The organism is Pedobacter sp. MC2016-15 (genome assembly GCF_026239695.1).
In the GTDB taxonomy this organism is placed as follows: domain Bacteria; phylum Bacteroidota; class Bacteroidia; order Sphingobacteriales; family Sphingobacteriaceae; genus Pedobacter.
The window spans coordinates 57,672-114,162 of the sequence record NZ_JAPIVS010000002.1 but is presented as its reverse complement, the minus strand read 5'-3'; the positions used below and the strand labels follow the sequence as shown (position 1 = coordinate 114,162).

The window sequence follows — 56,491 nt, the reverse complement described above, 5'->3', positions numbered from 1 at the left end:
GGGTTTTTAATCAGAAATACCTCTTTGGCATTGTAATTCAGGTTTCTGCCTTGTTTATAGCGCAGGTTGGTATTCGTATTTCTGTCGCCAATCACCTTGCTCGGATGTTTTACACGGATAGTTCCGTGGTCAGTGGTGATGACAATTTTCACCTGTTTCTGCGAGAGTTTTTTCAGTAATTCCAGTAAAGGAGAGTGCTCAAACCAGGACAAGGTTAACGACCGGTAGGCGGCATCATCATTTGCCAGCTCCCTGATCATCGCCATATCGGTACGGGCATGGGAGAGCATGTCTACAAAGTTGTAGACGATGGCATTAAATTCATTCTGCATCAGGTTATTTACCTGCTCTGTAAGCGCCTTACCATCATCATAGGTCAGGATTTTATGGTAGCTGAATTTGCAGTCCTTGCGTACACTGCGTTTGATCTGATCGGCCAGGAATGCTTCTTCATGCATGTTCTTTCCGCCCTCATCATCATCATTCTGCCACAGTGAGGGGAAACGTTTTTCCATTTCCAGAGGCATCAGACCCGAGAAAATCGAGTTTCTTGCATATTGTGTTGCCGTAGGCAGGATGCTGGAATAGATATCTTCGTCATCCAGTCTGAAGTGTTCTGTAATCAGCGGGTTGATGATCTTCCACTGGTCGTACCGCAGGTTATCAATCAGGATAAAAAACACCGGTGTAGTAGAGTTGATCAGCGGGAATGCTTTTTTACGGAGCAGCTCATTTGACAACAATGGCGCCTGTCCCTTGCCGTTTACCCATCCGAGGTAGTGATCTTCAATAAATCTGGAAAACTGGGTATTGGCTTCTGACTTCTGCATGGTCAGAATCTCATGCATCTGCGGATCATCCAGCTTTTCCAGTTCAAGTTCCCAGAATACTAATTTTTTGTATACATCTACCCATTCTTCGTAGCTGAGTTTATCGTTCAGCGTCATTCCCAACCGTCTGAAATCCTGCTGGTAGGCCATGGATGTTTTGGCGCTGATCAGTCTTTTGTTATCGATGATTTTCTTGATCGTCAGCAGTACCTGTTTAGGGTTCACCGGCTTTATCAGGTAATCGTCAATTTTTGACCCGATTGCGTCTTCCATCAGGTTTTCCTCTTCGCTTTTGGTAATTAGTACAACCGGGACATCATTTTTAATATTTTTGATGGCAGAAAGCGTTTCGAGTCCGCTCATGCCAGGCATATTTTCATCCAGAAATACAAGATCGAAATGCTCTTTCCCAAAGGCTTCAAGCGCATCATTACCATTGGTAAATGTTGTTACGTGATATCCTTTTTCGTTTAAGAGTAATATATGTGGTTTGAGAAGGTTAATTTCATCGTCGGCCCAGAGAATCTTGGTTTCCTGCATTATTGTATGTATAAGGTGTAAATAATTCTTTAAAAAGAGAGATCTCTTTCTTAAGTACGGATAAAAATAGCAATTTTTGTACCGTATAATTTATTTTCGAAAGATTGAACAAAAAGAAAATCATAAATGACCCGGTTTACGGATTCATCAATATACCCTCTGAACTGGTCTTTGATCTGATCTCGCATCCTTTTTTCCAGCGTCTGCGTTATATCAAGCAACTGGGGATGACACATCTGGTTTATCCGGGGGCATTGCATACCCGTTTTCACCATGCCCTGGGCGCCATGCACCTGATGAGTCTGGCAATTGAGGTGCTGCGGAGCAAGGGTCAGGAAATCTCCAGAACAGAAGAGGAGGCTGCTACCATAGCCATATTACTGCATGATATCGGGCATGGCCCATTTTCACATGCATTGGAGCATTCATTGGTAAAAGGCATCCATCATGAAGATATTTCCATGCTGATGATGGAAAAATTGAATCATGAATTTCAGGGCCGCCTGAGCACGGCGATAGAAGTGTTTACCGGTAAATATCCTAAGAAATTCCTGCAGCAGCTGATATCCAGTCAGCTGGATCTGGACAGGATGGACTACCTGAACCGGGACAGTTTTTTCACCGGTGTTAGTGAAGGGGTGATTAGTTTTGACCGGATCATCAAAATGTTTAACGTGGCTGATGACCATCTGGTGATTGAAGAAAAGGGGATTTATTCTATTGAGAAGTTTTTGGTGGCCCGCCGGCTGATGTACTGGCAGGTGTATCTGCACAAAACCGTGATTGCTGGGGAGCAGCTGCTGGTAAAGATCCTGAAGAGGGCGAAAGATCTGGCGGAGAAGGGCGAGGAGTTATTTGCAACGCCTGCTTTGCAGCATTTTTTGAAAAACGATGTGAAAAAAACAGGCTTTCTGGAAGAGGATATCCATTTACTGCAGTTTTCGCGGCTGGATGACCAGGATATTTTTGCTTCTGTTAAGGTATGGCGGGATCACCCTGACCGGGTGCTTTCGCTTTTGTGTACCATGCTGGTGAACCGGACGCTGCTGAAGACAGAGATCAGTAACAGTAGTCCTGATGTTAACCGGATGCAGATTATCAAAGATAACACAGAAATCAGCCTGAATATTAACCAGGACGAAGTTTCTTACTTTGTTTTTACTGATGTGATCAGCAACCGTGCCTACAATACAGGTGAAGGAAACAGTACAATTAATATTTTAATGAAAAATAATGAAACCATAGATATTGCCAAAGCCTCGGATTTATCTAACTTGGAATCATTGGATAAGACTGTTACCAAACATATACTATGCTATCCACGAATAATTTAGCATTTTTTAACAAAATAATTTGATAATAATCCCGTTTTTAGTTTCCGATAAGGCGCGCTCTAAAAAAATTAGGGTGTGGGGATTATTTGTTCATATCAATTTAACATTTAACTTTGTAGAATGCAATTTACTGCCAAGCAGATAAGCGACTTTTTAAGCGGGACGATTGAAGGGGATGAAAACATTACAGTTTCAGAGCTTTCAAAAATAGAGGATGGTAAAAAAGGTGCCTTATGTTTTCTATCGAACCGTAAGTACGAACATTATATATATTCAACTCAAGCCTCTGTTGTGATCGTTGGTCAGGACTTTTTCCCTGCTCAGCCTGTCAGCTGTACCCTGGTGAAAGTTAAAGATCCATATAGTGCTTTTTCTGTTTTGCTCGAAAAATATAATGAAGCGTATAATGCTTCAATGGTAAAGTCGGGTATTGAAGAACCATCTTTTATACATCCATCTGCAAAGATTGGTAAAAACGTTTTTATCGGGGCGTTCTCCTATATCTCTGAAAATGTGGAGATTGGTGATGACACAAAGATCTCACAACAGGTTTTTGTGGGCACAGACACCAAAATCGGTTCAGCAAATACGATTCATCCGGGTGTGAAAATTTACAATAGGTCTGTAATTGGCGACCGTGTAGTGATCCATTCCAATACTGTGATTGGCAGTGATGGTTTTGGCTTTGCACCACAACCTGACGGTAGCTATTCCAAAATCGCACAGATTGGAAATGTGGTCATTGAAGACGATGTCGAAATTGGTGCAAATACGGCTATTGACAGGGCTACAATGGGATCTACCTTTATCAGAAAAGGCGTGAAACTGGATAACCTGATCCAGATTGCGCATAATGTAGAGGTAGGTGAAAATACGGTTGTTGCTGCTCAGGCCGGCATCTCAGGCAGTAGTAAAGTAGGCCAGAAATCAGTTGTAGGTGGTCAGGTGGGTATCGCAGGACATTTATCCCTTGCAAATGGTACCCAGATTGGTGCCCAGGCCGGAATTAATTTCAGCATTGCTCAGGAAAATAAGCAATGGCACGGTACTCCCGCACAGCCATTGAGAGACTGGATGCGTGCTTCAGTGCTTTTTAAGCAACTTCCGAACATAGAAAAACGTATATCAAAAATAGAGGCCGAATTAAAAAGCGATTCCGAACACAGCATAGTTAGTACCACACACAACAATAATGAACGTTAAACAAAAAACTATAAAAAGCGAAGTTTCTGTACAGGGGGTAGGTCTGCATACAGGAGCGAATGTTACCTTAACTTTTTGTCCTGCGCCTGAAAACCACGGTTTCAAATTTCAGAGGATCGATCTTCCGGGACAGCCAATTGTGGATGCCGACTGTGACAATGTTACGGACACGGCCAGAGGTACAACAATTTCGCAAAACGGGGCAAGTATCAGTACTGTGGAACACGTAATGGCTTCTCTTGTAGGGATGGATCTGGACAATATCCTGATGAAACTGGATGGTCCTGAGACACCTATCATGGACGGAAGTGCAATTTTATTTGTTGAGGCACTTGAAAGTGCAGGTGTGGTTCAGCAGGAAGTTGACCGTGAATACTTCCAGATTCCGCATAATATCATCTATACTGAACCGGACAGAAAGGTAGAGATTGTAGCTATGCCACTGGAGGACTACAGGTTCACCTGTATGATCGACTATAATTCTCCGGTACTGGGTAGTCAGCATGCCGTAATATCCAGCATTGCTGAGTTTAAAGGAGAGATCTCCTCCTGCCGTACCTTTTGCTTTTTGCACGAACTGGAATACCAGCTGCAGAACAATCTCATCAAAGGTGGCGATCTGAACAATGCGATTGTTATCGTAGATAAAGAAGTGACCAAGGATGAACTTGACCACCTGGCCAAGATCTTCAACCGCGAGAAAATTGATGTAGCACCTCAGGGTATCCTGAACAATATGGAGCTGCGCTACCAGAATGAGCCGGCAAGACACAAATTGCTGGACATGATCGGTGACCTGGCTTTAGTGGGTATGCACCTTAAAGGTCATATCATGGCGGCACGTCCGGGGCATGCGGCAAACGTTGCCTTCGCTAAAAAAATCAAGGCAGCGATTAAAAAAGAAAAAAATAAGAAGGTTCAGAAAGTATATGATCCATCTGTGAAACCGCTTTATGATGTGGTGCAGATCATGGATATCCTGCCACACAGACAGCCCTTCCTGTTTATTGATAAGATCCTGGAATTATCAAAAACGCACGTTGTAGGTGTAAAAAATGTGACCATGAATGAGGAGTTCTTCAAAGGTCATTTCCCTGGCGCCCCGGTGTTTCCGGGAGTGATACAGATTGAGGCTATGGCTCAAACAGGAGGAATACTGGTGCTGAGTACCGTTCCGGACCCAAGAAATTATCTGACATATTTCCTGAAGATCGATAAAGTGAGATTCAGGGCGCAGGTTTTACCTGGTGATACGATTGTTTTCAGATGCGATCTGATGGAACCGATCCGCAGAGGCATTGCACAGATGAAAGGTGTGGGCATGGTAGGAGACAAAATTGTTGTGGAAGCAGAGATGATGGCACAAATTTCAAAAGTAAAAGAAAGCGAACGCGTATCATGATACAACCTTTAGCATATATACATCCGGACGCTAAAATTGGCGAAAATGTAATTATTGAGCCTTTTTCAGTCATTCACAAAGACGTAGTCATTGGTGACGGTACATGGATCGCATCTAATGTTGTCATCATGGACGGCGCCAGGATAGGAAAAAATTGTAAAATCTTCCCGGGTTCAGTGATTTCCGGTGTCCCTCAGGACCTGAAATTCGCCGGAGAAGTTACTACTGCAGAAATTGGTGACAATACGACCATCAGGGAGTGTGTAACCATCAACAGGGGTACCAAGGATAAATGGAAAACTGTGATCGGCAGCAATTGCCTGATCCAGGCATATTCACATATTGCACATGATTGTGAAGTGGGCGACCACTGTATCTTTTCAAACAGTACTACACTGGCGGGCCATATTACTATTGGCAGTCATGTTGTTCTGGCAGGCCTGGTAGCTATTCACCAGTTTGTAAAAGTGGGTTCACATGCTTTTGTGACTGGTGGTTCACTGGTACGTAAAGATGTTCCTCCTTACGTTAAAGCGGCAAGGGAACCACTTTCCTATGCTGGTATCAACTCTGTGGGATTAAGACGCCGTGGGTTCTCTTCAGAGAAAATCAACGAAATCCAGGAAATCTACAGGGTACTTTTTGTGAAACACAACAACGTAACGAAGGCCCTTGATAAAATAGAGGCCGAATTTGCACCTACGGAAATCCGCGATGAGATCGTTGACTTCATCCGCAACTCTAACCGTGGTGTAATGAAAGGTTTTGGTACAGTAAGCTAATCATCATTGATGACGATCGATTTACAGGATGCCGGCAGAAGATTTAACCAGGAGTGGATTTTCAGAAATTTCAGCTACCAGTTTAATTCTGCCGGCAAATATGCCATACTCGGGCCAAACGGCTCAGGTAAATCGACGCTCTTAAGTGTAATCTTAGGCAGTTTGGCGCCTTCTGAGGGAAGTATCACCTATAGCGACGGAAATATCATCCCGGTAGAAAAAATCTATACACAGCTCAGCTTTGCCGCCCCCTATCTTGATCTGGTAGAGGAGTTCAGTCTGCAGGAAACTATAGAATTTCATTTTAAATTCAAGAGTTACTACCCGGGTCTGTCTGCTGCGGGTGTCCTGGATCTGCTGGGGCTGGCTAAATCTCAGGATAAACCTCTGAAATACTTTTCTTCAGGGATGAAACAGCGTACCAAGCTTGCGCTCGCCTGCTGTACGGATGCGCCGCTGCTCCTGCTGGACGAGCCAACTTCTAACCTGGATATGCAGGGAATAGGTTGGTATCATGAATTGATCAGGGATTTTACCGCAGAAAAGCTGGTTTTGGTGGGCTCCAACCAGGAAACCGAGTACTCCTTTTGCGAAAATTTGATAAGTATAACGGATTATAAGGATTAATATTATGCCGGGACTGCCCGGAATTGTCATCTATTCGTCTGAAAATCAATTTATAAATAAATTTTAAAATAAGTATTGCAGGATTCACAAATTGTTTTTACCTTTGCGGCACGAAATGGCGCTGAGATTAAAAGCAACAATTTCAAATAAAATGGCAAAAGCATCAGAAGTAAAAACCGGTAATATCCTTCGTTTCAACGGTGAGTTGACGCAGGTAGAAGAGTTTCTTCACCGTACTCCTGGTAACTTAAGGGCTTTCTACCAGGCCAAAATGCGGAATGTTAAAACCGGGAAACTGGTAGAATACAGGTTCCGTACTGACGAAGAGGTAACGATTTGTCGCGTAGAAACCAACGACTACCAATATTTATACGAGGATGGAGATTTCCTTGTTGTAATGGATGTCACTTCTTTTGATCAGTACAACGTTCCTAAAACATTGTTTGGGGAGGCTGTAAAGTTTCTGAAAGAAGGAATGAACGTAATTATCTCATTCGAAAGTGAAGAACCTATTGTAGCGTCAATGCCACAGAGTGTCGAGCTGGAGATCACTTATACGGAGCCTGCTGTTAAAGGCGATACTTCTACCAGTGCGCAGAAATATGCAACAGTAGAAACCGGGGTGGAGATCAGGGTGCCAATGTTCATCAACCAGGGCGATAAAGTGAAGGTTGATACACGTACCGGTGATTACATAGAAAGAGTAAAATAAGAATTTTTCATAGTTTAGTTTTAGGTTTAGGTTGATTTTGGCTTCGGAGTGGTTCCCGAAGCCTTATTTTTTTGTACCTTGTTGTCATGACTAAAGCGGAAATCAGAAAACAGGAGACAGCCCGCAGAAAAGCTTTGACCTTTGAGCAGGTCATCTACCTCAGCGAAAAGTTACTCTTACAATTTACCCGACTCAACTTTAAGGATGTCAATACCATACATCTTTTCCTGCCAATTGAAGAGAAAAATGAACCAGATACCTTTCTCTTTATCAAATGGCTGAAGGCGAATTTCCCTGCCATAAAAATTATCGTTCCCAAAGCCGATTTCAGGACTTCCTTACTGACACATCATCCCTACCAGGGAGAGGAGGAGCTGCAAAAGAGTTTATTTAATATTCTTGAACCGGTGCTGGATGAGCAATACACCGGCAAGATTGATATGGTGCTGGTGCCCTTACTTGCATTTGACAGCAGGGGTTACCGGGTAGGCTATGGTAAGGGCTTTTATGACAGGTTTATGGAAGGGCTGGATGCCCTGAAAGTTGGTATATCCCTTTTTGAAAACGTGGATATCATTGCTGATACCCACGAAAATGATGTAAAGCTCGACCTCTGTCTGAGCCCTGACAAGATCTACGACTTCAGCGTTTAAGCCTCAATTTCGAGCAGCACAGGGCAGTGATCAGAATGCACTGCATCCGGCAGGATGGTTACGTTTTGCAGACGGTGCAGCATCGGTACTGTAGCCAGGTGATAATCGATACGCCAGCCCAGGTTCTTGCCTCTTGACCCGGCCCTGAAACTCCACCAGGTGTAATGATGCGGGTCTTTATTAAAATGCCTGAAGGTATCTATAAAGCCGCTGTCAAGGAAAAGCTGCATCCATTCTCTTTCCTGCGGAAGGAAACCTGATGAATTTGCATTTGATTTTGGGTTATGGATATCAATCGCTGTATGACAGATATTGTAATCTCCTGAAATGATCAGGTTGGGTGTATTTACTCTGAGTTTTTTGATATAGCTCTCAAAGAACTCCATAAATTCATATTTTTTAGCCTGTCTGTCCTCTCCGGATGATCCGGATGGCAGATATACGCTCATGAGTGAAAAAGTGTCAAAATCGGCCCTTAAAATGCGTCCTTCCTTATCAATCCATTCTTCACCGCAGCCATACTCTACATGATTGGGTTTGATCTTGCTGAAAATAGCTACTCCGCTGTATCCTTTTTTCTCTGCGCTGAACCAGTAGTGGTGGTAGCCCAGCTGTTCAATCAGTTCAATGATCTCTGGGATCTGCACCGGCAATGCTTTCACTTCCTGCAGACAGATCATATCTGCATCGGTTGATTGCAGCCAGCCAAAGAAGTTCTTTGTAGATGCAGAACGTATTCCGTTAACGTTATAGGAGATAATTTTCATAGGGCTAAGTTACAGAGAATTGTAATTCTTAGAAATTTATTGTTAAATTTGCTAAAGTGAAACTGAAACAAAAAATAGCCCTTGGATTGTGCGCCTTTTACCTGATAAGTGTAATAGGAGTAGCCTTGAGCCTGCATTTTTGTGGGGGTAGCCTTTCTTCTGTACACTTCACGCAAAGGGCCAAATGCAAAGGCTGTGTGGCTGCGGAGAAAAAAGCGGAAAGTGACAATTGCTGTAAAAATACGGCTGTTGATGCGAAAATTAAGGATAGTCACCAGTCGGGCGCTGCTGTCAGTCTTCCAAAAAACTTTAGTATCCAGTTGTTTTTCTTCCCTCTTGTATGGGAAGCACTGGATAATGTCTTGCCGAAATTATTCAGCAGGATAGAAAATAAAGCACCTCCCTTATCCACGCGTGTGTCGCTCTACGCGTACAATTGTGTTTTCAGAAATTAGACCAGGAATGAATTGAGCTTTTCTGCAGGAATCCCTGTGGAATAATTTATTTATTTCAAATTTCTAAAAAACATATCATGAAGACTTTCAAATATATCATCATACTTTTAGCGGTAGTGCTAACCGGCGGACAAACCTTTGCACAAAAAATTTCAAAAGCAGAGTTACAGGTAAACGGATTAACCTGTTCTATGTGCTCAAAAGCTACTGAAACCTCTTTGAGAAGCCTGAGCTTTATAGAAAGCATCAAGCCAGATCTTGACAGGAACATTTTTGTGCTGACTTTTAAAAAAGATCAGCAGGTGAATGTTGACCAGATCAGGGATAAGGTACAGGATGCCGGATTCTCTATCGGGGAACTTAATGCAACCTTCAATTTTAACCAGACAGTGATAGACGAGGCTGGTTTAGCCCAAAGTGGTCATACTGTGCTGAAATTTACCAATGCAAAAAACAAGACCCTGAACGGGGCTGTCACTGCAAAAATACTGGATAAAGATTTCATCAGTTCTTCGGCATTTAAAAAGAATGCTGCCCAGCTCAAAATGGATACATACTCAAGTGGCCGCGGGACGGTAAATGGTAAGACTACACGTATCGTTCACCTGAGCATTTAAGACCGGGAAGATGAAATATGTATTTTTAGCTGCCTTGCTGCTGCAGCTTGGCTTTGGCCTGCGTGCTACTGCGCAGGAGCTCTATGTCTTTACCGAGCCTGCAAGTAATATGCCTGCCAAATCGCTGGGAATCCGCCTGACTAATGAAGGTATCTTCAGTGGTCAGAAGATGAACAGAACGATTCCCGAATTAATGCTGAGCTTTAACAAAAAGCTGATGCTGCACGGGCAGGCTTTTTTATCTGATATGGATGGCAACTACAGACTGGAAGGGGGGAGTGTGTATGCCAAGTATCGCTTTTTATCACTGGATGAATCCCAGCGCCATTTCCGGATGGCTGCCTACGGACGGTTAAGCACCAGCAAAAGACCGCTGCTCACGCAGGACATCAACCTGGAGGGAGACAACAGCGGGGCGCAGGCGGGGATTGTGGCTACGCAGTTGCTGCATAAGCTGGCCCTGTCTGCCAATCTGAGTTATATGCAGGCTTTTGTGCAGGACGATCGCGTAATGGAAGGGACACAGCGTCCTGATGGACTCATCGCCTACAGTTTATCTTCAGGATACCTGGTACTGCCGGTACATTACAAAAATTATAACCAGCCTAATTTTAATGTTTATTTCGAGATCCTGGGTAAAACCAATCCTGCAAACGGAAGGTCTTATGTGGATTTCGCCCCTGCAATTCAGATGATCCTGAACAGCCGGACCCGTATTGATTTGGGTTACAGGTTTCAGGCTGCCGGTGGAATGGAAAACAGATACAACAAAAACATGTACCTGATCAGGGCGGAGTTTAACTTTTTTAATGCTTTAAAGTAGGATAGGTTTTGTCTATGAGGACATCAATATTAACTATGTGTTATATGATGGCGATCACTTGTCAAAACACCTTTATTGACGTATTTTTGCGCCAGATAAAACAATTCAAAGACATATGATTAATATAGGTGAACAATTCCCGGCGTATTCTAAAACAGCTGTAGTAAGTATTGAAAAAGGAAAAGAGTTTGAAACATTAACTTCTGATTCTTTGGTAAATGAGAACAACCAATGGACTTGCATGTTCTGGTGGCCAAAAGATTTTACCTTCGTTTGCCCTACAGAAATTGCTGAATTTAACGCTAATTATGGTGAGTTCCGTGACCGTGATACTACTTTGATCGGTGCTTCAACAGATTCTGAAAACGTGCATTTGGCATGGAGACACAATCATGATGACCTGCGCGGATTGAAATTCCCAATGCTTGCAGATACTTCAAAATCTTTAGCTGAAGCTTTAGATATTCTTGAGCCAAATGAAAAAATCGCTTACCGTGCTACTTTCATCATTGACCCACAAGGAATTATCCGTTGGGCAAGTGTGAACGACCTGAGCGTTGGCCGTAACGTTAAAGAAGTATTGAGAGTTCTTGATGCTTTACAAACTGACGAACTTTGCCCTTGCAACTGGGAAAAAGGTGAAGCAACTTTAACAGTTTAATCTAACCATTATATCGAAAAGTCCCTGTAATGCATTTTGCAGGGGCTTTTTTTGTGACAATTATTCAAGCTAAAAATTATAAAATGAGCGAAATTACAGAAACTATACAAGAGCTTTTAGCCGTAGTGGGATTGGAAGCTGACTACAGAAATGATAGTATTGGCCTGCTTGAAAAAGGCAATTCAAGGTATGTACGCGACCTGAAACTGAACTTCACCAGCACACTTACCTCTGCACACTTGTCAGAGAAAGAATGCGCCCTGGTAGCATTGAGCATTGCGGTGAACAACAATAATAAAGTATTAACGGAGTTTTTTGAAAAACAGGCTCTGGCAAAAGAAGCTACAGCAGAAGAGATCGCTGAAGCTGCAGGATGTGCCTCTTTGCTGGCATTGAATAATGTATTCTACCGTTTCCGTCATTTTACAGGAAAAGAAAAATATACCCAGATTCCTGCCCGTGTGCGTATGCAGTTAATGAGCAGCCCGGTGACAGGTAAAGAGTTTTTTGAACTGATGAGTCTGGCAGTTTCTGCTGTAAACGGATGTGAGATGTGTGTAAATGCACATGAGAAATCTATCCTGGCTTTAGGAGCTACCGAAGAACGCGTATTTGATGCGGTACGTATCGCTTCAATCGTTACTTCAGCTGGTAAAGTGCTTTACTAGGCTTTACTGTCAAACATAAAAAAAGGCGCCCTCTAGGGCGCCTTTTCTGTTTTATGCAGAGTTCCTGCCTGCATTGACAATTCCATACACTGTACGGATTGCCAGTTTCTGGTAGGACTGTACTTCTTCTTCAGTTAATTCTTCCTGCAGTTTCTCCAGTGCAAAATGCTGGATCAGTACTAGTGGAAGCACAATCTTCTCCCTTACGGCTACAGATCTCTTTTCTACCGGATAGTTTTCCATCAGGGTTTCATGACCGGCAAGTTTAAGCAGTAATGCTTTCGAAAGCTCGTATTCTGCATTCAGCATCTTCCAGAAATCCCCGAATTCAGGGTCATTGGCAAAATGTGCAGTGATGGAGAAATCAGCCTTACTCATAGACATCATACAGTTGTCGATGATCGTTTTGAAATAACCTGATTCCTGATAAGTTTTGCGCAGATTTTCCCAGTTTCCTGCTTCTTCCTGGTTTTTAAGCGCAGTACCGATGCCGTAGAATCCCGGAATATTCTGTTTGAGTTGTCCCCATGAGGTAACAAAGCTGATGGCACGCAGGTCTTCCAGCTTTAGTTTTGCTCCTGAGCTTCTTTTCACCGGTCTGCTGCTGATCGTGATCTTTGACAACAGGCTCAGCGGAGAATAACGCTCCAGGTAACCCATAAACAGCGGGTGGTTTCTCAGGCTCACAAAGGAGTCGAAACTATCTTTGGCCATTACATTAATAATATCTTTGTGTAAGGGATCCAGCAGGATGTTGTGTTTTTCCTTCATTCCAGCCGATATACCGGCATTGATCAGCTGACTGATGTTGAACCCGGCACTGTCTATAGATCCGTACTGAGAGCTGATCGTTTGGCCCTGTATCGTTAACTGGATGTTTTTATTGGCAATCTCCTTGCCCATAGAGGCGTAGAACAAGTGTGTTTTACCGCCACCCCTTGAAGGAGGCCCACCACGGCCGTCAAAAAACGCCAGGCGAATGTTATGTTTTTCTGAGATGGCAGTTAATGCCACCTTAGCATTGAAGATCGACCAGTTTGCAGTGAGGTATCCACCGTCTTTGGTACTATCGGAATAGCCCAGCATGATATCCTGTCTGTTGCCCCTGCTTTCGAGGTGTTTTCTGTAGAAAGGGTGTGAATATAAAGTATCCATGACATCTGCTGCTACCTGCAGATCGCCCACAGTTTCAAACAGAGGAACAAAATCGATCGTCAGCTGATCTTCTTCCCAACCATTCCATAAGAACAGTTCGATCAGCTGCAGGATGTCTGAAGCCTGCTGGCAATTACTGATAATATAGCGGTGGCAAGCCAGCTCACCATTGCTTTGCTGGATCTGTTTGATCTCAGCGATGGTTTGCAGAGTATCCTTAATCAGCGGGGTACCTTCTCCTGCATAAATTACTTTTGCACTTTTAAAAGAAAGCTGGGCAATTTTCTCCGTCTCCGAAAGTTCATCAAAGTTTTCGGGGAAAAGAGAAATAATAGGTTTGCTCTGGCGGCAGTAGGCATGAACATCTCTCAGTACCCTGCTGTCCTGTCTGATATCCAGTGAAGCGAAATGACTTCCGAAAAGTTCTACTTTGCGTAACAGGTCGTCTACCAGATCAGCAAACAGTCCGTCATGAGATTCAATCAGGGTAGATTTAATCAGGTTCAGGTTTTCAGTCAGGAAATCTGAGATATTCTCCGGAACGGTATTGGTATCAAAAGCGTGGTTATATAAGGTATCCTGTACTTTGTAAATCACCTCTTCCACCCCTCTGAAGGTAATCCTGCGTTTCAGTTTTCTGAAATCCCTGTAATAGCAGCGGAAGAGGATCTGACGCAGCATTTTTGCCACCTGCATCGTATGTTCAGCATGAACATTAGGATTTCCGTCCCTGTCGCCACCCGGCCAGAAGCCCAGTTCGATTGCTTTTTTTGTAGGGATGTTATATTCTTCGAGACTGCTGTCAATTTCCGACTGGATATTGGCTGCTGCGAAATAAAATACATTTTCCAGATACCATGAAAGGCTCAATGCCTCATCTACCGGTGTAGGTGAAGTTTTATTAAAAAACGGAGTTTTTCCGAGTTGTTGTAAAAGCTGGTTGATACTTACAATGTCATTGATCTTAATCGCTGCTGTAAGGTCAGTAATAATAGAAAGCACACTGCCCGGATAAAACTGGGTAGGGTGGGCGGTAAGCACCAGGCGCAGGGAAAGATCCTCAATCAGCTGCACTGTTTTTTGATAAACATCTTCACTGGATTCGCTCTTTTTCAACATTGACCTCAGAGAACTCTGGCCTTCTGCTGTATTTAATTTTGTGAAAGAAGCGTCTTCTACTGCATCAAAAAGCACCACCTGACGCTCGATATACTGGATAAACCTGAACAGTAAGTCGATCACATCCTTGGCATTAGCTGCCTGCGTATATTTTTCAAAAAAGACATTAATGATCTCGGCAGGCGTCTTCTGATTCTTGACTCCGTCTTCACAATATTTAATAAAAAGAGGCAGGAGAGTACCTGTATCTTTGATCTTATAAAATGGGAGGGTCAGGAACAGGCTATTGTAAAGTTCGAATCTGGAAACAACCTCGTTGTTGAATATGGATTCTCTCTGACCTGTAAATCTTGGTTTCTGCATGATTACTAATGGTAAATTTTTACGCGCTGAAGCTAAGAAAAATGACGGTAAGATCTATAGAATAATGTTAATAAATTTATTTTGGTTTGCTGGTAAATAAAATCTAAATTGCTTTCAGAAAGGTTTTCAATCATTTAAAGTATAATGCATTTGTTGTGTAGCAGCAATCGCAAAAAATGTAAATTTTTTTGGAAAAGATAATGGCTGTCCCAAAAGGACAGCCATTTTTCTTAAGGATGGATTGGTAATAACATTAGTGAACGTCGGCCGGAATATCCACGTTCTTTTTAAATTTCTGCAGGTACAGCAAGGGTATAGAACAAAGCATGACCATTCCTGCCACCCAGTAGGCATCGCTGTAGGTGAGCAGCAAAGTTTGCTTGATGAGTGTTCCTTCCATCGCCTGTGTGGCCATGTGTCTGGCATCAGACATGGAGAAGCCCTTACCCATAAAATTATTGATGAAAGCGTTAAAGCGCTGTACAAATATAGGGTTACCCTCATTCAGGTTAGTCAGCAGGTTACTTCTGTGGAATCCCTGACGCGTGTGGATCAGCGTAGTTAAAGCCGCAATCCCGAAAGATCCGCCCAGCTGCCTCATCATATTATTCAGACCTGAACCCTGACCAATCTCAGCACCTTTCAGATCCTGTATCGCCAGCGTAGTCAGCGGCACAAATAACAGAGCCATACCCACACCCCTGATGATCAGCGGCAGGAAGAAGTCGCTCGTTCCCGAAGCCAGCGTAGATTTGCTGAGCATATTACAGAATACAAAGAACAGGAACATCCCAATGGTAGCCATAAACTGCGCCGGAATTCCTTTTTTCAGGAACATCCCGATAAAAGGCATCATGGCAATGGTACATAATCCACCAGGGAAGAGTAATTCTCCTGTTTGCAGTGCCGAGAATCCCAGTAGATTCTGACAGAATACGGGGAACACAAATACCGAACCGTACAGACCGAAACCAAGAATAAAGGAGGTGAACATCCCCACTGAGAAACTACGGTGTCGCATGATCTTAAAGTTGACGATAGGGTGGTCTGTAGTGGTCTCACGCCAGATAAACAGCAGTAATCCCAGTACCGAAGCAACGGCCAGTGCGGTAATATATGGTGTGGCGAACCAGTCTTCACTTTCGCCTTTTTCCAATACTGTCTGTAAACTACCTACAGCAACGGCCAGCAGGCCAATTCCCCACCAGTCTACAGGTTGTCCCTGACCGGTTTTTGGCGTCGTTCGTATATACGTATAGGTACAGTAGGCCGCGAGAATCCCGACGGGAATATTCACGTAGAAGATCCATGGCCAGCTGCTGATATCAATGATATATCCACCGATAGTTGGACCTACAGTAGGGCCTACAACAGCTCCCAGACCAAATAATGCGGTAGCTATACCCACGTCTTCACGCGGCCAGGTTTCCAGAAGGATCGCCTGTGCGGTAGAGATCAGTCCACCTCCTGCAATACCCTGTAAAATACGGAATGCGATCAGCTCTTCGAGCGAGGTAGCATTACCACAGAGGAAGGAAGCGATGGTAAAGACAATGATAGAAGTTAAGAAATAATTTTTTCGTCCGAATCGGCTGCCCAGCCAGCCTGACATGGGCAGTACGATTACGTTTGCCACGGCATATCCGGTAGAAATCCAGGCGATATCCTCTAAGGTTGCGCCCAGGTTTCCCTGGATTTGTGGCAATGCGACGTTTACGATGGTTGTATCAATCAGCTCCAGTAGGGAGGCTGTGATCACCGTAAACGTGATTATCCATTTTGTAAAACCCTGTTCGGCCATTTTATTTAATCTTTTGTTGATACAGAAACGTTCACGCTCATGCCCGGACGCAGTTTACTCAGTATTTCTTTTGTAGGTTTAATTTTGATTTTCACGGGAACGCGCTGCACAACTTTTACAAAGTTACCTGTTGCGTTATCCGGAGGTAATAGAGAGCCTTTGGCACCAGTGATTGGCGAGAAGTTATATACTTCACCGGCGATGTGATCATCAGGGTAAGCATCTACCACGATATCAACCTTTAATCCTGTACGGATTTCTTCCAGCTGAGTTTCCTTGAAGTTTGCAGTTACATACAGGCTATTGTCATTTACGATAGAGAATAAGGATTGTCCTGCCTGAATCAATTGTCCTTTCTGAATACTTTTCTTACCTGCAATACCTGTTGCCGGAGAAGTGATATTGGTATATGACAATTGCAGTTTTGCAAAATCTACTTCCGACTGGCGTTCAGAAACACTGTTGTTGCTTACGGCAAGCTGGGATTTTGTAGTACCCACTTGTTTAACCGCTGCGGTATACTGATCTTTTGCTGCATCATATGTGGCCTGTGCTACGTCTCTGGTAGCTTTAGCCTGGTCGAACTGCTGTTGTGTGATTGATCCGTCTTTGATCAGGTTTGCATAACGTTCGAAATCTTTTTGTGCCTGCCATAATTTTACTTTAGCAGATTCAATATTAGATTTTGCTGTGCTGGTATTGGCCGTGATCGCGATGATCTGTGACTCTGAAACACCCACACCTGCATTTGCACCTTTCTGAACAGACATTGCCTGCTCTAATTTCACTTTGTAGTCACGGTCGTCAAGTGTTACCAAAGTATCACCCTCTTTTACAGGGGTATTTTCTTCAAAGCGGATCTCTTTTACATACCCTCCAACACGGGCAACTACAGTGCTGATATCGCCATCGATCTGCGCATCATCTGTATCAACGTGTTTGCTGAAATATAAATATTCTTTTATGCCGAAGATGGCACCTATAACGATTAGAACAGCTAATATTATAGGGACAATTTTACTTTTCTTCTGAGGTTCAATTGTCTTTTCTGTTGTTGATTCTGTTGTCATTACTAGCGTGGATTTGATGTTATTGAGAAATTTTTCCTGTTGATTTTAATAGGGTATAATATGCTATACCGGCATCTGCCTTTGCAATTTCGAGATTGATCTTAGCCTGGAACAAAAGCGTTTCGGCATCAATTCTGTCAGTAACAGAGGCTACATTGTTTTTATATCTTGATGAATAAAGCCTGTCATTTTCTGTCGCCTGAGCGATAGAAGTTTCGAGCACATCGATCTTGTTTTTTGCTACCTGGTAGTTCTGATAGTTTTTGTTGATCTCAGTTCTCACGTTATCAGTCTGGATGGTTTTTTGAATCACAAATTCATCCTGCTGGATTTTGGCTTTACTGATTTTATTTTTGTTGGTCCACAAGTTGCCGATGTTCCATGATAAGGTAGCTCCTACAGTCATAGGTACGATATACTGGTGGTTGGAAGGGATAAAGTTTCCGCTCGGGTTGATGTAGTAAACATCTGCACCCAGTGAGAATGTAGGCAGCGTGTTAGCCTTTACCGACTTGATGTCATAATCAGCGGCTTTGGTGCGGATATCCAGTTGTTTGAGTTCCTGGCGTGTAGTCATCCCTCTGTCGAGGTAATTGGTTAGCGGCTCCATCGCCATCGCATCGCCCGCAGGGTCTGAAATTTCGATCTGTGTATCTTCAGGAAGACCGAGCAGGATATCCAGGTTGTAGTTTACAATCTTCTGGTTTCCTTCGATTTCAAGTTTGGTGAGCGTTACATTTGATTGTTGCAGCTGGAATCGGAGTACATCATTTTTAGTGACGATACCCTGTTCAAAAAAGCGTTCTGCCTGTTTCAGCTGGCTTGCAATTGACTCCAGATTCTGGTCTACCACTTTATGGCTTTGTGATAACTTGTACAGTGCATAGTAAGTATCAATGGTAGCGAAAGTCACCTCCTCTTTTACCTTGTCGGCATCGAGGCGGGCCACATCAGCAAGCAGCTTTGTGCTTTCTTTTGCATATTTAAGTTTACCACCACCATATACCAATTGAGAAACTGAGGCAAGGCCGATGTAGGCATCAGCACGTTTTGGTAAGTTGATGGCGTCTGCACCGCCAATCCTAAGCTGGTTTGTAGGGATTTCAGCGTGATTATAGATAGCACTTACGCTTGCTGAAGGCAATGCACTATCCTTAACAACATCGAGCTGAGCCATGTTCTGCTCAATTTTATTCTGAGAGAGCTTTAAGTTCTTGCTGTTATCTACCCCAAGTTGAATGGCTTCCTGTATGGTCAGTTTTTTTACGTTTTGCGCGTAGATCATGCCTGGCAACAGGAGAGCGAAGCAAGTCAGTTTAAGTGTTCTGTGTATCATTGTTTGGGTGTTAAATACGTTATTACCAGGTCTTTTAAATGTGTAATCAGTCGTTCGGTTAAAATTTCGCGGTCTTTGGGGATGTTGATATCCAGGACAGAGCCTTCAGTAATTTTGGAAGGCATTGTGGCCACGTAAGTGATCGTTCCCATCAGGGAGCCCATTAACATCCGGATATCTACCTGTCTGAAGCTACCTTCTGCGATACCGTCCTGAATGATCTTTTCGATCACCCGCAGGTTGCCGGTCATGGCATCTTTTACCTTGCAGTACATTTCGGGACGCTGGGCAAGGGAGAGTTCCCTGTGCATCATTTTATGAAAAGAGATATTGGAAAGGATTCTTTTGGTATACCCTTCGATGACTTTAAACAATTTCTCCATCTGAGAGATCTTGTATTCGTCGATGATTGTCAATTCTGCCTTGAAGTTTTCCAGTCGCCTGTTCATGATCTCCAGAAATACCCCTTCTTTAGAGCCGAAGTAATAATTGATCATGGACATGTTTGCACCGGATTCCTTTGCAATCTGACGGGTTGAAGTCCCTTCGTAGCCAAGTTCAGAGAATAGGGTTTCTGCTGCGGCTAGAATACTGCTTCGTTTATCTGGTTTTTCCATTGTTGTCTTTGATGATGCAAAACTAATCAATCGATTGATTGAATTTCAAAATTCTGATATTAATTACAAAGTCCTGACAATGAATATCAACCGTCAAATAGGGATATAACAGTAAATGATTTGTATTTTAAAATAATTCAATACCTTTGGGACAAAGTATACTAAGATGATTAAGCAAGAAAATACAAAGAGTTTTGATTGGGTTTATTACGTATTAGGCCTGTTTTTTGGTGGATTTACAGCTGCAGTAATTTCAGGTGGTTTTGGATGGACTATTCTGGGCGCAATTTTAGGATTTATCTTTGGAGCCATTTTCCTTAATTCAATTGTAAAAGGAAGAGTACACTAATCCTCCTCCTTTAAAACAATCTTTTCCTGCGCAACAGGCTGTCTGCATATAACATCAGCAATACCAGATCTACAAAGACAAATGTCCTGATCAGTGTTGGGGTGATGTAGCGGCTGAAGTCTATGTTTACGCTGAACTTAGAAGCAGTAAAAGCACTGTTTGCAATTGCATAAGTCAGTATGGAAGCAATTGCCAGCATAAAAAAGGATGCGATGCCGAGGATAATTCTTTTGTCTGTTTTAGTCTTTAACGACACCGGGGCCTTTTCCAGGCTAACAAGATCCATAACATTCCGGTTGAAAGACATGGAGGGCTCATCTGTACTGATTTGCTCCAGCTGCTGCTGCAAAGCCAGCAATTCCTGGTAAACCAGATGATATTCTTCTTCAGAAGTTATTCTTCTCTCTGTTTCTGATCGCTCGGCAGGGCTGCTGTTGCCATCAATATAATCCCATATCTGTTCTTCTATAGTCTTCATATCAATTCTTTAACTTCATCCTTTAACAAATATTGTAATTTTTCTTTGAGTCTGAGCCTCGCCCTGTGGAGTTTAACCTTTACCGTATTGGTTTCCATGTAAAGGGCAGTGCCTATTTCTTCAAGGCTTTGTTCGCCTTTGTAAAAGAGAGTGATGATTGCGGCATCATCGGCAGATAAACTGTCAATTGCCCTGTTCAGATAAACATGTGCTGATTTCTTTTCTACAGCGTCTGAACGTTCGCCGGTATGTGCATCAGGCAGCTGAATGCTATTCGTTTCATCATCTAAGGAACAGGTATTCATTTTCCTTTTCCTCAGCGCAGTCATCGCCGATGTGTAAGTGATGGAGTACAGCCAGGTAGAGAATTTTGATGTCTGCTTAAATGTGCCCAGCGCGCGGTAAGCCTTTACAAAGCAATCCTGCGCTACCTCTTCGGCATCTTCCCTGTTTTTTGTGAAACGCAGTGCCAGCGTAAATACAAATCGCTGGTGGCGCTTCACCAAATCGGAATATACCGCGGTCTCGCCAGCAAGGACTTTTGTAATCAACGCTAAATCAGTTTCCTGTTCCATCTGTAACTGAGACGCAGCGTTTGACTGGCAGGTTACAGCACATGAATTTATTTTTTTATTCCCCTGATGTAACCTGATTAAAAATCATGTAGTCTTAGCAGTATAGACCACAGATTATTTTACATTAAAACATACAATCATGGAATTTTTAGTCCCTATTACCCTTTTCACTACCGGATTTGCAATGATCTTCGGCATCAGGTATTTAATCAACAAAGAAAAAATGGCAATGATTGAGCGAGGCATCAATCCCAGTGAGGGGCAGTCTGCACCAAAGCCTTTCCTGAGTTTAAAGATCGGCTTACTGCTGGTAGGCCTTGGGCTTGGCTTATTGCTCGCCTTGTTTACAGTGATCGCCACCGGCATAAATGAAGATGAAGGTGCAGCGGTATACTTTGGCTGTGTGCTGATCTTTGGCGGACTGGGCCTGATCATATCTTACATCATTGAGAAAAAATGGCTCGACAAACAGGAGGTTAGTCAGAGGGCCGAACTATAGATACCTTTCCTGAATAATATTGAGATGGTGCATCAAATGCCCTGCGATGGTTAAAACAAGCCGGCGGGCAGTGATCTCCTTACCAGAAGCCACACCTGTCCTGCTTAACTCCTCCTCATTGATGGATTTGAAAAGGTATAGGTGTGCTTTGCGCATTAAACTAAACTCTTCGGCAAAACTAAGCAGGCTGCGGTCGGCAAAATGCGCCTGAAGCACATAAGCATCCTCATCAAAACCTGGAAGAGCGTTCTGCTCCCCGCGGATGATGGCCGTTAAGCGGTAAACCAGAATCCTTTCAGTGTCTATAATATGCCCGGCCATTTCTTTCAGTGTCCATTTACCTGCTGCATAGGCATAATCAGCTTTATGTTCAATACTTTTCAGGAATTCCGGAAAATCGCTTGCCTGGCTTTCCAGTATTTCAAGAACATCGCCCTGCACCAGCGAAGGATAATCGGCGTAAACTTTAGGTTGAAGTGGGTTCATAGGTGATACTGCTTTTTAAGATAATTCTGAAGGTGGTTCCTTTTCCCACCTCAGAGTCTTTTACAAAGATTTGTCCGCTGTGGTAATTCTCTACAATACGCTTGGTTAAGGATAACCCCAATCCCCAGCCGCGTTTCCTGGTGGTATATCCCGGCTGGAAGACGGCATCAAATTTAGATCTTGGGATACCCTTTCCGGTATCTGTAATATCGATAAATACTTCCTCTTTAGCAAGATGTTCAATAATATTTACTGTGATACTTCCTTCATTTTCAATGGCATTGGCGGCATTCTTCAGCAGGTTTTCCGTTACCCAGTCGAACAGCGGCACATTGAGCAATGCCCTCACCTGATCATCACCGGTAATGGTGAATATCACCTTGTCTGAAGTACGCAGCTGAAAGTACTGAATAAAGTTACTGATAACCGTATAGACCACATGGTCTTCGAGCACTGGCTTGGAGCCAATCTTGGAGAACCTGTCGGTAATTACCTCCAGTCTCTTGATGTCGTTTTCCATCTCTGCAATCAGGGGATCATCTTCAGCATCAAAACGTGATTTCATCAGCTCTACCCAGGCCATCAGTGAAGATATTGGCGTTCCGAGCTGATGGGCGGTTTCTTTAGCCATCCCCACCCATACCTGGTCCTGCTCAGATCTGCGGGCAGAGCTAAAGGCAACATAGGCCGTAAGCAGGAATAAGGCAATTACTGCGAGCTGGATGTAAGGGAAGTAACGCAGCTGCGTTAAGATGAATGAGTCTTTGTGATAGATATGCCAGATTTTGCCATCCAGTCCGATAATCGGTGTGCCCGGATGCTGTTTCTTCATTTTCCGGAGCTCCCGTTCAAAATATTGGGGGTCGTAGGTTTTCTTGTTCTGTTTCTCTACATCGTAATTGGTTTTTGTAGAGTCGAGCCCCTGGTAAGAGTTGATCAGCCCGTCGCCATCGGTCATGATAACGGGTAGTTTCGTGTTCTTGGTAATGGTCTCGATCACGTCAGTAAAACGGTCATCATCGTACATCACGAGCGACTGCTCCGTTACTTTTACATATAACTGAAACTGCACTTGTTCTTCACGCTGCATTTTTTTTACAAAAAAATCGCTGTAGATGACAGAAGCCGTACCAATAACAATTGCAAAAATTAACAGGAAGAACTTCCAGCGCCGTTTTTTTTCGTAGGGATTCATAGATTATGCTGGCAAATTACAAAATAGCATTCAAAAAGACATCAATAGAACGGTAAGCGCTTAAAAAATATATCTTTGTGGTTCAGAATATGGAAAAGAAAGTTAGAGTAAGATTTGCCCCAAGCCCTACGGGAGGCCTTCATTTAGGCGGTGTACGCACAGCTTTATTTAATTATTTGTTTGCTAAAAAACACAATGGCACGTTTATCTTACGTGTAGAAGATACAGATCAAACCCGTTTTGTTTCCGGGGCGGAAGAATATATCGAATCCTGCCTTGCCTGGTGCGGTATTCATCCTGATGAAAGTCCGCAGGCCGGAGGTGAATATGGGCCCTACCGCCAGAGTGAACGTAAACCCTCATACAGACAATATGCAGAGCAGCTGATTGCCAGTGGCAATGCCTATTACGCTTTTGACACCCCTGAAGAACTGGATGCCAAACGTAAGGAAGTTCCTAATTTCCTGTACGGACAGGCGTCGCGCATGCAGATGAGGAATTCACTCACTCTTTCTGCAGATGAAGTAAAAGAACTACTGGAGCAGAATACCCCTCATGTGATCAGAATCAGAATCCCGGAAGACCAGCATGTTTCTTTTATGGACATGATCCGCGGACATGTGAGCTTTGATACCAACCTGATTGATGATAAAGTATTGTTAAAAGCTGACGGAATGCCTACCTATCACCTGGCTGTAGTGGTGGATGACAAGGCAATGGAGATCAGTCATATCTTCAGGGGAGAGGAATGGCTGCCTTCAGCACCAATCCATATCTTGTTATGGAGATACCTCGGATGGGATGATGAAATGCCACAATGGGTACACCTGCCACTGATCCTGAAGCCTGATGGCAACGGAAAGCTGAGTAAACGTGATGGCGACCGCTTAGGCTTTCCTGTATATGCACAAAACTGGACAGACCCTAAAAGTGGCGACCTGACAAAAGGTTTCAAGGAACTTGGCTTCCTGCCGGGAGCATTTGTCAACCTGCTGGCGATGCTGGGCTGGAATGACGGTACAGATCAGGAGATTTTCTCTCTTGCAGAGCTGATTGAGAAGTTCTCTGTAGAACGGATCAGCAAAGCGGGGGCAAAATTTGATTTTGAGAAAGCCAAATGGTATAACCACGAGTGGATCAAACGTGCTGAAGCTACGGAATTGCTGGCAACAGTGAAAGCTGGCTTTGAAGCACAGGGAATAACATTAAATGATGACAGTTATACGCTGAAGGTGATCGACCTGGTTAAGGACCGCTGTACTTTGCTGCCCGACTTTATCAGCCAGAGTGAATATTTCTTTGCCATGCCTGCATCTTATGATGTGGCTGCAGTAAAAGGAAAATGGACTACTGAAAAAGCGACTTTTTTTAATGCGTTTTCAGCAGTTCTCACCGAGGAGATGAGCGCTGCAGATATGGAAGAAAAATTTAAGGAACTGGCGGCAGAACACGCGCTGAAACCGGGTGAACTGATGCTTCCCTTCCGTATTATGCTCGTTGGAGGAAAATTTGGCCCCGGAGTTTTTGATATCGCATTCACATTAGGCATAGAGGAAACACGCAATAGAATCTCAGCGGCCCTCGCTGCTTTCGAATAAGTTTATAAAATGGAAAGAATTTGGTATAACAATTGAGGTTTTAATATTGTTATATCAAATTCAAGACATTTTATGAAGTTTTTCGGTAAGGGTAGTGACAACATTGAAGACGCCCGGGGCAGCTCTGGTGGCGGAAAGGTTGTTGGCGGTGGCATAGGTATCCTTATCGTGCTTATAGGCATGTTTTTTGGAAAAGATCTTACCGGTGTAGTTTCTCAGATGCCTGTAGGTAATTCTGAACAGGCAGCAGTAGAGCGGGGCAAGCCGGAAGATGCCGGAGGGAAATTTGTTTCTGATGTCCTCGGGTCTACCGAGCGCGTATGGCAGGCGGAGTTCCAGGAGATGGGAAAACAATATGAAGAGCCTGCCCTCAGGTTATTTACCGATGGCGAACAATCAGGCTGCGGTTACGCAAACTCAGCTGTAGGGCCATTCTACTGCCCTGCAGATCATAAAGTTTATATCGATTTATCATTTTATCAGGAGCTGAAGACCCGTTTTGGTGTAAATGGCGACTTCGCCCAGGCTTATGTGATTGCACATGAGGTAGGACACCATGTACAAAATCTCCTGGGTACTTCAGAAAAGGTGCAGCGTGCGCGTGCCTCTCTCAGTGAAAAAGAATACAATAAGTTATCAGTGATGCTGGAGCTGCAGGCAGATTTCTATGCCGGACTCTGGGCCAACAAGGCAAAAGATATTCAGCTGGAAGAAGGCGACCTGGAGGAGGCTCTCAATGCCGCCAACGCCATCGGTGATGATAATCTCCAGAAACAGACACAGGGAGAAGTTGTTCCCGATGCTTTTACACACGGAACTTCTGCCCAGCGGGTGTACTGGTTTAAAAAGGGTTTTGATACCGGCGATATCAGCCAGGGCGATACTTTTAACAGTTCTAAACTTTAATGATGTTACAGGCAGCGAAAGGGAAAATGGATTATTCTATAAAGTTGTATAACTTTGATGGCATAATTAGTCCAACAAAAGCTTTGCTCATGATAACAGCCACTATTTATTCCAACTAATGATCCTAATAGTAGACGATACACCGGAGAATCTCATTTCTCTCAAAAAAGTTCTCGAAATACATGGTTTTGAAGTCGACACCGCATCCTCTGGTGAAGAAGCCTTAAAAAAGGTAATCAAAAATGCATACGTCCTGATCATTCTGGATGTCCAGATGCCGGGTATGGACGGATTTGAGGTTGCAGAAGCAATTTCAGGTTATAGCAAGGCCAAAGAAACAGCAATTATCTTCTTATCAGCTGCCAGTACAGGTTTAAATTTTATCACCAAAGGTTATTCTTCCGGAGGACTGGACTATATCACCAAACCAGTAGATATGAATATCCTGCTGCTGAAGGTAAAAACCTTTTACAGGATTTATGAGCAGAGCAGAAAGCTGATTGAGATACAGGAGGCTTTAATGGAAGAAATAGAATTCCGTAAAAGGGCCGAAAGAAAAAAGGATGAGTTTATCAGTATTGCCAGTCACGAGCTGAAAACACCGCTCACCAGCGTAAAGGGCTATGTACAGCTGCTGGAACGGAGCATAGATAAAGGCGATATCCCTACGGTGAAAAGACACCTGGAGAAAGCTCAGCTGCAGCTGGATAAGCTGAATGACCTAATTGCGGATCTTCTTGATATCTCTAAAATCGAAAGCGGTAAGCTGAAGTTTACCAAAAAGAACTTTAATATTAATATGCTGCTGGATAGCATCATAGAAATTATTCACCAGTCTAATCCCGAATTCAGAATCATCAAAACGGGGCATGTGGCGCAGGAAGTCTTTGCCGATGAAATGCGGATTGAACAGGTGATCGTAAATTTTCTCACCAATGCGATTAAATATGCACCGGGAACAACGGAGGTGCATATCAATGTGTCCCTTGAAGCTGATCGCGTGATCGTTTCCGTAAAGGATTTTGGAATAGGCATACACCCCGAACAGCAGAAGAACGTGTTTGATAAGTTCTATCGCGTGGAAGAAACGGCGATCCATTTCCAGGGCTTAGGTATAGGCTTATATATTTCTGCAGAAATTATCCGCAGACACGGCGGAACAGTAGGGGTAAATAGTACTTTTGGAGAGGGATCCGAATTTTATTTCAATATCCCGCTCATTTCAATGACTGAACAAGACTAACATATTATTTTACTATGCAAAAAACTTTAAAAAATAACCTGCGTATTGGGCTTGGGCTATCTTTATTGTTGCTTTTTATTAGCTCTCTCGCTTCTTATATCAGTATCACCAACCTCGTCAAGAGTTCCAAAATGGTGTCTCACAGTAATGAAGTCATCACCAACCTGGAAGAAATCATTTCTGCTTTAAAAGATGCAGAAACCGGGCAGCGCGGATACCTGCTCACCAGCGACAAACTTTTCCTGGAACCTTACACGGGGGCCAAAACCCGGGCAGTTGCGATCCTGGACAATCTGACGGAACAGACTGCCGACAATGTATTCCAGCAGCAGAGTTTAAAAAAGCTGAGGATAATTGTGGAGAACAGGCTGAACATTATTGAAAAAACTATTGTGCTCAAAGGAGCAGGTGGTACGGTCAGTATAGGCGACCTGCTCACGGGTAAGGAGTATATGGACGATGCCCGGACGGTCATCAAAGCCATGGAGAATGAGGAGAAGACGCTGCTTGCCAGACGTACCGCAGACCAGAATAAACTGGCAGGATATACGCCTGCACTGATTATCTTCGCGGCCTTCCTGGCTATTGTTATTACCTTCTTCTTCTACAGAAGGGTATCTACAGATTTTAATGCACGCCTGTTGCTGCAGCAGGAGCTGCAGGATAAAAATGATGAAATTGACCACAGGATAGAAGTGATCAGGGATATTGCCGGTCAGATCTCCGAAGGAAATTACCAGATCAGGCTAGATCAGGAAGCTAAGGACGGCTTGGGAAGTCTTGCCGTGTCATTGAATGCGATGGCACAATCCTTACAGGACTCTTTCTCTTTACTGGCCGACAAAGAATGGTTGCAGACGGGTATTGCCAGCCTGAATGATAAAATGGTAGGCGAAAAGAACATCAGTACTTTAGCCAATGATATCCTTGAGAATATTTTAGAACATACAGACTCGCAGGTAGCTGCATTCTACCTCCTTGAAGAAGACCGCTCACTGCACCTTGCAGGAAGTTATGCACTGCTGGAAGATCAGCGGAAAGATATCCTGAAACCGGGAGAAGGATTAGCCGGCCAGGCCCTGAAATCCGGAAAACAGATGCTGCTGAATGATATCCCTAACGACGAGCTGACCATCAGCTATGCCTCGGGACATACCAAACCAAGGAATATCGTTGCCCTGCCGATTATCAGGGACAGGGCGATTGTGGGGGTAATTGAGATTGGCTCGCTAAATGTGTTTACGCCGCTGCAGCTGGATTTCCTGAACAGCGTTTCCAATAACATTGGGGTGGCAGTGCATGTATCGCAGAACCGCAAGAAATTACAGGACTTCCTGGAAGAAACCCAGGCACAGGCAGAAGAACTGCAGGCGCAGCACAGCGAGCTCGAGGGATTGAACTCAGAACTCGAGGCACAAAGCCAAAAAATACAAACTTCCGAAGAAGAACTTCGCGTACAGCAGGAAGAGCTGCTGCAGAGCAACCAGGAACTCGAAGAAAGAACAACCTTACTCGAAGAAAAAAATCAGCTTATCCAGGAGCATAACCTGGAAATCCAGCGCAAATCTGAGCAACTGGAGCAGAGCACTAAATATAAATCGGAATTCCTGGCGAACATGTCGCACGAACTCCGCACCCCTTTAAACTCAATTTTGCTGCTTTCAAAACTGATGTCTGACAATAAGGAGCTGGATCCTGAGTATATTGAATATGCAGAGGTCATCCAGAGCTCAGGACAAGGTTTGCTGGGACTGATCGATGAAATCCTTGATCTCTCCAAGATTGAAGCAGGTAAGATGAAGCTGGAACTAACGGATGTTGGCCTGAACGAGGTTTCTACAGACATGAGGTCGCTTTTTAACCCTATCGCAAAAAACAAAAACCTGGAGCTCCTGATTGAAATGGAGGGAGGGATGCCTTCGATACATACCGATAAAATGCGTCTGGAGCAGATACTGAAGAACCTGCTTTCCAATGCGATTAAGTTTACGGCCAAGGGAAGTGTTATCCTGAGTATCAGCAATGATGCTGAGGCAGGAAATATCATCTTCAGAGTCACCGACACGGGAATAGGTATTGCCCCGAACAAACAAAGCCTGGTATTTGAGGCCTTCCAGCAGGCTGATGGCTCTACCAGAAGACGTTTCGGAGGTACAGGACTAGGTTTATCCATCAGCAGGGAGCTGGCTAAGCTGCTTGGTGGCGAGATCGACCTGAAGAGTAAGGAATATGAAGGCAGTACCTTTACGCTGACACTGCCGCTTGTTCGTACAGAGGCAGATGTGGAGATGATGCTTTTACCGCCAGCAGATGTCCAGCCTGACACCACTTTCCCAGACAGGCCGATTGTGCTGCATGAGCGTTTTACCGTAGATCATATCCCTCAGGAGGTTGAAGATGACAGAAATGACATTCAGCCGGGAGATAAGGTGATCCTGATTATCGAGGATGATACGCCTTTCGCAAAGACACTGCTCAATTTTACCCGCAAGAGGAACTACAAAGGCGTTGTAGCCGTAAGAGGGGATATCGGTATAGAACTGGCAAACTACTACATGCCACTGGCAATACTGCTGGATATCCAGCTGCCTGTTAAAGATGGCTGGCAGGTAATGGAAGAGCTGAAGGCAAATCCGGCAACACGACCTATTCCGGTACATATCATGTCATCGCTGGAAGTGAAAAAGGAAAGCTTGTTAATGGGAGCGGTAGACTTTATCAATAAGCCTTTTGCGATCGAACACATGCAGCAGATCTTCCAGAAACTGGAAACAGCATTGAGCCGTCACCCTAAAAAGGTTTTAATCGTTGAAGAGAATCAGCAGCATGCCAAGGCACTCAGCTATTTCCTCAGCAATTACAATATACAAACCAAGGTGGTAAACAATGTTTCTGAAAGCGTGGATGCACTGCAGAAGAAAGAAGTGGATTGTGTGATCCTGGACATGGGAGTGCCCGATAAAAGTGCTTACCAGACTCTGGAAACCATTAAAAAGAGTGAAGGTCTTGAAAATCTTCCGATTATCATCTTTACAGGTAAAAACCTCAGTAAAGGTGAGGAACAGCGGATCAAACAATATGCGGATTCTATCGTGGTAAAAACTGCACATTCTTACCAGCGTATACTGGACGAAGCGGCATTGTTTCTTCACCTGGTGGAAGAGAAGACCACAGAAAATAAAAATGTTAAAAAGCCTGAGGGACTCAGGGGATTGTATGAAGTGCTGGCCAATAAAACGGTGCTGATTGCAGACGACGACGTAAGGAATATCTTTTCGCTGACCAAAGCGCTGGAACAGCACAAGATGAAGGTGCTGGCGGCCACTGATGGCAAGGAGGCCCTGCAGCTGCTGAAAGAGAATCCGAAGGTGGACGTGGTGCTCATGGATATGATGATGCCTGAAATGGATGGATATGAGAGCACAAAAGAGATCAGAAAGATCCCGGCCTTCAAACATTTGCCCGTATTGGCTGTTACTGCAAAGGCAATGATGGGAGACCGCGAAAAATGTATCGCTGCGGGTGCATCAGATTACATCTCAAAACCAGTGGATGTAGATCAGCTCATTTCTTTGTTGCGTGTATGGCTGTATGATAAAGTTTAAGTATTTGGCATTTTATATTGTATATGGACACTAAGAAAAAGGTGCTGATCATTGATGATGATAAGAGAAATATTTTTGCATTGACAGCTGTACTGAAAGCAAAAGGTTACCAGTGCCTCTCTGCTATAGGAGCTGAAGAAGGTCTCCAGTTGCTGGAAGAACAGAAGGATATTGCCGTAGTACTAATGGATATGATGATGCCGGGGATGGATGGATATGAGGCTATTGCCAAAATGAGCCAGGATCTTGAGTTAAAGAGTATTCCCGTGATTGCCGTTACTGCCCAGGCTATGGTGGGAGACAGGGAACGCTGTCTAAATGCCGGTGCCGTGGGTTACGTATCTAAACCGATTAATGTAGAGAGCTTAACAGCATTACTTGTAAAATATATTTAATGAACCTTGAATTACCTTTAATCACCGATGGGCAGGTGGAGATCTTGCTAACTGATCTTCTGGAGCACTACGGCTATGATTTTACAGGCTATTCGAAGGCATCTATCAAGCGCAGGATACTGCGCTTGTATTCATTGGATAAAGCGCTGAGTTTTGCTGAGTTCCGGTACAGGATCAATAACGATACCTTTTACTTTAAAAGGTTTGTGGAACAGATTACGGTGAATGTTACGGAGATGTTCAGAGACCCGCTGTTTTTTAAGACGCTGAGAGAGGTGGTGCTGCCAAAACTGGGTACCTATCCCTTTATCAGGATCTGGCTTGCCGGATGCTCTACGGGTGAAGAAGCCTATTCTATATCTATCATTCTGAAAGAACTCAACCTGCTGCACAAATCTTTGATCTACGCTACGGATTTGAATCCGATAGTGCTGGAGAAGGCCTCACAGGGGATGTTTGCCATGAGTCAGATGAAGCAGTACTCAGAAAATTATATCTTGTCGGGAGGAGTGAATGATTTCTCGAGTTATTACACCGCCAATTACTCGCTGGCAAAATTCAACGATGAGCTGAAGAGCAAACTGATATTTTCTACCCATAACCTTGTTTCTGATCATTCTTTTAACGAATTTCAACTGATTCTTTGCAGGAATGTACTGATCTATTTTGACAGGGATTTGCAGCATAAGGTGCTGAGTCTTTTTGACGATAGCCTCGAGGGTTTAGGCTATCTGGCCCTGGGGACGAAGGAGACATTGGATTTTTCCCCGATATCCCCGAATTATAAACGTATTCCTGCAGAAAAAATCTGGAGAAAAGTAAGCTAATGGGAAAATGTGATGCATTGGTTATCGGAGGCTCCGCCGGGAGTTTGGATGTACTGCTTAAAGTGCTTCCACTGCTTGATCCTGCCCTGAGCTTTCCAGTTGTTATCGTGATTCACCGAAAACACGGAACGGATTCTTTGTTACCGGAGTTGTTGTCGGGGCGGACGCCATTGAAGGTGAAGGAGGTGGATGAAAAGGAGCCGATATTACCGGGTGTCATATACATTGCGCCATCAGATTACCATACGCTGATTGAACAGGACCATACCTTCTCACTGGATTATTCTGAAAAGATCAATTATTCAAGGCCTGCAATTGATGCGACCTTCCAGACTGCTGCTGAAGTTTATGGAGAAAAGTTAGTATGCCTGTTGCTTTCCGGCTCAAATGCCGATGGAGTAAATGGGTTAAAAAGTGTGAATATATGGGGCGGAATTGCAATGATCCAGGACCCCGCCACAGCACAGGTAGCATATATGCCTGAACAAGCCGCACTTCATGCCAAAATTGATTACACTTTGCGCATTGAAGATATGGCAGAATTTATAAATTTGTTGTCTTAATTTTAAGTATAAATGGCTGAGCAAAAAAAGGTTTTCATTTTTGATGACAATACAGATATCCTTGAACTATGTACGTTCATTCTGGAAGATGCGGGTTATGAAATAAAAACCTCCTCTACATCAAATAATATTATCGACCAGGTTTCGGCCTATATCCCGGACATTATCTTCATGGATAACTGGTTGCCTGACATTGGTGGAATTGAGGCCACCAGAGAGCTAAAAGGCCATGAAACCTTGAAGAATATCCCTGTGATTTATTTCTCAGCAAACAACGATGTGATGCTGCTTGCTGATCAGGCTGGTGCTGACGGCTATTTGTCCAAGCCTTTCGATATCCAGGAACTGGAGAATATTATTTTGAAACATCTTCCTGCATAACTTCTTAAATATACTTCTTATACAGATTAAACAAGATCATGGTATCCGCCTGCGTCAGCACCGGAGAAATATCCGTTTGTATAAAATGTCGCTTAAACGCGATAATTGCTGCCGGCAGGTTACTGATATCATACCCGATAATCCGCAGGGCAATAGCCGTATCGAACTCCACTGGCGGAACCTGTAGTACATCATCATACCATAATCCAAAACCCTGCTCCGCAAGCTTCTTCCATGGAAACTTATTGGGATCGATTTTACGTTTCGGCGCAACATCTGAATGCCCGATAAAAGCCTGTACAGGAATATTATACTTTTTCTTGAGCGTAGTCAATACTGCTATCAGATTGTTGATCTGGGCATCACTATAGGGCTCATCGCCATTGTTATCCAGCTCTATCCCCAGTGAGCAGGAGTTGAGATCGCTCTCATTTCCCCATTTGGCTACACCGGCATGATTTGCACGCAGGTAATCGTTTACCATATGGATCACCTTACCGTCTCTGCCGATGACGTAGTGCGCGCTGGTACCAGTAGATTTCAGGGTAAAGGTTTTGATGGTCTGATCGGTAGAGGTTTGCGCCGTATGGTGGATGATGACGAAGTTCGGTTTGCGGATGCCAAAATTCACTGAGCCAATAAAAAACTGCTGGTCAGGGGCTACCATTTCGACATTCTGTGTAAGTACCGGCATTTCTTGCAGGGTATTCCCAAACACTTTTGCCTGTTCCTTGTATACTTTATTTGTTGCGGCATACTTATTGGTGCTGCAAGCAGCAAGGAAAAACAGAGGGATACCCAGGACTAAGTTGTTTTTCCAGTTGTGGACTTGTTTCAATTGCATAGTTTATGTGTTTCATTTGTTACATCGAAGCCCTGATGCAGGGTGTAGAGCGGGTAAATGTAGGGGTGAAATTACTAATATTTTTCCCTAATTTCGTTGCGTTATAAAAAGCTAACATGAATAAATCTACCAAGGCAGCCTTGTTTTTTACGGGATGTTCCATCATTGCAGGTATAGTATCCTGCAATAGTAATACAGAAACAAAAAATACTAAAACCACGAAAACTACAGCAGTCAGAGACAGCCTGCCTGCCTACGTCCACAGCAGACTGGACATATACGAACCGGTAAAACTGACCACAAACCTGAATGCGCTTAGCCCTAACGACAGGAAAGTTCTCCCTCTCCTGATTCAGGCCGCACAGATTATGGATGAACTGTTCTGGAAACAGGCATATCCGCAGCGCGACAGCCTGATGGCTGTGGTCAAGGATGAAGATACCAAAGCATTTATAAAAATCAATTACGGCCCCTGGGATCGGTTAAATAATGACAAACCTTTTGTTGCCGGTGTTGGGCAAAGACCTGCCGGTGCTACTTTTTACCCTGCAGGCATGGACAAGGCCGAGCTGGAAAATGCTACACTGAAGGACAAATTCAACCAGTATTCGGTAATTGAAAAAGATACTGCCGGTACGTTAACCGTGGTGCCTTATCACATCAAGTTTGCTTCTGAACTCCAACAGGCATCATCACTGATGAAACAGGCGGCATTGCTGACAGATGATGCGGCTTTCAAAAAATACCTGAACCTTCGTGCCGATGCACTGGTAACGGATAATTATGTTCCCAGTGATTATGCCTGGCTGGACATGAAAAGCAATACCCTTGATATGATTATCGGGCCCATTGAAAATTACGAGGATAAGCTGTTTAACGCAAGAACTTCATTTGAAGCGTATGTGCTGGTGAAGGATAAAGCCTGGAGCAAACGCCTGGAAAAATATGTACGCCTGCTTCCCGAATTACAGAAAGGATTGCCGGTAGCAGCGAAATACAAAAAAGAGAAACCGGGAACAGATTCAGAATTGAATGCATACGACGTGGTGTATTATGCGGGCGACTGCAATGCGGGTTCCAAAACAATCGCGGTAAACCTGCCCAATGATGAATTGATTCAGCAGAAAAAAGGAACACGCAGATCTCAGCTCAAGAACACGATGAAGGCGAAGTTTGACAAAATCCTTCTGCCTATTTCCACTGAGCTGATCGACAAAGAGCAGCAGAAATATGTTGTTTTTGATGCTTTCTTTGCCAATGTGATGTTCCACGAAGTAGCTCACGGACTGGGAATTAAAAAAACGGTGAATGGCAAAGGTTTTGTAAAATCTGCACTGAAAGAACAATATGGCTGGCTGGAAGAAGGCAAAGCCGATGTCCTGGGACTATACATGGTTACCGGACTGCTTAAAAAAGGAGCCCTTACCGGGGATATAAAGACCTATTATACGACATTTATGGCCGGCCTGCTGCGCTCTGTAAGATTTGGTGCTTCAGAGGCACACGGACAGGCGAATATGCAGTGTTTCAATTATTTTAAAGAGAAAGGGGCCTTCCTGAGAACTGAGGCAGGAACTTACAAAGTTGACTATTCTAAGTTTGCCGTGGCAATGAATGGCCTCAGCAATATGATCCTGACGATGCAGGGTAACGGTGATAAAGCCGCTGTGGAGAAAGCTCAAAAGGAAAACGCAATCATCAGTCCTGAATTGCAATCAGATTTAGATCGCCTCAGCAAAAAGAAAATCCCTGTAGATATCGTTTTCGAACAGGGAGCCGATGTATTAGGGGTAAAGTAAAACAAAAAAAGAGGTGTATATCACACCTCTTTTTTTTTCGGATCCAGAGGGTCTATCCCCCGGCAAACTTATTTCTTAGCTTTCGCCCAGGCATCTTTCAAACCTACAGTCTGGTTAAACACCAGGTGCTCGGCGGTAGAATCCTGATCCAGGCAGTAGTAACCCTTACGGATAAACTGGTAGCGGGAATCCAGATTCGCCTCAGCCAGGTATGGTTCGATGTAAGCCTCTTTAATCACCTTCATGCTTTCAGGGTTCAGGTAATCTTTGAAATCACCCTCCTCGCTGTCCGGAGATTCTACGGAGAACAGGCGGTCGTATATTCTGATTTCTGCAGTTTTCGCATGTGCGGTACTTACCCAGTGTATTGTTCCTTTAACGTTGATTCCACTGGTATCTTCACCACTCTTAGATTCAGGGATATAAGTACAGTGAATTTCTGTTACGTTACCTTCTGCGTCTTTTTTGAAGTCCTCACATTTAACAATGTATGCATGCTTTAAGCGTACCATGGTGCCCGGAGCAAGCCTGAACCATTTCTTTGCCGGCTCTTCCATGAAATCTTCACGTTCGATCCAAAGCTCATTGCTGAAAGGAATTTCCCTGGTTCCGCCTTTATCTTCTGCTTCGGGGTTGTTCTCACCAATCAGAATTTCTGACTTTCCTTCAGGATAATTGGTAATCACCAGTTTAATAGGATCAAGTACCGCCATTACCCTGTTGGCTGTTTTGTTGAGGTGTTCACGCACACAGAACTCCAGCAGGCTCAGCTCAATGAGGTTTTCTCTTTTGGCCACCCCGATTCTATCACAGAATTCACGGATACTTTCAGGCGTATAACCCCTTCTTCTCAGTCCGCTGATCGTTGGCATGCGCGGGTCGTTCCAGCCATCTACCAGGTTTTCATTCACCAGTTGCAGCAGCTTGCGCTTGCTCATCACTGTGTAAGTAAGATTCAGACGGGCAAATTCATATTGATGTGAAGGGAAGATACCCAGCTCAGCAATAAACCAGTCGTACAGCTCACGGTGCGAAACATATTCCAGTGTACACAGCGAGTGAGTGATCTCCTCGATGCTGTCGCTTTGGCCGTGTGCAAAATCATACATCGGGTAGATGCACCATTTATTGCCCGTACGGTGATGTTCAGCATGTTTAATCCTGTAAATAATAGGATCGCGCATGATCATGTTAGGGCTGGCCATATCGATCTTTGCACGGAGGGTACAGGTACCATCAGGAAATTCTCCGGATTTCATCCTGCTGAAGAGTTCCAGGTTTTCTTGCACGCTGCGGTTTCTGAAAGGGCTGTTTGTGCCTGCTTCTGTAGGCGTGCCCTTTAAAGCCGCAATTTCATCGGCTGTGCTGTCATCAACATATGCTACACCTTTTTCGATCAGCTTTACAGCAAAATCATATAGGGTATCAAAATAATCTGAAGTATATAGTTCGTTTTTCCACTCAAAGCCCAGCCATTTGATATCTTCCTGCTGGCTGTCTACGTATTCAGTTTTTTCAGTAACAGGATTTGTATCATCAAATCTCAGGTTGGTATATCCGCCATACTTTTTGGTTAATCCAAAGCTTAAGCAAATCGCTTTAGCATGGCCAATGTGTAAATAGCCATTTGGTTCAGGTGGAAAACGTGTAACTAATGTCTCGTACTTTCCGCTGTTTAAATCGTTTTCAATGATCTCTTCAATAAAGTTCAATGATCTTTCCTCACTCATAAAAACTAGAATTTTGTGCCCAAAGTTAATATAAAAGAGCTAATTTACTTACTTTTACGAAGGACTATCGGTATAATTTATGAGCAATACATTAAACAGGCCCGTACGTGTTTTAGTAGCTAAAGTTGGCCTGGATGGGCATGACCGGGGGGCTAAAGTGATCGCTACCTCATTGCGTGATGCGGGTATGGAAGTGATTTATACCGGATTAAGGCAGACCCCGGAGATGGTGGTAAATACTGCCCTGCAGGAAGATGTGGATGCCATCGGTATCTCAATCCTCTCCGGTGCACACATGACCGTGTTCCCAAAGATTGTCGAACTGATGAAACAAAAGGGGCTTACTGATGTACTGCTGACGGGTGGGGGCATCATTCCCGAGAATGATATCAGGCAGCTGAAAGAGATAGGTGTGGGGGAACTGTTTGCTCCCGGTACCACCATGTTAACCATAGTCAATTATATCCAAAACTGGACGATTGAAAACCGAAACTTCTGAATATGAATTACCAGAATTTAGTAACAGAGATTAGAAACGGGATACTGTACCTGACCATCAGCCGTGAAAAAAAGTTAAATGCGCTGAACAAAGAAACATTAACTGAGCTGGCAGACGTAATTGCTTTTGTACAGCGCAGCAGCGATGTAAAATGTGTACTGCTGACAGGTGCGGGCGAGAAAGCATTTGTTGCCGGAGCGGATATTTCGGAATTTTCATCCTACAGTACAGAACAAGGGGAGGCTCTTGCCCGAAATGGTCAGACCACGGTCTTTGATGCCATAGAAAATTCCGCTAAACCTTTTCTTGCCGCGATCAATGGTTTTGCGCTGGGAGGTGGCCTGGAACTGGCCATGGCCTGTCATATCCGCGTTGGGGCTGATACTGCTAAAATGGGTTTGCCCGAGGTTACACTGGGATTGATCCCCGGATATGGGGGAACGCAACGACTGACACAACTGATTGGTAAGGGGAGGGCAACAGAGATGATCCTCACTGCAGAGATGGTCAATGCCGAAAAAGCAGAAAAAATGGGCTTGTTGAATCATGTTGTTCCGCTCAGTGATCTGATTAGTCGCTCAGAGGAAATCCTGAACAAAATTATGCTGAGGGCACCGCTGGCTGTCTCTGCAGCCATCACCGCGGTGAATGCAGTGTATACTGATGGTGTAAATGGCTATGAAACGGAGATTGCAGAGTTTGGAAAGCGCTTTGGAAATAAGGATTTCAAAGAGGGTGTTTCGGCCTTCTTAGAAAAAAGGACAGCTCAGTTCAAGGGAATGTAACCAACTTGTTATTAATGGATTAAATTTTGCAGAGCTGTTTAACAGCCTGTTAACAAATTATTTATATCTGTTAGAGGGGAATAGCAATTTAAAAGTGTAGAAAATATTTCCCATAGAAAATAATTCTTTATATTTATCATCGAATTAGTTTAGAATTGGTGCTATATATGAAAAGAATACTAATAATAGATGATGAAGTCAATATAGGCTTACTATTGTCAAAATTCTTGACCAGAAACGGATTTAGTGTGGATACTGCAACCAGTGGTGTTTCTGCGCACGAGTATTTGAGCAAGGAGCATTATGATCTTGTTTTATGTGATTACAGGCTGGAAGATACTGACGGCAAAGAAATGCTGATCAAAATCAAGGAAAGCTATCCTCAGACGGGGGTTATTATTATCACAGGCTATTCAGATATAAAACTTGCCGTGGAGCTGATCAAGCTTGGGGCTTATGACTATATCACAAAACCCCTGTATCCCGATGAAATTCTTAATACAATCAACAAAGCTATTGATACACAGGTAGCCCTGAACGACTCTGTCTCAGAGATTGCCCGGGAAACCCAAAAAATAAAGGTGGTTAAACCTGTTTACAATCAGGTAGAAAACTTTGTTGCCGGACAGAGCATTGCCTCTAAAGAGTTATTAAAACAGATCCAGCTTGTTGCACCAACGTCATACAGCGTTATTCTCACCGGCGAAAGCGGTACAGGTAAAGAATCTGTAGCGAAGGCGATCCACCTGAACAGCCCGAGGAGAGATGCTCCTTTTGTGGCTATGGATTGCGGATCGCTAACGAAAGAACTTGCCGGAAGTGAGTTTTTTGGACATGAAAAAGGTTCATTTACGGGAGCATTGAACACCAAAATTGGTCATTTTGAGATGGCTAACGGAGGAACATTGTTCCTGGATGAGGTAGGAAACCTCTCTTATGAAATCCAGGCAGCATTGCTGAGGACGGTTCAGGAGAGAAAGATCAAACGTATAGGTAGTACAAAAGAGATTGATCTGGATGTAAGGATCATTGTTGCTACCAATGAAAATCTGTCCAGCGCCATACAAAAGGGAAGGTTCAGGGAAGATCTGTACCACCGTTTCAATGAGTTTTCTATCAACCTGCCGCCATTGAGCAACAGGGGTAAGGATATTATGGTCTTTGCAAAAACATTCCTTGATTTTGCCAATGAAGAACTGGGCAGAAATGTACAGGGATTTTCTAAGGATGTGGAGGATTGTTTCCTCACCTACAACTGGCCGGGAAATGTGAGGGAACTGAAAAATGTTGTGCGCCGTGCGACATTGCTGACGGAAACCGATGAGATACAGCTGAAAGCACTGCCCCTGGAAATATCTACAGATGCAAAGGTGACAGCTATAGAAAATACGATCCATAAGAATCACGAAAAATCGAGAGACCTGAAGAATGCTGCTTCTGAAGCGGAATATGAGGCGATCCTGAAAGTTTTAAGGGAGGTTAACTTCAATAAAACCAAGGCAGCGAAGATTCTGAATATTGACAGGAAAACACTTTATAACAAAATGAAGGCTATTAACCTGGATACCTAATCATCTTTCTTTAACGGATGTCTCTCTTTACCTACAAACAGCGAAACACGATCAACCTGGTCATCATCATTGCACTGGGTTGTTTGATCGCTTATTCGCTGCAGGGTATATTTGGCTCCATTCTGAGTACGCTGGTTTTATTTACCATCATGCGGCCGGGATTTATCTATCTGGTGGACGTAAAAAAGCTGAACAGGAGTTTTTCTGCTATTCTGCTGTTGTTCATCTCTGTCGTGGTGATCATTCTGCCTTTTTATGCACTGAGCAGTATGGTGCTGCAGAAGATTAACGAGCTGCAGAATGACCCCTTATATTTCCAGCATATCCTGATCAAGTTAAAACGTCTGGTTCCCCTGGGTACCGATGCGCAGAATTTGCTTCAGGAAGCCTTGCGCAAGAGCGGCACCTGGGCTACGGAGCTTTTCCCTTCGCTGATCACCGGGGCCTTCAATATTGTGCTGGGATTGCTGCTGATGTATTTCCTGCTCTATTTTATGCTGGTGCAGCATGAAGAGTTTGAGGCGGCACTGGTGAAGTACGCACCCTTTAGGGCACAGAATGCGCAAAGGTTTGCATTGGAAATGCGCAATACCACTTATGCCAATGTACTGGGGCAGGGTTTTATAGCCTTAGTGCAGGGTTCTCTGGTGAGTATTTCCTATTTTGCCCTGGGTTATTCCGATCCTATTTTCTGGGGTGTAATTACTACGTTTATCTCCTTTGTACCTATCCTGGGTCCTCCTGTGATTTTTGTACCTGCTGCCTTACTTCAGATTGCCGACGGACATAATGCTGCGGGCTGGGGCATGCTCATTTTTGGCTTCGTAGTGATCATCAATATCGACAATGTCATCAGGTTTATGATTGCCAAGAGGGTAGGAAATATACACCCTATTATCACCGTCATCGGGGTAGTCATCGGGATCCCGCTTTTTGGTATACTTGGGCTTGTTTTTGGCCCTTTGCTGCTGTCTTATTTTATTCTCCTGATAAAAATATACGAAACCAGCGCCATGGCCTCGGAAAGATTGGAAAGAATCAAAACAATTTCCGAAGCTGAGGAGTTATAACAAACATCAGGGCTGTGTAAGTATACATTTCAAAATAATTACTCATATACGCTACAAAAATCATTATTAAACATAAAAATTAAAGTCATGAACGATAACTCAAAAGTATTAATTGGACTCTTAACAGGTTTAGCTGCGGGTGCGGCATTAGGATTATTGTTTGCTCCTGAAAAAGGAAGTGAAACACGTGACAGACTGAGCCAGTCGCTGAAAGACCTTGGTGAAACCATCAAAGACAGAGCGGCAGATGAAATTAACCACCTTGCCAGCCTGAAAGAAAAAGTAGTAAGCTCGGTAAAAAATAAACTGCAGGATGCAGAAGAAGAATTTGTTGACGATGTTGAGCACGCATAAGCTTTAAACAATAGAATCAATACGCTATAGATAAATACCAATGGAAGAAAAGAAAGAAAAGGATTTTCAGGATATACTTGCAGAAGCCAAGACCTACCTGGAGACCCGTGTAGAATACACAAGGCTGCTCCTCGTTAAAAGGGGCTCCAAATTAATTGCTGATTTAATTACGACAGCTATCGTAGCGATCTGCTTTACGCTGGCTTTTATTTTGGGCAGTGTTACCCTTGCGTTGTTCCTTTCTACCCTTTTTGGAAGTTATACGGCCGGTTTTGGCAGTGTGACATTGATTTATTTGATTCTGGCGGTTCTCGTTTTTATGACGAAAGATAATTTTATTGAAAAAGGAATAGTGAACTTTATCATCAGGAAGTATTTTAAAAAAATAGAGGAGGACGAGGACGATGAGCAAAAAGTATAATATCAATAATCTGCATGATCTGAATGTCAGATTAACAAGCCTCAAAGTTGATTACAAGATCCAGGAGACGATGCTGAAGGATGATGCCAGGACGTATGCATTGCAATTTACACCTGGTAACCTGATCAAAAAATATGCAACGCCTTCCGCATTTTTAAAAGCCGATGATAAATTAAACATCAGCAGCAAACTGATGTCACTGGTCTTACCTGCATTGATGAACAACACGTTATTCCGTGGTTCTGGGTTTATCACCAAAACTCTGGTTGGCCTTGCCACCAGTAAATTTGGTAAAACACTTGATGCGGAACATATCACCGGGATCTTTAATTCAGTAAAAAATATCTTTAAAAAGAAACCGAAAGTGAAAGCTCCTGCATTTGCAGATTATGGCATTCCGCCGGATAGTGAAACATATTAAATAAAAAAGGAGCCTGAAGGCTCCTTTTTCTATTATAGGCTGGTTTTAATCCTCAGCTCTTTCAATTGTTTATCGTCAATGGTTGAAGGACTGTCAATCATAACATCCCTGCCTGAATTGTTTTTAGGGAAGGCAATCACATCCCGGATTGTATCCAGACCCGCAAAGATGGAACATAACCTGTCAAATCCAAAAGCGATGCCACCATGCGGAGGAGCCCCGAATTCGAAGGCATCCATCAGGAAGCCGAATTGTTTCTGTGCTTCTTCAGGAGAGAAGCCGAGGTGTTTAAACATCAGCGCCTGCAATGTCCTGTCATGGATACGGATAGAACCGCCGCCAATCTCAGTTCCGTTAACTACCATATCATAGGCATTGGCACGTACTTCTCCGGGATGGGTATCCAGTAAAGCAATGTCTTCAGGCTTAGGAGAGGTAAAGGGGTGGTGCATCGCGTGGTAACGCTCAGACTCTTCATCCCATTCCAGCAAAGGAAAATCAAGAACCCAAAGGGCACTGAAGACGTTTTTATCACGTAGTCCCAGTCTGCTTCCCATTTCCAGACGAAGTTCGCTCAGTTGTTTGCGTACTTTATCTTTAACGCCTGCCATAATCAGCATTAAATCGCCAGGCTGTGTTTGCAATGCCTCAGCCCATGTTTTCAGGTCTTCTTCACTGTAGAACTTATCAACAGATGATTTGATAGATCCATCTTCATTGTGTCTGGCATAAATCAGCCCTGTAGCGCCGATCTGAGGACGTTTAATGAAGTCGGTAAGTTCATCTACCTGCTTGCGCGTATAATGTGCACAGCCCTTTGCATTGATCCCGATTACTAGTTCTGCATTATCGAACACCGGGAAGTTTTTTCCTTTTGTTTGTTCATTGAGTTCAACAAAACGCATGTCGAAACGGGTATCCGGTTTATCTGAACCATAAAAGCGCATGGCATCAGCATACTGCATTCTTGGAACTTCCGGCAGGTCAAAGTCTTTCACCTCCTTAAAGAGCGTCCTGATCAGTCCTTCGAAAGTATTCAGGATATCTTCCTGTTCGATGAAAGACATCTCACAGTCGATCTGGGTAAACTCAGGCTGTCTGTCTGCACGCAGATCTTCATCTCTGAAACATTTCACAATCTGGAAGTACCTGTCAAAGCCGGATACCATCAGCAGCTGTTTAAAGGTCTGCGGCGATTGCGGCAAAGCATAAAATTCGCCGGCATTCATGCGGCTTGGAACCACAAAATCTCTCGCACCTTCAGGAGTTGATTTAATCAGTACCGGAGTTTCCACTTCAATGAAGTCCAGTGCATCAAGATACCTTCTAACAGATTGCGCCATTCTGTGACGCAACACCATATTGTTTCTTACGGGATTTCTTCTCAGATCAAGGTAACGGTATTTCATACGCAGATCATCTCCACCATCAGTTTCATCCTCAATGAGGAATGGAGGGATCTTTGAAGCATTCAATATTTCGAGAGCAGTGATTTTAATTTCCACTTCTCCGGTTGGGATTTTCAGGTTTTTATTGGAACGTTCAACAACCAGTCCGCTTGCCTGAATTACAAATTCGCGGCCCAGGGTACGGGCAGCTTCGCAAAGTTCACGGTTGTCATCCATATTAAATACCAATTGGGTGATGCCATAGCGATCACGGATGTCAATAAAAGTCATTCCTCCCAAGTCTCTGGATTTCTGCACCCAACCGCACAGAATTACGTTTTCGCCTAAGTTATCTATAGTCAGCGCTCCGCAAGTTGTTGTTCTTAACATTATTCAATCGGATTAAGCCGCAAAAATATTCATTTTGAGCCATATATTTCAAAGGTTATTGATTTAGCACAGTATATTCAAAAGTTTTTTCCATCAGGTGCAACGTTTCTAAAAAGGCGGCGTCATTTATAGCGAATACGAAAACATTGGAAGCAGTATACATAGATAAGAATATAGATCTGGTTAATGGTTGCCGCAGCGGGGACCGTAAAGCACAATTTGAATTATACAAGTTGTATGAGAAAGCTATGTACAGTGCTGCCCTCAGGATTGTAAACCATGAGGCGGAAGCAGAGGATGTTTTACAGGAGGCTTTTCTGGATGCTTTTACGCGGATCGGCGATTTCAGGGGTGATACCACTTTCGGCCTGTGGCTAAAACAGATCATCATCAATAAATCCATCAACTGCCTGAGAAAAAGAAGGGCTGAGTTTGTAAGTATGGATGGGATAGAAATCGCGGAAGCAAAGACAGATGATCACGAAGAGCTCCAATGGAAGGTAGAAGAGGTGAAGGCGGCAGTAAGACGTTTGCCAGACGGATACAGGGTGGTGCTTACGTTGTATCTTTTTGAAGGATATGACCATGAAGAGATTTCGCACATCCTGAAAATCTCGGAGGTGACTTCACGTTCACAGTTAATGCGTGCAAAAATGAAACTAAAAAATATGTTAGAAAAGACAGGAGGAAGAGATGAGTTTAGAAATTGAAGACTTTATAAAGCAACATAAAAAGGAATTTGACACAGACCGTCCTTCGCTGAATATGTGGGACAGAATTGAGAAGGAGCTGGATCAGAAAAAGCCAAAAAAGAGCTTTAACATCCAGTTATGGATGAGTATTGCTGCTTCGGCAATTGTTATACTGGCACTTACTTTTTTCTATGTGTCTCCGGTGAAAAAGGCCAAATTGAGCATTGCAGATGTAAGCCCCGCCTATGCCAACAGGCAGGTGAGGTTTGCCAGTCTGATTGAAGAAAAAAGGGATAGCCTGCAGATATTCGCTGAAGTGAACCCGGAGCTGTACAAGAAGTTCAACAGGGATCTGGAAACCCTGAACCTTGCTTATGACAGCCTTCGGAAACAGCTGCCGGCAAGCCCTAACCAGAAGCTGATTGTAAAAGCCATGGTGAGAAACCTGGAGGCGCAGCTGCAGCTGGTGAGTCAGCAGTTGTCAATTATTGTTGAAGTGACGGAGTTTAAAAAGGAAAACAGAATATGAGTAAATTAATGATTTGGGGCGCCTTATTGTGTTCAGCAGCATTTGCATCCGCATCCGCACAGGAATTGCAGAGAGCCGAATTACCGGTACAGGTGGATTATGCTGTAAACACAAATGTGAACATTGACCAGCGGCTTCCCCTTACTGTGCAGGAAAATGATGATGCTGTGCGTGTAAGGACAATCAGCAAAACCTTCCCTGCAGACAGGTCGGACAAGGTAATATTGAACAACCAGTTTGGCTCAATGGTGATTAAAGTCTGGAATAAAAGGGAGGTGAAGATCGATGTAACTGTGAAAGCCTATAGCAATAATGAAAAGGAAGCCCAGGAACTGATCGACCAGGTAAATATTGATGCAGATAAAAACGGAAATATCATTTCCTGTAAGACATCCATAGACCAGAACAGTACGGGAAGATGGTTTTCTTCAAGAAATAAAAGGCGTGAAGTTAAAGTCGGATACGTCGTTTACCTTCCTGCTTCAAATGCACTCAATTTGTCGCAGCAGTATGGTACTGTCAATATTGACGATTTTTCTGGTCCGCTGGATGCCAAGGTGCAGTATGGAGATTTCATTGCCGGGACCTTGTCTGACCAGTATAATAACATCAATGTACAATATGGGAAGACGAATATAGAGGAAGTGAACAGGGCGACTATCAAACAGCAGTATGGTTCCGGATTAACTATCGGCACGGTAGGAGTGCTTAATCTGAACGCTCAATATGCAAATGTAGATATCACTACCGTGAAAGGTGATGCCGTGATCAAACAGCAGTACGGTTCCGGTTTAAAGCTAGGTTCGGTAAATAATCTTGATCTTGATGTTCAGTATGCGAATGTGAATATCACTACCGTTAAGGGAAATGCGACCATTAAACAGCAGTACAATTCCTTAACGCTTGGTTCGGTGGGCAAGCTTACGCTGCGGTCACAATATACGGGAGTGACCATTGGTGATTTGAATGGCGACGGCAGTTTTAAAGTGAGTTACAATCACTTCACGGTTGCCGACATTGGCAGCAGCTGTAAAAGGTTGACCATTGATGCCGATTATGCCAATATCAGTCTGGGTTTCGGCAGCTCTTTTGGGGGCGACTTCAACGTTCAGAAAAGCTATGGCAACTTTAAATACAACAGCAATGTAAGGGTAACCAACAGTAACGACAATGAGGAGAACAGGAGTTCCAGCAGCAAACGTTACTCGGGTAAAATCGGGAATGGCGGAAGTTCTGCGGTGCAGATAGACGCAGCATATGGTTCGGTCAGCTTTAAATAGGTAGGGGTAAAACTATATAAGGAGAAGCTTGTTGAATATTCAGCAAGCTTTTTTTATATTCGTCAGCATACACATTTACCATATGGAATTTTTTAGTACCCCGGAAGCATGGATATCACTGTTAACGTTAACCGTTCTGGAGATCGTTCTGGGGATTGATAACATTGTTTTTATTTCTATTCTTTCAGGAAAGCTGCCTGCAGACCAGCAGGAAAAAGCCAGGAAGTTAGGCTTAGGACTGGCAATGATCACAAGGGTCTTGCTGCTGCTGTCGCTCAGCTGGGTGATGAGCCTGACTTCACCTCTGTTTAATATCGGTGAATGGGTAAGTGTCGACAATAAGGAATGGCTTGATAAACTGGCTATTTCCGGACGCGATCTGATTCTGCTCTCGGGAGGTCTGTTCCTGATCTATAAAAGTACTCATGAAATTCACCTGAAGCTGGAAGGAGAAGAAGATGAAGAAGGAAATGTGAAGGTCCATTCTTTTGTGGGTGTGATTGTGCAAATCCTGCTTCTTGATGTCGTTTTCTCACTGGATTCAGTGATTACAGCTATAGGTATGGCAGAACATGTAGAAGTGATGATCGCTGCTGTAATTATTGCAGTGATCATCATGATGGTGTCTTCCAATGCCATCAGTGCCTTTGTAAACAACCACCCTACAGTAAAAATGCTGGCGCTGTCCTTTCTGTTGCTGATTGGTGTTTCCCTGTTTGCAGAGGGGCTCGACCAGCATATCCCTAAGGGCTATATCTATTTTGCCATGGCCTTCTCGATCCTGGTAGAGCTGCTCAACCTGAAGATGGGTAAAAAGAGCATAAAGAGCAGTCTGCTGAAAAACAAGGAGGGCGATAAAAAAGCCGGTGCTTAAATTCGCGATTTGTTTGAGGGAGTCAATTACTAAAAGTATTTTTGAGGCCTTTACAAATTTAAATCACAGCGAATATGATCACTTTTTTCGAAGCCTCTCTGGCGGAGCTCTCTATCCATAGAATCGGTAATAAAGCCCAGGATGAGTTCTATGTTTTATCCGAGGCTTCCATGCACATTCAGGATGAACTGCTGAAAAATCTGCTGATCCAGTATTTTCTGAGCCCCTATGAAAAGGTAAATGAGATCTTCCGCTTTACACATCCTAATGATGACCTGAAACTGAATGAAGTATATCATTTTGTGAAACAGGTTTTCGAAGATGGCGGAAAGTTCCATGAGAACAGCGTGCAGCTGGCAAAGTATCTCTATGATATTTCTAATCACCCGAAGATCAAAGCAGGGGAACTGTATGTAGCTTATTTTGAAAATGTACAGATCGAGGGCGAGCTGCATGATGCCATCGGGATCTTTAAATCAGAAACCAAAGAAACATACCTGAAGGTTTATCCGGAGCAGGCAGGCTTTAAGCTGAGCTATGAAGAAGAGGCAATCAACATCAATAAACTGGATAAGGGATGTCTTATTTTTAATACGGAAAACGAAGAAGGTTATAAGGTGGCGGTGATCGACCAGACTAACCGCAGCGCAGAGGCAGTATACTGGAAGGATGAGTTCCTGAAGCTAAAAGTGAGGAACGATAACTACAATCAGACCAGCAATGTGATGGGAGTATATAAGAATTTCGTGACCGAAAAACTGGATCAGGAATATGATATCAGCAAGGCCGATAAAATTGATCTCCTGAATAAATCCATGAAGTACTTCAAGGAGAAAGAAAGCTTTGATATGGATGAGTTTTCAAACGAGGTGATTGGAAACAAAGAAGGCATAGAATCGTTCAAAAACTATAAAAAGAGCTACGAGGAAGAGTTTGATACCCCCATTGCTGACAGCTTTGATATATCAGGTGCCGCGGTAAAAAAGCAGGCTAAAGTTTTTAAAAGTGTGCTGAAGCTGGATAAAAATTTCCATATCTATATCCATGGCAACAAAGAACTGATCGAAAAGGGATTTGATGACGATAAGTCTATGAATTACTACAAGGTATTTTTTAAAGAGGAGGAATAACCGCCTCTTTACAATACATATTCCTTGTGGATAGGTTTCACAGGCTTAGGGATATTCTCTTCATCGAGCATCTGCAGCAGGTTAATTTCGATGGTTCTGGTGATCTGGTTTAAGGGTATTGCTGCTGAATTGTTCTCAAAAGGATCTACAAGGCTCATACCGTTGATCTGGGTGGATACGTATACAAATCCTACCAGCCAGCCCAGAAAGATGGACCATAGCCCCGCAAACTGACTGATCACAAGTGTAAGTGAGATTACAAACAGCCAGATGAATACTTTGGTGAAGTAGTTATATGTTGTAGGAAAGATGGTATTCTTAATACGCTCAGACATACCCATCTCATCACAGAATTTAACGATCAGCTGGTTCATTTCTATAAAGCGGAATCCGTCTATCATTCCTTTATCACTTAAGGCCTGGAGCTCACGGGCATGAATGGTAAGGATGGCATTGGCCTTATTGGTGTGTGAGCTGATCTCCTGAAGATCCTCTTCGGTCAGGTATTTATGGTAATTTTCGTCGACGGCACTTCTGAGATTGGCTTTGAGCGCGTACAGGAAGGCAATCTGCTTATATACGAGGTTACGTTTCAGGGCTTTAAATTCGGGCTCATCCATGTCTTTGGCAGACAGATAGCTCACTACACATCTTGCCCATGATCTGGAATCATTTACCAAAGCGCCCCAGATTTTACGGGCTTCCCACCATCTGTCGTACGACTGGTTATTGTTAAAACCTATAAAAAAGGCAATAGCAGTACCCAGCACGGTAGGGATGATGGAAGGGAGTTCAAAATGATGTTTGATCAAAAACTCTCTTGCAAGGTAAGCCCCTGTGCAGGAAATGATCATAATGATATCTATCTGCCAGGTATTTCTGAGGATACGGCTAAGCCTGATGTTTTGGACAATGAGCATCTATGTGTATTTGTAATTCGTTGATGTAATTTACAATATATCTTACAAATAATTGTCTGAATTGTTTGCTTTTGCGTATTCCTGAACGTTTTAGTCCGCTAAAGTACCCTAATCAGCAAACCTTTCAGGTATTCGCCTTCAGGAAAGGAAATTCTTACCGGGTGATCTTCGGGTTGATGAAATTGTTTGATGATCTGGACTTCTTTTCCTGCATCCAGGGCTGCCCATGCGATGATCTGTTTGAATGTTTCGAGATCTACAGCTCCTGAACAGGAGTATGTAGCCATTATTCCGCCTGGCTTGAGCAGCAGCATGCCTAAACGGTTGAGGTCTTTATAGGCCCGCGCAGCCCTGTCCAGTGCTGATCTTGATGGGGCATATTTAGGGGGATCGAGTACAATGACATCGAATTTTTTATCTTCTTCCTTGAATGCCCGCAGTTGTTTGTTGACGTCAGACTGTATGCTGGTTTGGCGATCTTCAGTAAATCCGTTGAGACCAAGGTTATGTTTCAGTGTTTCTATGGCAAGTCCGGAGCTGTCTACGCTGGTCACATGTTTTGCACCGTTTTTCAAGCTGTTTAGCGTAAAACCTCCGCTGTAGCAAAAGCAGTCGAGCACCTCTTTGTCTTTTGTATATGCAGCCAGAATTTCCCTGTTGTCGCGCTGATCGCAGTAGAATCCCGATTTTTGTCCGTCTGCAATATTGATATGGTACTTGATACCGTTTTCTTTTACTTCAATAAATTCCGGTGGCATTTCTCCCCATAACAAGCCTTGTGAAAGTTCCAGGTTTTCGTGGGTACGTGCTGTTGCATCACTTTTATCAAATATCCCTGCAGGGTTCAATTCTGTTCTCAGAATATCAATGATATCTGCTTTTACATTTTCTATTCCTGCACTCAGGATCTGTAAAGAAAGAAAGCTGGCGTACTGATCTACAATTAGTCCTGGCAGGTAATCAGATTCGCTGAATACAAGACGACAGGTGTCGGTGTCTTCGTTGCTTAGCACATGGGCCCTGGCGGCGATGGACTGCACTAATTTGCTGTGATACCAATCTTTATTGATGGCCTTATCTTCATCCCATTCCAGCATTCTTACGGCCACCCTTGATTCATTGTTGTAATAACCATAGGCCAGGAAAGATTTATCCGCTGCAAAAACTTTTACAACTTCGCCATTCAGAGGAGCGCCTTTTACTTTATCTATTGCTCCCGAGAATATCCATGGGTGTCTTTGTAGTGCGGCTTTCTCTTTGCCCTTTTTTAGTATTACATCAATCATGCTGCAAAGGTAGTAAAAAGCAATAGGCTATGAAGCGCATTTTATATGCCGAAGATTTGTAATTTTATCAGATTTTGAATAATATCAATATGGAAACAATCAGCTGGGGCGATTTTGAAAAGGTAGAGCTTAGAGCAGGTACGATACTGGAGGTGCTGGATTTTCCGGAGGCCAGGAAACCCGCATATAAAGTTAAGGTAGATTTTGGGGATTATGGTGTAAGGATCAGCAGTGCGCAGATTACTGCGCTTTATACCAAAGAGGCACTTGTAGGGCAGCAAATTGTAGGAGTTACCAACTTTCCGAAAAAGCAGATCGGTAAGTTTATGTCTGAATTTTTAGTGACAGGCTTTGCGGATGAAAATGGTGATATTGTGCTCACAACGCTGAATGGCAAAGTGCCAAACGGCAGTAAAATGATGTAAATGACGTACTATAATTTTTCTGAGGTAAAGGATCAGGATAAAGAAGATGAACACTACATGCTCTTGGCATTGCATGAAGCGCAGAAAGCCTTTGATACTGAGGAGATCCCTATCGGGGCGGTAATAGTTTGTAAAAACAGGATTGTTGGGCGGGGACATAACCTGACCGAACAGCTCAATGATGTGACGGCCCATGCAGAAATGCAGGCCTTTACTGCAGCCAGTCAGACGCTGGGAGGAAAATATCTGAAGGATTGTACACTGTACGTGACAGTAGAGCCCTGTGTGATGTGTGCCGGTGCAGCTTACTGGACGCAGATAGGAAGGATAGTTTATGGTGCCACGGAACCTAAAAGGGGATTTACAACCAAAGGCAATAACTTACTCCATCCCAAAACATTACTTAAAGGTGGCGTGCTGGCTGCTGACTGCGGACAGCTGATGACGCGTTTTTTTGCAACGAAGAGGGCTTAATTTGACAAACTATTGAACAAAACTACCCCTCGAATGTTATCTTTGTTGAAGAATAAATTTTAAACTTAAAAACATAATAATATGGCTTTTGAACTACCTGCGTTACCTTACGCAACAGATGCACTAGAACCGCATATCGATAAAACAACCATGGAAATTCACCATGGCAAACATCACCAGGCTTATGTTACTAATTTAAACAAAGCTCTGGAAGGTAAACCTGAAGCAACTCATAGTATTGAGGATATCGTTAAAAACATTTCTAAATTTCCTGCAGCAGTAAGAAATAATGGCGGTGGTCATTATAACCACTCTTTATTCTGGGAAGTTTTAGGACACAATAAAGGTGGTGAGCCTACAGGTGAACTGGCAGAAGCTATTAAGTCTGCTTTCGGTTCATTTGCAGATTTCAAAACTAAATTTGCTGATGCTGGTGCTACACGTTTTGGTTCAGGATGGGCATGGTTAAGCGTTGGTGCTGATCATAAACTGGTAGTTTCTTCTACTCCTAATCAGGACAACCCATTAATGGACGTGGCTGAAGTTAAAGGTACGCCAATCCTGGGTATGGATGTTTGGGAACATGCTTACTATTTAAAATATCAGAATAAACGTCCTGATTATATTGCAGCATTCTGGAATGTTGTAAACTGGGATGCAGTAGCTGAGCGCTTCAAAAAAGCTCAGGGATAATATCAAAAAAGGTGATACATTGTATCACCTTTTTTTGCTTAAATGCCTACTACATCCTTCTTTTTTTTCTGCTTCATCGCCTTTGGTATCACTGCCAGCACCTCTTCCCTGAAGGCATTCAGCATCCTTTTCTTGATATAATTTTTATGCGTCACCAGACTGATCTCACGCACGGGCTCGGGTGATTTAAAATTACGCACCTTACTTAACTGCTTTGCTGTGAGGTCTACCAGTGCCAGTTCCGGCAGCAGGGTAGCGCCGTTATTCATGTCCACCATACGGATCAGTGTTTCTACACTTCCGGTGTTATAAGTGAGTCCCTGAAGTCGGCTGTCTTTGGTGGACCTGCATATGTTGAGCACCTGTGAGCGCATGCAATGTCCTTCATTTAACAGCCAGATATTTTCATCTTCGAGGTCGTTGGCATCAATGTTCTTTTTCTTGAAAAGCTTGCTGTTCTTACTGATGTAGGTGACGAAGTTTTCGTAGTACATGGGAATTTCTGCAATAGCGCTGTCGGCCAGCGGAGTGGCCAGAATGCCACAGTCGAGCACCCCTGTTTTGAGGTGATGGATAATATCTTCGGTGGTATACTCCCAGATCAGCAGTTTGAGATCAGGGTATTTTTCCATCATGGAAGCAATGACCTGTGGCAGGAGATATGGGGCAACGGTGGGGATAATCCCAACTTTGAGCTCACCAACGATGTCCTGCTGCTGGCTGCTGATGATTTCTTTGATTTTCTGGCTTTCCTGCAGAATCAGACGTGCCTGTTCAATGATTTGGGACCCGATTTCGGTAGGTATTACCGGCTGTTTGCTTCTGTCAAAGATCTTGACATTTAACATTTCCTCCAGCTTTTGGATCTGCATGCTCAGGGTAGGCTGTGTGACAAAACATTTATCGGCGGCGCCAACAAAGCTTCTGTAGGTGTCTACAGCTACAATATATTCCAGTTGTACTAAAGTCATATAGCTAAAGTTTATTCTCTTTTACAAAGATATAAACTTTAGCTATCGATGATTTGTTTTTCTATACGTATTTGGCCAGGAAATCGTGGTAGGCCAGTTTGATACCTTCTTCAAGCTCTATCTGGTGTTTCCAGCCTAATGAATGCAGTTTGGATACATCCATCAGCTTGCGTGGGGTGCCATCCGGCTTAGTACTGTCAAAATTAAGTTCACCTTCATAACCCACTACTTTTTTAATCAGCAGGGCAAGATCCTTAATGGTAAGGTCGACACCAGTACCGATATTGATCAGGTTTGGCTCATTGTAGCTTTCCATCAGGAAATAACAAGCATCTGCCAGGTCGTCTGCAAACAGAAACTCACGCATGGGTGATCCTGATCCCCACACAATCACTTCAGCTGAGCCGTTTACCTTAGCTTCATGGAACTTGCGGATCAATGCCGGAAGAACGTGAGAGTTTTGAGGGTGGTAATTATCGTTATAACCATAAAGGTTAGTAGGCATTACAGAGATGTAGTTGGCGCCATACTGGGCACGGTAAGCATCGCACATTTTAATTCCGGCGATCTTAGCGATAGCATAAGGCTCATTGGTTTCTTCAAGCAGGCCTGTTAACAGGTAATCTTCCTTTAAAGGCTGTGGCGCTAATTTTGGATAAATACAGCTGGAACCCAGGAACATTAATTTTTTCACCTCATTTTTGTAAGCCTGATGGATCACATTGTTTTGAATAGCAAGGTTTTCATACAGGAAGTCTGCCCTGTAAGTGTTGTTTGCCACAATACCCCCAACTTTTGCTGCGGCCAGGAAAACATAGTCGGGTTTTTCTGATTCAAAAAAGTCAGTAACCGCCTGCTGATCACGCAAATCAAGCTCTGCGGAAGTTTTGGTGACGATGTTTGAATACCCTTCTTTAACTAATTTGCGGTGAATGGCTGATCCGACCATACCGCGATGTCCTGCGATGTAAATTTTTGCGCTCTTTTCCAAGGTGTTTTTTTTAAAGGTGTCTACAGATTATGTCGTAAATATAATTATTTTTATCTGTTACATTATATAGCCTTCAACGTTTTTGAGATACGAACCTGTATAACTAAGAGCAGATTAAATCGTAGTTTTGCAAAAAAAAATAACAGTGGGTAAAGATAAGTTAAGGAAATTTGCCGAGATCGATACCTTCCATAATGTCTATCAGATGGAAGAAGGTAAAGATTTGCAGGGCAGGTGGGCATCAGAACATTTTAAAAATAACAATCCAATCGTTCTTGAGCTGGCTTGTGGTAAAGGAGAATATGCAGTGAATATGGCTAAATTCTTCCCTGAGAAAAACTTCATTGGCATAGATCTGAAAGGTAACCGTATCTGGAGAGGTGCCAGAACAGGTGTTGACGAGAACATTACTAACCTTGCCTTTCTCAGAATTCAGATTGAAGATATCGTTGAATATTTTGGAAAAGATGAGGTGGATGAAATATGGATTACCTTCCCCGATCCGCAACCACAGGACAGCAGGGAGAAGAAACGTCTTACTTTCCCGGGCTTCCTGAACAAGTACAAAAACTTTTTAAAGCCGGGAGGTAAAATCAACCTCAAAACTGACAATGACGGTCTGTATGCCTATACTGTTGAGGTGGTGGGTCAGGAAAAACTAATTTGCCACAAAAGCACGTCTGAGCTGTACCAGTCGGAGTTTTACGATGAGGTGCTGAAGATCAAAACTCATTACGAACGTATTTATTTGAAACAAGATAAGAATATCAACTATATACAATTCTCTTTTGAATAATGGAACAGTCCTTTTATGAGCAGGTGTATGAAATCGTAAAACTCATCCCCAAAGGAAGGGTAACCTCATATGTTGCCATTGCCAGAAGCCTTGGTGCGGCAAAGTCCTCAAGGATGGTGGGTTATGCCATGAACAATGCTCATGGGATGCATCCTCCGGTGCCGGCGCACCGGGTGGTAAATGCCAAAGGACTGCTCACGGGCCGCTTTCATTTTTCTCCACCCGAACTCATGGAGCAGCTGCTGCAAAATGAAGGGGTAGAAGTGGCGGATGGTCAGGTAAAAAACTTCAGGAAATATTTCTGGGACCCTGCAGAGGAAATTTAATCAGCGTAGTTATGGAACCAATACGATGTGGATGGTGCGGAAATGATCCGCTGTATATCAAATATCATGATGAAGAATGGGGTAAGTCTGTTCGTGATGACCATGTTTTATTTGAGTTCCTGATTCTTGAAGGTGCCCAGGCGGGGTTAAGCTGGATTACTATTCTGCGCAGGCGCGAAGGTTACAGAAAAGCTTTTGCGGAGTTTGATGTACAGAAAGTAGCATCCTTCACTGAGGATGACGCTGAGCGGCTGATGAATGATACCGGGATTATCAGGAACAGGCTCAAAATCAATGCCGCCATCAGCAATGCAAAATTATTTATCGCGGTACAAAAAGAGTTTGGCTCCTTCGCAGATTATCTCTGGGGATTTATGCCGGGCAGCGAACCGCTCAACAATACAATAAATTCCCTGGCAGATGTTCCGGCGCGGACAGCCATATCTGATGCGATCAGTAAGGATATGAAGAAGAGGGGTTTTAAATTCTTCGGCACCACAATTTGCTATGCACATATGCAGGCAACGGGAATGGTGAATGATCATATTGATGGCTGTATAGCAAAATAGGGATGGTCAACATTTTCTTGCTCTTCCTGTGGTACAGCAAGTGGCCCTGGTTGCATTCGGTTCCGGGTAAGTTGAAAAACCCTTTGCTCATCCTGGCAAAGCTGACGGTGATCTGCCTCTTTGTAGGGTTCATGGGGGGATATTTTTCACATTTGCTGATTCAGATGAAGCTGATTCCTGATCCCGGACCGAGTATCCTGGATCACAATGATATGTCGCAATTCCAATTCTTTATAGGGGCTGTGTTGGTGGCCCCTGTGCTCGAAGAGCTGGTATTCAGGGCGCAGCTGACACGATTTTCGGGCATGCTGGTGTTCATCTCACTGATCTTCGGTCTATTGCTTGCTGCGCTTGTAAAAACCTACTGGGGCTTCCTGATCAGTCCGCTGATTTTCGGGATCCTCTTCCTGATCTACCGTTTTACGGTTGCCGGCAGTGTGGCCAGAAAGTTTAACCTGTGGCAGCGTCTCTTTCCCTGGCATTTTCATCTTACAGCCCTTTGTTTTGCGCTGGTTCATCTGGCAAACTACGAAAGGGGAATTGCCCTGTTGCCCTATGGCTTGCTCTATACGCTGCCGCAGCTGGCAATAGGCCTGATGCTGGGTTTTACCAGGATGTTTTATGGACT

At 43.6% G+C, this 56,491-nt stretch carries 60 protein-coding genes (2 of these 60 only partly in view); 42 read left to right on the top strand and 18 right to left on the bottom strand.

Annotation, left to right across the window (positions count from 1 at the left end):
• Nucleotides 1-1,370, bottom strand: the 5' portion of a protein-coding gene (locus tag OQY15_RS05240) for a bifunctional response regulator/alkaline phosphatase family protein (RefSeq protein ID WP_265788600.1). It extends 184 nt beyond the left edge of the window; only the first 1,370 of its 1,554 coding nucleotides appear in the window; it begins with the start codon at nucleotides 1,368-1,370; the stop codon falls past the left edge of the window.
• 104 nt (nucleotides 1,371-1,474) lie between these two features.
• Between OQY15_RS05240 and OQY15_RS05235 the strand changes: the two genes are divergently transcribed.
• From OQY15_RS05235 to OQY15_RS05205, 7 genes are all read left to right on the top strand, one after another.
• Nucleotides 1,475-2,704, top strand: coding sequence for an HD domain-containing protein (locus tag OQY15_RS05235; RefSeq protein ID WP_265788598.1), 1,230 nt, complete (start codon nucleotides 1,475-1,477; stop codon nucleotides 2,702-2,704).
• 120 nt (nucleotides 2,705-2,824) lie between these two features.
• Nucleotides 2,825-3,907: a UDP-3-O-(3-hydroxymyristoyl)glucosamine N-acyltransferase gene (lpxD, locus tag OQY15_RS05230; RefSeq protein WP_265788596.1), complete on the top strand. Its 1,083-nt coding sequence runs from the start codon at nucleotides 2,825-2,827 to the stop codon at nucleotides 3,905-3,907.
• Nucleotides 3,897-5,309: a bifunctional UDP-3-O-[3-hydroxymyristoyl] N-acetylglucosamine deacetylase/3-hydroxyacyl-ACP dehydratase gene (locus OQY15_RS05225; RefSeq protein WP_265788594.1), complete on the top strand. Its 1,413-nt coding sequence runs from the start codon at nucleotides 3,897-3,899 to the stop codon at nucleotides 5,307-5,309. The genes lpxD and OQY15_RS05225 overlap by 11 nt, the downstream gene beginning before the upstream one ends.
• A complete protein-coding gene (gene lpxA / locus OQY15_RS05220; RefSeq protein WP_265788592.1) occupies nucleotides 5,306-6,091 on the top strand; it encodes an acyl-ACP--UDP-N-acetylglucosamine O-acyltransferase in 786 nt (261 codons plus the stop codon). Before OQY15_RS05225 ends, lpxA begins: the two co-directional genes overlap by 4 nt.
• A gap of 9 nt (nucleotides 6,092-6,100) precedes the next feature.
• Entirely contained in the window at nucleotides 6,101-6,718 is a 618-nt protein-coding gene (locus tag OQY15_RS05215; protein WP_265788590.1) for an ATP-binding cassette domain-containing protein, read from the top strand.
• A gap of 151 nt (nucleotides 6,719-6,869) precedes the next feature.
• On the top strand, nucleotides 6,870-7,430 hold the full coding sequence (efp, locus tag OQY15_RS05210) for an elongation factor P (RefSeq protein WP_265788588.1): 561 nt from the start codon (nucleotides 6,870-6,872) through the stop codon (nucleotides 7,428-7,430).
• Between the two features lie 86 nt (nucleotides 7,431-7,516).
• Nucleotides 7,517-8,083, top strand: a complete 567-nt coding sequence (locus tag OQY15_RS05205) for a 5-formyltetrahydrofolate cyclo-ligase (RefSeq protein ID WP_265788586.1) — start codon at nucleotides 7,517-7,519, stop codon at nucleotides 8,081-8,083.
• On the opposite strand, the gene OQY15_RS05200 is transcribed toward OQY15_RS05205, so the two are convergent.
• Nucleotides 8,080-8,850 (bottom strand): exodeoxyribonuclease III, encoded by a 771-nt coding sequence (locus OQY15_RS05200; protein WP_265788584.1) that lies wholly within the window; start codon nucleotides 8,848-8,850, stop codon nucleotides 8,080-8,082. The genes OQY15_RS05205 and OQY15_RS05200 overlap by 4 nt on opposite strands.
• Before the next feature lie 56 nt (nucleotides 8,851-8,906).
• Between OQY15_RS05200 and OQY15_RS05195 the strand changes: the two genes are divergently transcribed.
• From OQY15_RS05195 to OQY15_RS05175, 5 genes are all read left to right on the top strand, one after another.
• The gene (locus tag OQY15_RS05195; protein WP_265788582.1) at nucleotides 8,907-9,305 is read left to right on the top strand and encodes a hypothetical protein; all 399 of its coding nucleotides are present in this window, start codon (nucleotides 8,907-8,909) and stop codon (nucleotides 9,303-9,305) included.
• Between the two features lie 77 nt (nucleotides 9,306-9,382).
• Nucleotides 9,383-9,922, top strand: a complete 540-nt coding sequence (locus OQY15_RS05190; RefSeq protein ID WP_265788580.1) for a heavy-metal-associated domain-containing protein — start codon at nucleotides 9,383-9,385, stop codon at nucleotides 9,920-9,922.
• Between the two features lie 10 nt (nucleotides 9,923-9,932).
• Complete coding sequence (locus tag OQY15_RS05185) at nucleotides 9,933-10,745, top strand: hypothetical protein (protein ID WP_265788579.1); 813 nt, start codon at nucleotides 9,933-9,935, stop codon at nucleotides 10,743-10,745.
• A gap of 115 nt (nucleotides 10,746-10,860) precedes the next feature.
• Nucleotides 10,861-11,406, top strand: coding sequence for a peroxiredoxin (locus OQY15_RS05180; protein WP_265788577.1), 546 nt, complete (start codon nucleotides 10,861-10,863; stop codon nucleotides 11,404-11,406).
• Nucleotides 11,407-11,489: 83 nt separating this feature from the next.
• On the top strand, nucleotides 11,490-12,074 hold the full coding sequence (locus OQY15_RS05175; protein ID WP_265788575.1) for a carboxymuconolactone decarboxylase family protein: 585 nt from the start codon (nucleotides 11,490-11,492) through the stop codon (nucleotides 12,072-12,074).
• A 51-nt stretch (nucleotides 12,075-12,125) separates the two neighbouring features.
• On the opposite strand, the gene OQY15_RS05170 is transcribed toward OQY15_RS05175, so the two are convergent.
• The 5 genes from OQY15_RS05170 to OQY15_RS05150 form a co-directional block, all read right to left on the bottom strand.
• Nucleotides 12,126-14,711: a phosphoenolpyruvate carboxylase gene (locus OQY15_RS05170; RefSeq protein WP_265788573.1), complete on the bottom strand. Its 2,586-nt coding sequence runs from the start codon at nucleotides 14,709-14,711 to the stop codon at nucleotides 12,126-12,128.
• A 253-nt stretch (nucleotides 14,712-14,964) separates the two neighbouring features.
• Nucleotides 14,965-16,512, bottom strand: a complete 1,548-nt coding sequence (locus tag OQY15_RS05165) for a DHA2 family efflux MFS transporter permease subunit (protein ID WP_265788571.1) — start codon at nucleotides 16,510-16,512, stop codon at nucleotides 14,965-14,967.
• Between the two features lie 5 nt (nucleotides 16,513-16,517).
• Entirely contained in the window at nucleotides 16,518-17,582 is a 1,065-nt protein-coding gene (locus OQY15_RS05160) for an HlyD family secretion protein (protein WP_265788569.1), read from the bottom strand.
• A 19-nt stretch (nucleotides 17,583-17,601) separates the two neighbouring features.
• Nucleotides 17,602-18,918 carry a TolC family protein gene (locus OQY15_RS05155; RefSeq protein ID WP_265788567.1) on the bottom strand — a complete coding sequence of 439 codons (1,317 nt, stop codon included), beginning with the start codon at nucleotides 18,916-18,918 and terminating at the stop codon, nucleotides 17,602-17,604.
• The gene (locus OQY15_RS05150) at nucleotides 18,915-19,535 is read right to left on the bottom strand and encodes a TetR family transcriptional regulator (RefSeq protein WP_265788564.1); all 621 of its coding nucleotides are present in this window, start codon (nucleotides 19,533-19,535) and stop codon (nucleotides 18,915-18,917) included. Before OQY15_RS05150 ends, OQY15_RS05155 begins: the two co-directional genes overlap by 4 nt.
• 166 nt (nucleotides 19,536-19,701) lie before the next feature.
• Between OQY15_RS05150 and OQY15_RS05145 the strand changes: the two genes are divergently transcribed.
• The gene (locus tag OQY15_RS05145) at nucleotides 19,702-19,884 is read left to right on the top strand and encodes a hypothetical protein (protein WP_265788562.1); all 183 of its coding nucleotides are present in this window, start codon (nucleotides 19,702-19,704) and stop codon (nucleotides 19,882-19,884) included.
• Between the two features lie 10 nt (nucleotides 19,885-19,894).
• On the opposite strand, the gene OQY15_RS05140 is transcribed toward OQY15_RS05145, so the two are convergent.
• Together OQY15_RS05140 and OQY15_RS05135 are read right to left on the bottom strand one after the other, a co-directional pair.
• A complete protein-coding gene (locus OQY15_RS05140) occupies nucleotides 19,895-20,362 on the bottom strand; it encodes a hypothetical protein (protein WP_265788560.1) in 468 nt (155 codons plus the stop codon).
• Nucleotides 20,359-20,937: a sigma-70 family RNA polymerase sigma factor gene (locus tag OQY15_RS05135; protein WP_265788558.1), complete on the bottom strand. Its 579-nt coding sequence runs from the start codon at nucleotides 20,935-20,937 to the stop codon at nucleotides 20,359-20,361. The genes OQY15_RS05140 and OQY15_RS05135 overlap by 4 nt, the downstream gene beginning before the upstream one ends.
• A gap of 139 nt (nucleotides 20,938-21,076) precedes the next feature.
• Here OQY15_RS05135 and OQY15_RS05130 point away from each other — a divergent pair, with 139 nt between their 5' ends.
• Nucleotides 21,077-21,436 carry a DUF6249 domain-containing protein gene (locus tag OQY15_RS05130; RefSeq protein ID WP_265788556.1) on the top strand — a complete coding sequence of 120 codons (360 nt, stop codon included), beginning with the start codon at nucleotides 21,077-21,079 and terminating at the stop codon, nucleotides 21,434-21,436.
• Here OQY15_RS05130 and OQY15_RS05125 read toward each other — a convergent pair.
• Together OQY15_RS05125 and OQY15_RS05120 are read right to left on the bottom strand one after the other, a co-directional pair.
• Nucleotides 21,431-21,922, bottom strand: coding sequence for a DinB family protein (locus tag OQY15_RS05125; RefSeq protein WP_265788554.1), 492 nt, complete (start codon nucleotides 21,920-21,922; stop codon nucleotides 21,431-21,433). The two genes, OQY15_RS05130 and OQY15_RS05125, sit on opposite strands and share 6 nt — an antisense overlap.
• Nucleotides 21,903-23,117 (bottom strand): HAMP domain-containing sensor histidine kinase, encoded by a 1,215-nt coding sequence (locus OQY15_RS05120; RefSeq protein WP_265788552.1) that lies wholly within the window; start codon nucleotides 23,115-23,117, stop codon nucleotides 21,903-21,905. Before OQY15_RS05120 ends, OQY15_RS05125 begins: the two co-directional genes overlap by 20 nt.
• 89 nt (nucleotides 23,118-23,206) lie before the next feature.
• On the opposite strand from OQY15_RS05120, the gene gltX reads away from it, so the two are divergent.
• From gltX to OQY15_RS05080, 8 genes are all read left to right on the top strand, one after another.
• Nucleotides 23,207-24,715, top strand: a complete 1,509-nt coding sequence (gene gltX / locus OQY15_RS05115; protein WP_265788550.1) for a glutamate--tRNA ligase — start codon at nucleotides 23,207-23,209, stop codon at nucleotides 24,713-24,715.
• Between the two features lie 72 nt (nucleotides 24,716-24,787).
• Nucleotides 24,788-25,621: a neutral zinc metallopeptidase gene (locus tag OQY15_RS05110; protein WP_265788548.1), complete on the top strand. Its 834-nt coding sequence runs from the start codon at nucleotides 24,788-24,790 to the stop codon at nucleotides 25,619-25,621.
• A gap of 118 nt (nucleotides 25,622-25,739) precedes the next feature.
• Nucleotides 25,740-26,864 carry a hybrid sensor histidine kinase/response regulator gene (locus OQY15_RS05105; protein WP_265788546.1) on the top strand — a complete coding sequence of 375 codons (1,125 nt, stop codon included), beginning with the start codon at nucleotides 25,740-25,742 and terminating at the stop codon, nucleotides 26,862-26,864.
• A 14-nt stretch (nucleotides 26,865-26,878) separates the two neighbouring features.
• The gene (locus tag OQY15_RS05100; RefSeq protein WP_265788543.1) at nucleotides 26,879-30,469 is read left to right on the top strand and encodes a response regulator; all 3,591 of its coding nucleotides are present in this window, start codon (nucleotides 26,879-26,881) and stop codon (nucleotides 30,467-30,469) included.
• A 23-nt stretch (nucleotides 30,470-30,492) separates the two neighbouring features.
• Nucleotides 30,493-30,864 carry a response regulator gene (locus OQY15_RS05095; protein ID WP_265788541.1) on the top strand — a complete coding sequence of 124 codons (372 nt, stop codon included), beginning with the start codon at nucleotides 30,493-30,495 and terminating at the stop codon, nucleotides 30,862-30,864.
• Complete coding sequence (locus OQY15_RS05090) at nucleotides 30,864-31,691, top strand: protein-glutamate O-methyltransferase CheR (protein WP_265788539.1); 828 nt, start codon at nucleotides 30,864-30,866, stop codon at nucleotides 31,689-31,691. Before OQY15_RS05095 ends, OQY15_RS05090 begins: the two co-directional genes overlap by 1 nt.
• On the top strand, nucleotides 31,691-32,254 hold the full coding sequence (locus OQY15_RS05085) for a chemotaxis protein CheB (protein ID WP_265788537.1): 564 nt from the start codon (nucleotides 31,691-31,693) through the stop codon (nucleotides 32,252-32,254). The genes OQY15_RS05090 and OQY15_RS05085 overlap by 1 nt, the downstream gene beginning before the upstream one ends.
• A 12-nt stretch (nucleotides 32,255-32,266) precedes the next feature.
• Nucleotides 32,267-32,635, top strand: coding sequence for a response regulator (locus OQY15_RS05080; RefSeq protein WP_265788534.1), 369 nt, complete (start codon nucleotides 32,267-32,269; stop codon nucleotides 32,633-32,635).
• Nucleotides 32,636-32,639: 4 nt separating this feature from the next.
• Here OQY15_RS05080 and OQY15_RS05075 read toward each other — a convergent pair whose 3' ends face one another.
• Nucleotides 32,640-33,479, bottom strand: a complete 840-nt coding sequence (locus tag OQY15_RS05075) for an N-acetylmuramoyl-L-alanine amidase (RefSeq protein WP_265788532.1) — start codon at nucleotides 33,477-33,479, stop codon at nucleotides 32,640-32,642.
• A 116-nt stretch (nucleotides 33,480-33,595) separates the two neighbouring features.
• On the opposite strand from OQY15_RS05075, the gene OQY15_RS05070 reads away from it, so the two are divergent.
• Nucleotides 33,596-35,278, top strand: coding sequence for a Zn-dependent hydrolase (locus OQY15_RS05070; protein WP_265788530.1), 1,683 nt, complete (start codon nucleotides 33,596-33,598; stop codon nucleotides 35,276-35,278).
• Nucleotides 35,279-35,346: 68 nt separating this feature from the next.
• Here OQY15_RS05070 and OQY15_RS05065 read toward each other — a convergent pair whose 3' ends face one another.
• Nucleotides 35,347-37,008, bottom strand: coding sequence for a glutamine--tRNA ligase/YqeY domain fusion protein (locus OQY15_RS05065; RefSeq protein ID WP_265788528.1), 1,662 nt, complete (start codon nucleotides 37,006-37,008; stop codon nucleotides 35,347-35,349).
• A gap of 79 nt (nucleotides 37,009-37,087) precedes the next feature.
• Here OQY15_RS05065 and OQY15_RS05060 point away from each other — a divergent pair, with 79 nt between their 5' ends.
• The 7 genes from OQY15_RS05060 (at nucleotide 37,088) to OQY15_RS05030 (ending at nucleotide 42,129) form a co-directional block, all read left to right on the top strand.
• Nucleotides 37,088-37,507 carry a cobalamin B12-binding domain-containing protein gene (locus OQY15_RS05060; protein WP_265788525.1) on the top strand — a complete coding sequence of 140 codons (420 nt, stop codon included), beginning with the start codon at nucleotides 37,088-37,090 and terminating at the stop codon, nucleotides 37,505-37,507.
• A gap of 2 nt (nucleotides 37,508-37,509) precedes the next feature.
• The gene (locus OQY15_RS05055; protein WP_265788523.1) at nucleotides 37,510-38,292 is read left to right on the top strand and encodes an enoyl-CoA hydratase-related protein; all 783 of its coding nucleotides are present in this window, start codon (nucleotides 37,510-37,512) and stop codon (nucleotides 38,290-38,292) included.
• Between the two features lie 167 nt (nucleotides 38,293-38,459).
• Nucleotides 38,460-39,863, top strand: coding sequence for a sigma-54 dependent transcriptional regulator (locus OQY15_RS05050; RefSeq protein WP_265788521.1), 1,404 nt, complete (start codon nucleotides 38,460-38,462; stop codon nucleotides 39,861-39,863).
• 17 nt (nucleotides 39,864-39,880) lie between these two features.
• Nucleotides 39,881-40,933 (top strand): AI-2E family transporter, encoded by a 1,053-nt coding sequence (locus OQY15_RS05045; protein WP_265788518.1) that lies wholly within the window; start codon nucleotides 39,881-39,883, stop codon nucleotides 40,931-40,933.
• 87 nt (nucleotides 40,934-41,020) lie between these two features.
• Nucleotides 41,021-41,287: a YtxH domain-containing protein gene (locus OQY15_RS05040; RefSeq protein WP_265788516.1), complete on the top strand. Its 267-nt coding sequence runs from the start codon at nucleotides 41,021-41,023 to the stop codon at nucleotides 41,285-41,287.
• A gap of 40 nt (nucleotides 41,288-41,327) precedes the next feature.
• Nucleotides 41,328-41,708 carry a phage holin family protein gene (locus OQY15_RS05035; protein WP_265788514.1) on the top strand — a complete coding sequence of 127 codons (381 nt, stop codon included), beginning with the start codon at nucleotides 41,328-41,330 and terminating at the stop codon, nucleotides 41,706-41,708.
• Nucleotides 41,692-42,129 (top strand): hypothetical protein, encoded by a 438-nt coding sequence (locus OQY15_RS05030; RefSeq protein ID WP_265788512.1) that lies wholly within the window; start codon nucleotides 41,692-41,694, stop codon nucleotides 42,127-42,129. The genes OQY15_RS05035 and OQY15_RS05030 overlap by 17 nt, the downstream gene beginning before the upstream one ends.
• A 32-nt stretch (nucleotides 42,130-42,161) precedes the next feature.
• Here OQY15_RS05030 and aspS read toward each other — a convergent pair whose 3' ends face one another.
• Nucleotides 42,162-43,907, bottom strand: a complete 1,746-nt coding sequence (aspS, locus tag OQY15_RS05025) for an aspartate--tRNA ligase (RefSeq protein WP_265788510.1) — start codon at nucleotides 43,905-43,907, stop codon at nucleotides 42,162-42,164.
• A 146-nt stretch (nucleotides 43,908-44,053) separates the two neighbouring features.
• On the opposite strand from aspS, the gene OQY15_RS05020 reads away from it, so the two are divergent.
• From OQY15_RS05020 to OQY15_RS05000, 5 genes are all read left to right on the top strand, one after another.
• Complete coding sequence (locus OQY15_RS05020) at nucleotides 44,054-44,617, top strand: sigma-70 family RNA polymerase sigma factor (RefSeq protein WP_265788508.1); 564 nt, start codon at nucleotides 44,054-44,056, stop codon at nucleotides 44,615-44,617.
• On the top strand, nucleotides 44,601-45,128 hold the full coding sequence (locus tag OQY15_RS05015; protein ID WP_265788506.1) for a hypothetical protein: 528 nt from the start codon (nucleotides 44,601-44,603) through the stop codon (nucleotides 45,126-45,128). Before OQY15_RS05020 ends, OQY15_RS05015 begins: the two co-directional genes overlap by 17 nt.
• Nucleotides 45,125-46,408 (top strand): hypothetical protein, encoded by a 1,284-nt coding sequence (locus OQY15_RS05010; RefSeq protein ID WP_265788504.1) that lies wholly within the window; start codon nucleotides 45,125-45,127, stop codon nucleotides 46,406-46,408. Before OQY15_RS05015 ends, OQY15_RS05010 begins: the two co-directional genes overlap by 4 nt.
• Nucleotides 46,409-46,490: 82 nt before the next feature.
• Complete coding sequence (locus OQY15_RS05005; protein WP_265788501.1) at nucleotides 46,491-47,282, top strand: TerC family protein; 792 nt, start codon at nucleotides 46,491-46,493, stop codon at nucleotides 47,280-47,282.
• A 74-nt stretch (nucleotides 47,283-47,356) separates the two neighbouring features.
• Complete coding sequence (locus tag OQY15_RS05000; RefSeq protein WP_265788499.1) at nucleotides 47,357-48,412, top strand: nucleoid-associated protein; 1,056 nt, start codon at nucleotides 47,357-47,359, stop codon at nucleotides 48,410-48,412.
• Nucleotides 48,413-48,420: 8 nt separating this feature from the next.
• Here OQY15_RS05000 and OQY15_RS04995 read toward each other — a convergent pair whose 3' ends face one another.
• A complete protein-coding gene (locus OQY15_RS04995) occupies nucleotides 48,421-49,332 on the bottom strand; it encodes a bestrophin family ion channel (protein WP_265788497.1) in 912 nt (303 codons plus the stop codon).
• A gap of 98 nt (nucleotides 49,333-49,430) precedes the next feature.
• Nucleotides 49,431-50,618 (bottom strand): class I SAM-dependent rRNA methyltransferase, encoded by a 1,188-nt coding sequence (locus tag OQY15_RS04990; RefSeq protein ID WP_265788495.1) that lies wholly within the window; start codon nucleotides 50,616-50,618, stop codon nucleotides 49,431-49,433.
• Nucleotides 50,619-50,707: 89 nt separating this feature from the next.
• Between OQY15_RS04990 and OQY15_RS04985 the strand changes: the two genes are divergently transcribed.
• The 3 genes from OQY15_RS04985 to OQY15_RS04975 all read left to right on the top strand — a co-directional run bounded on the left by OQY15_RS04985 (nucleotide 50,708) and on the right by OQY15_RS04975 (nucleotide 52,210).
• A complete protein-coding gene (locus OQY15_RS04985) occupies nucleotides 50,708-51,043 on the top strand; it encodes a tRNA-binding protein (RefSeq protein ID WP_265788493.1) in 336 nt (111 codons plus the stop codon).
• Nucleotides 51,044-51,517, top strand: a complete 474-nt coding sequence (locus tag OQY15_RS04980) for a nucleoside deaminase (protein WP_265788491.1) — start codon at nucleotides 51,044-51,046, stop codon at nucleotides 51,515-51,517.
• Between the two features lie 81 nt (nucleotides 51,518-51,598).
• The gene (locus tag OQY15_RS04975; RefSeq protein ID WP_265788489.1) at nucleotides 51,599-52,210 is read left to right on the top strand and encodes a superoxide dismutase; all 612 of its coding nucleotides are present in this window, start codon (nucleotides 51,599-51,601) and stop codon (nucleotides 52,208-52,210) included.
• Between the two features lie 38 nt (nucleotides 52,211-52,248).
• On the opposite strand, the gene OQY15_RS04970 is transcribed toward OQY15_RS04975, so the two are convergent.
• The gene (locus tag OQY15_RS04970; RefSeq protein WP_265788488.1) at nucleotides 52,249-53,181 is read right to left on the bottom strand and encodes a hydrogen peroxide-inducible genes activator; all 933 of its coding nucleotides are present in this window, start codon (nucleotides 53,179-53,181) and stop codon (nucleotides 52,249-52,251) included.
• A 61-nt stretch (nucleotides 53,182-53,242) separates the two neighbouring features.
• Nucleotides 53,243-54,172 (bottom strand): GDP-L-fucose synthase, encoded by a 930-nt coding sequence (locus tag OQY15_RS04965; RefSeq protein ID WP_265788486.1) that lies wholly within the window; start codon nucleotides 54,170-54,172, stop codon nucleotides 53,243-53,245.
• Nucleotides 54,173-54,317: 145 nt separating this feature from the next.
• Between OQY15_RS04965 and trmB the strand changes: the two genes are divergently transcribed.
• The 4 genes in view from trmB to OQY15_RS04945 are tightly spaced (at most 11 nt apart) and all read left to right on the top strand, a layout consistent with a single transcriptional unit that may run on beyond the window.
• A complete protein-coding gene (gene trmB, locus OQY15_RS04960) occupies nucleotides 54,318-54,968 on the top strand; it encodes a tRNA (guanosine(46)-N7)-methyltransferase TrmB (RefSeq protein WP_265790430.1) in 651 nt (216 codons plus the stop codon).
• The gene (locus tag OQY15_RS04955) at nucleotides 54,968-55,294 is read left to right on the top strand and encodes an MGMT family protein (protein ID WP_265788484.1); all 327 of its coding nucleotides are present in this window, start codon (nucleotides 54,968-54,970) and stop codon (nucleotides 55,292-55,294) included. Before trmB ends, OQY15_RS04955 begins: the two co-directional genes overlap by 1 nt.
• A gap of 11 nt (nucleotides 55,295-55,305) precedes the next feature.
• Complete coding sequence (locus tag OQY15_RS04950) at nucleotides 55,306-55,863, top strand: DNA-3-methyladenine glycosylase I (RefSeq protein WP_265788481.1); 558 nt, start codon at nucleotides 55,306-55,308, stop codon at nucleotides 55,861-55,863.
• A 2-nt stretch (nucleotides 55,864-55,865) separates the two neighbouring features.
• Nucleotides 55,866-56,491 carry the 5' portion of a CPBP family glutamic-type intramembrane protease gene (locus OQY15_RS04945; RefSeq protein ID WP_265788479.1) on the top strand. It continues 70 nt past the right edge of the window, so only the first 626 of its 696 coding nucleotides appear in the window; the start codon lies at nucleotides 55,866-55,868; its stop codon lies off the right edge, out of view.

Coding starts and splice junctions, on each gene's coding strand:
- OQY15_RS05150 (WP_265788564.1), bottom strand. CDS start 19,535: ATGGAAAAACCAGATAAACGAAGCAGTATTCTAGCCGCAGCAGAAACC.
- OQY15_RS05155 (WP_265788567.1), bottom strand. CDS start 18,918: ATGATACACAGAACACTTAAACTGACTTGCTTCGCTCTCCTGTTGCCA.
- OQY15_RS05075 (WP_265788532.1), bottom strand. CDS start 33,479: ATGCAATTGAAACAAGTCCACAACTGGAAAAACAACTTAGTCCTGGGT.
- efp (WP_265788588.1), top strand. CDS start 6,870: ATGGCAAAAGCATCAGAAGTAAAAACCGGTAATATCCTTCGTTTCAAC.
- OQY15_RS05185 (WP_265788579.1), top strand. CDS start 9,933: ATGAAATATGTATTTTTAGCTGCCTTGCTGCTGCAGCTTGGCTTTGGC.
- OQY15_RS05000 (WP_265788499.1), top strand. CDS start 47,357: ATGATCACTTTTTTCGAAGCCTCTCTGGCGGAGCTCTCTATCCATAGA.
- OQY15_RS04970 (WP_265788488.1), bottom strand. CDS start 53,181: ATGACTTTAGTACAACTGGAATATATTGTAGCTGTAGACACCTACAGA.
- OQY15_RS05205 (WP_265788586.1), top strand. CDS start 7,517: ATGACTAAAGCGGAAATCAGAAAACAGGAGACAGCCCGCAGAAAAGCT.
- OQY15_RS04995 (WP_265788497.1), bottom strand. CDS start 49,332: ATGCTCATTGTCCAAAACATCAGGCTTAGCCGTATCCTCAGAAATACC.
- OQY15_RS05100 (WP_265788543.1), top strand. CDS start 26,879: ATGCAAAAAACTTTAAAAAATAACCTGCGTATTGGGCTTGGGCTATCT.
- OQY15_RS05010 (WP_265788504.1), top strand. CDS start 45,125: ATGAGTAAATTAATGATTTGGGGCGCCTTATTGTGTTCAGCAGCATTT.
- OQY15_RS05035 (WP_265788514.1), top strand. CDS start 41,328: ATGGAAGAAAAGAAAGAAAAGGATTTTCAGGATATACTTGCAGAAGCC.
- OQY15_RS05065 (WP_265788528.1), bottom strand. CDS start 37,008: ATGAGTGAGGAAAGATCATTGAACTTTATTGAAGAGATCATTGAAAAC.
- OQY15_RS05080 (WP_265788534.1), top strand. CDS start 32,267: ATGGCTGAGCAAAAAAAGGTTTTCATTTTTGATGACAATACAGATATC.
- OQY15_RS05120 (WP_265788552.1), bottom strand. CDS start 23,117: ATGAATCCCTACGAAAAAAAACGGCGCTGGAAGTTCTTCCTGTTAATT.
- OQY15_RS05085 (WP_265788537.1), top strand. CDS start 31,691: ATGGGAAAATGTGATGCATTGGTTATCGGAGGCTCCGCCGGGAGTTTG.
- OQY15_RS05190 (WP_265788580.1), top strand. CDS start 9,383: ATGAAGACTTTCAAATATATCATCATACTTTTAGCGGTAGTGCTAACC.
- OQY15_RS04955 (WP_265788484.1), top strand. CDS start 54,968: ATGGAACAGTCCTTTTATGAGCAGGTGTATGAAATCGTAAAACTCATC.
- OQY15_RS05180 (WP_265788577.1), top strand. CDS start 10,861: ATGATTAATATAGGTGAACAATTCCCGGCGTATTCTAAAACAGCTGTA.
- OQY15_RS05215 (WP_265788590.1), top strand. CDS start 6,101: ATGACGATCGATTTACAGGATGCCGGCAGAAGATTTAACCAGGAGTGG.
- lpxD (WP_265788596.1), top strand. CDS start 2,825: ATGCAATTTACTGCCAAGCAGATAAGCGACTTTTTAAGCGGGACGATT.
- OQY15_RS05145 (WP_265788562.1), top strand. CDS start 19,702: ATGATTAAGCAAGAAAATACAAAGAGTTTTGATTGGGTTTATTACGTA.
- OQY15_RS04975 (WP_265788489.1), top strand. CDS start 51,599: ATGGCTTTTGAACTACCTGCGTTACCTTACGCAACAGATGCACTAGAA.
- OQY15_RS05055 (WP_265788523.1), top strand. CDS start 37,510: ATGAATTACCAGAATTTAGTAACAGAGATTAGAAACGGGATACTGTAC.
- OQY15_RS05110 (WP_265788548.1), top strand. CDS start 24,788: ATGAAGTTTTTCGGTAAGGGTAGTGACAACATTGAAGACGCCCGGGGC.
- OQY15_RS05060 (WP_265788525.1), top strand. CDS start 37,088: ATGAGCAATACATTAAACAGGCCCGTACGTGTTTTAGTAGCTAAAGTT.
- OQY15_RS05095 (WP_265788541.1), top strand. CDS start 30,493: ATGGACACTAAGAAAAAGGTGCTGATCATTGATGATGATAAGAGAAAT.
- OQY15_RS04950 (WP_265788481.1), top strand. CDS start 55,306: ATGGAACCAATACGATGTGGATGGTGCGGAAATGATCCGCTGTATATC.
- OQY15_RS05165 (WP_265788571.1), bottom strand. CDS start 16,512: ATGGCCGAACAGGGTTTTACAAAATGGATAATCACGTTTACGGTGATC.
- OQY15_RS05105 (WP_265788546.1), top strand. CDS start 25,740: ATGATCCTAATAGTAGACGATACACCGGAGAATCTCATTTCTCTCAAA.
- OQY15_RS05140 (WP_265788560.1), bottom strand. CDS start 20,362: ATGAAGACTATAGAAGAACAGATATGGGATTATATTGATGGCAACAGC.
- OQY15_RS05130 (WP_265788556.1), top strand. CDS start 21,077: ATGGAATTTTTAGTCCCTATTACCCTTTTCACTACCGGATTTGCAATG.
- lpxA (WP_265788592.1), top strand. CDS start 5,306: ATGATACAACCTTTAGCATATATACATCCGGACGCTAAAATTGGCGAA.
- OQY15_RS04985 (WP_265788493.1), top strand. CDS start 50,708: ATGGAAACAATCAGCTGGGGCGATTTTGAAAAGGTAGAGCTTAGAGCA.
- OQY15_RS05135 (WP_265788558.1), bottom strand. CDS start 20,937: ATGGAACAGGAAACTGATTTAGCGTTGATTACAAAAGTCCTTGCTGGC.
- OQY15_RS05170 (WP_265788573.1), bottom strand. CDS start 14,711: ATGCAGAAACCAAGATTTACAGGTCAGAGAGAATCCATATTCAACAAC.
- OQY15_RS05175 (WP_265788575.1), top strand. CDS start 11,490: ATGAGCGAAATTACAGAAACTATACAAGAGCTTTTAGCCGTAGTGGGA.
- OQY15_RS04980 (WP_265788491.1), top strand. CDS start 51,044: ATGACGTACTATAATTTTTCTGAGGTAAAGGATCAGGATAAAGAAGAT.
- OQY15_RS05040 (WP_265788516.1), top strand. CDS start 41,021: ATGAACGATAACTCAAAAGTATTAATTGGACTCTTAACAGGTTTAGCT.
- gltX (WP_265788550.1), top strand. CDS start 23,207: ATGGAAAAGAAAGTTAGAGTAAGATTTGCCCCAAGCCCTACGGGAGGC.
- OQY15_RS05125 (WP_265788554.1), bottom strand. CDS start 21,922: ATGAACCCACTTCAACCTAAAGTTTACGCCGATTATCCTTCGCTGGTG.
- OQY15_RS05015 (WP_265788506.1), top strand. CDS start 44,601: ATGAGTTTAGAAATTGAAGACTTTATAAAGCAACATAAAAAGGAATTT.
- OQY15_RS05045 (WP_265788518.1), top strand. CDS start 39,881: ATGTCTCTCTTTACCTACAAACAGCGAAACACGATCAACCTGGTCATC.
- OQY15_RS05030 (WP_265788512.1), top strand. CDS start 41,692: ATGAGCAAAAAGTATAATATCAATAATCTGCATGATCTGAATGTCAGA.
- OQY15_RS05005 (WP_265788501.1), top strand. CDS start 46,491: ATGGAATTTTTTAGTACCCCGGAAGCATGGATATCACTGTTAACGTTA.
- OQY15_RS05160 (WP_265788569.1), bottom strand. CDS start 17,582: ATGACAACAGAATCAACAACAGAAAAGACAATTGAACCTCAGAAGAAA.
- OQY15_RS05070 (WP_265788530.1), top strand. CDS start 33,596: ATGAATAAATCTACCAAGGCAGCCTTGTTTTTTACGGGATGTTCCATC.
- OQY15_RS05090 (WP_265788539.1), top strand. CDS start 30,864: ATGAACCTTGAATTACCTTTAATCACCGATGGGCAGGTGGAGATCTTG.
- aspS (WP_265788510.1), bottom strand. CDS start 43,907: ATGTTAAGAACAACAACTTGCGGAGCGCTGACTATAGATAACTTAGGC.
- OQY15_RS04990 (WP_265788495.1), bottom strand. CDS start 50,618: ATGATTGATGTAATACTAAAAAAGGGCAAAGAGAAAGCCGCACTACAA.
- OQY15_RS05200 (WP_265788584.1), bottom strand. CDS start 8,850: ATGAAAATTATCTCCTATAACGTTAACGGAATACGTTCTGCATCTACA.
- OQY15_RS05050 (WP_265788521.1), top strand. CDS start 38,460: ATGAAAAGAATACTAATAATAGATGATGAAGTCAATATAGGCTTACTA.
- OQY15_RS05225 (WP_265788594.1), top strand. CDS start 3,897: ATGAACGTTAAACAAAAAACTATAAAAAGCGAAGTTTCTGTACAGGGG.